The organism is Kordiimonas sp., assembly GCF_048264555.1.
Taxonomy (GTDB): Bacteria; Pseudomonadota; Alphaproteobacteria; order Sphingomonadales; family Kordiimonadaceae; genus Kordiimonas.
Map to the genome: position 1 here is coordinate 681025 of NZ_JBLXCX010000001.1, position 55691 is coordinate 736715.

Annotated in this window: 56 protein-coding genes and 2 tRNA genes (2 of these 58 only partly in view); 33 read left to right on the plus strand and 25 right to left on the minus strand. The window is 56.3% G+C overall.

Annotated features, from left to right (window positions below; all coding sequences use genetic code 11):
* Positions 1 to 103 carry the 5' portion of a complex I NDUFA9 subunit family protein gene (locus ACN0XZ_RS03245; protein WP_417456276.1) on the minus strand. The gene continues 839 nt to the left of window position 1, outside the view, so the window shows 103 of its 942 coding nt (coding positions 1-103); its start codon is at positions 101 to 103; the stop codon falls past the left edge of the window.
* 212 nt (positions 104 to 315) lie between these two features.
* Between ACN0XZ_RS03245 and ACN0XZ_RS03250 the strand changes: the two genes are divergently transcribed.
* Together ACN0XZ_RS03250 and ACN0XZ_RS03255 are read left to right on the plus strand one after the other, a co-directional pair.
* Positions 316 to 402: transfer RNA gene (locus ACN0XZ_RS03250), tRNA-Leu, on the plus strand.
* A gap of 232 nt (positions 403 to 634) precedes the next feature.
* On the plus strand, positions 635 to 1099 hold the full coding sequence (locus ACN0XZ_RS03255) for a nuclear transport factor 2 family protein (protein ID WP_417456277.1): 465 nt from the start codon (positions 635 to 637) through the stop codon (positions 1097 to 1099).
* 46 nt (positions 1100 to 1145) lie between these two features.
* On the opposite strand, the gene ACN0XZ_RS03260 is transcribed toward ACN0XZ_RS03255, so the two are convergent.
* Positions 1146 to 2168: an alpha/beta hydrolase gene (locus tag ACN0XZ_RS03260; RefSeq protein WP_417456278.1), complete on the minus strand. Its 1023-nt coding sequence runs from the start codon at positions 2166 to 2168 to the stop codon at positions 1146 to 1148.
* 152 nt (positions 2169 to 2320) lie between these two features.
* Here ACN0XZ_RS03260 and ACN0XZ_RS03265 point away from each other — a divergent pair, with 152 nt between their 5' ends.
* Positions 2321 to 3448: a THUMP domain-containing class I SAM-dependent RNA methyltransferase gene (locus ACN0XZ_RS03265; RefSeq protein ID WP_417456279.1), complete on the plus strand. Its 1128-nt coding sequence runs from the start codon at positions 2321 to 2323 to the stop codon at positions 3446 to 3448.
* A 10-nt stretch (positions 3449 to 3458) separates the two neighbouring features.
* Here ACN0XZ_RS03265 and ACN0XZ_RS03270 read toward each other — a convergent pair whose 3' ends face one another.
* Positions 3459 to 4250, minus strand: coding sequence for a thioesterase family protein (locus ACN0XZ_RS03270; RefSeq protein WP_417456280.1), 792 nt, complete (start codon positions 4248 to 4250; stop codon positions 3459 to 3461).
* A gap of 218 nt (positions 4251 to 4468) precedes the next feature.
* Here ACN0XZ_RS03270 and ACN0XZ_RS03275 point away from each other — a divergent pair, with 218 nt between their 5' ends.
* From ACN0XZ_RS03275 to ptsN, 7 genes are all read left to right on the plus strand, one after another.
* Entirely contained in the window at positions 4469 to 5080 is a 612-nt protein-coding gene (locus ACN0XZ_RS03275) for a ribonuclease D (RefSeq protein ID WP_417456281.1), read from the plus strand.
* Positions 5081 to 5093: 13 nt separating this feature from the next.
* The gene (locus ACN0XZ_RS03280) at positions 5094 to 5852 is read left to right on the plus strand and encodes a hypothetical protein (protein WP_417456282.1); all 759 of its coding nucleotides are present in this window, start codon (positions 5094 to 5096) and stop codon (positions 5850 to 5852) included.
* Between the two features lie 8 nt (positions 5853 to 5860).
* The gene (locus ACN0XZ_RS03285) at positions 5861 to 6394 is read left to right on the plus strand and encodes an LptA/OstA family protein (protein WP_417456283.1); all 534 of its coding nucleotides are present in this window, start codon (positions 5861 to 5863) and stop codon (positions 6392 to 6394) included.
* Between the two features lie 250 nt (positions 6395 to 6644).
* Positions 6645 to 7418, plus strand: a complete 774-nt coding sequence (gene lptB / locus ACN0XZ_RS03290) for an LPS export ABC transporter ATP-binding protein (protein ID WP_417456284.1) — start codon at positions 6645 to 6647, stop codon at positions 7416 to 7418.
* A 12-nt stretch (positions 7419 to 7430) separates the two neighbouring features.
* Positions 7431 to 9011, plus strand: coding sequence for an RNA polymerase factor sigma-54 (gene rpoN, locus ACN0XZ_RS03295; protein ID WP_417456285.1), 1581 nt, complete (start codon positions 7431 to 7433; stop codon positions 9009 to 9011).
* A gap of 267 nt (positions 9012 to 9278) precedes the next feature.
* Positions 9279 to 9860 carry a ribosome hibernation-promoting factor, HPF/YfiA family gene (gene hpf, locus ACN0XZ_RS03300; protein ID WP_417456286.1) on the plus strand — a complete coding sequence of 194 codons (582 nt, stop codon included), beginning with the start codon at positions 9279 to 9281 and terminating at the stop codon, positions 9858 to 9860.
* Positions 9861 to 9942: 82 nt separating this feature from the next.
* Positions 9943 to 10404, plus strand: a complete 462-nt coding sequence (ptsN, locus tag ACN0XZ_RS03305) for a PTS IIA-like nitrogen regulatory protein PtsN (RefSeq protein WP_417456287.1) — start codon at positions 9943 to 9945, stop codon at positions 10402 to 10404.
* Here ptsN and truA read toward each other — a convergent pair.
* The 5 genes from truA to ACN0XZ_RS03330 form a co-directional block, all read right to left on the minus strand.
* The gene (truA, locus tag ACN0XZ_RS03310; protein WP_417456288.1) at positions 10401 to 11147 is read right to left on the minus strand and encodes a tRNA pseudouridine(38-40) synthase TruA; all 747 of its coding nucleotides are present in this window, start codon (positions 11145 to 11147) and stop codon (positions 10401 to 10403) included. The genes ptsN and truA overlap by 4 nt on opposite strands.
* Position 11148: 1 nt before the next feature.
* A complete protein-coding gene (fmt, locus tag ACN0XZ_RS03315) occupies positions 11149 to 12075 on the minus strand; it encodes a methionyl-tRNA formyltransferase (RefSeq protein WP_417456289.1) in 927 nt (308 codons plus the stop codon).
* Positions 12076 to 12099: 24 nt separating this feature from the next.
* Positions 12100 to 12621 carry a peptide deformylase gene (def, locus tag ACN0XZ_RS03320; RefSeq protein ID WP_417456290.1) on the minus strand — a complete coding sequence of 174 codons (522 nt, stop codon included), beginning with the start codon at positions 12619 to 12621 and terminating at the stop codon, positions 12100 to 12102.
* A gap of 76 nt (positions 12622 to 12697) precedes the next feature.
* Positions 12698 to 13042, minus strand: coding sequence for a DUF1491 family protein (locus tag ACN0XZ_RS03325; RefSeq protein WP_417456291.1), 345 nt, complete (start codon positions 13040 to 13042; stop codon positions 12698 to 12700).
* 41 nt (positions 13043 to 13083) lie between these two features.
* On the minus strand, positions 13084 to 13425 hold the full coding sequence (locus tag ACN0XZ_RS03330) for a PilZ domain-containing protein (RefSeq protein WP_417456292.1): 342 nt from the start codon (positions 13423 to 13425) through the stop codon (positions 13084 to 13086).
* Positions 13426 to 13621: 196 nt separating this feature from the next.
* On the opposite strand from ACN0XZ_RS03330, the gene ACN0XZ_RS03335 reads away from it, so the two are divergent.
* Positions 13622 to 15016 carry a sigma-54-dependent transcriptional regulator gene (locus ACN0XZ_RS03335; protein WP_417456293.1) on the plus strand — a complete coding sequence of 465 codons (1395 nt, stop codon included), beginning with the start codon at positions 13622 to 13624 and terminating at the stop codon, positions 15014 to 15016.
* A gap of 18 nt (positions 15017 to 15034) precedes the next feature.
* Here the strand turns inward: ACN0XZ_RS03335 and ACN0XZ_RS03340 are convergent, their stop codons facing one another.
* On the minus strand, positions 15035 to 17332 hold the full coding sequence (locus ACN0XZ_RS03340) for an NADP-dependent malic enzyme (RefSeq protein ID WP_417456294.1): 2298 nt from the start codon (positions 17330 to 17332) through the stop codon (positions 15035 to 15037).
* Between the two features lie 261 nt (positions 17333 to 17593).
* Here ACN0XZ_RS03340 and mutS point away from each other — a divergent pair, with 261 nt between their 5' ends.
* The 5 genes from mutS to ACN0XZ_RS03365 all read left to right on the plus strand — a co-directional run bounded on the left by mutS (position 17594) and on the right by ACN0XZ_RS03365 (position 26466).
* Positions 17594 to 20227 (plus strand): DNA mismatch repair protein MutS, encoded by a 2634-nt coding sequence (gene mutS / locus ACN0XZ_RS03345; protein ID WP_417456645.1) that lies wholly within the window; start codon positions 17594 to 17596, stop codon positions 20225 to 20227.
* Between the two features lie 52 nt (positions 20228 to 20279).
* Entirely contained in the window at positions 20280 to 23042 is a 2763-nt protein-coding gene (locus tag ACN0XZ_RS03350) for a [protein-PII] uridylyltransferase (protein WP_417456295.1), read from the plus strand.
* Positions 23039 to 24601 (plus strand): murein biosynthesis integral membrane protein MurJ, encoded by a 1563-nt coding sequence (murJ, locus tag ACN0XZ_RS03355; protein WP_417456296.1) that lies wholly within the window; start codon positions 23039 to 23041, stop codon positions 24599 to 24601. Before ACN0XZ_RS03350 ends, murJ begins: the two co-directional genes overlap by 4 nt.
* A 94-nt stretch (positions 24602 to 24695) precedes the next feature.
* Entirely contained in the window at positions 24696 to 25694 is a 999-nt protein-coding gene (gene trpS / locus ACN0XZ_RS03360; protein ID WP_417456297.1) for a tryptophan--tRNA ligase, read from the plus strand.
* Positions 25695 to 25848: 154 nt separating this feature from the next.
* Positions 25849 to 26466, plus strand: a complete 618-nt coding sequence (locus tag ACN0XZ_RS03365) for a DUF4136 domain-containing protein (RefSeq protein ID WP_417456298.1) — start codon at positions 25849 to 25851, stop codon at positions 26464 to 26466.
* 49 nt (positions 26467 to 26515) lie between these two features.
* Here ACN0XZ_RS03365 and ACN0XZ_RS03370 read toward each other — a convergent pair whose 3' ends face one another.
* A complete protein-coding gene (locus ACN0XZ_RS03370) occupies positions 26516 to 27145 on the minus strand; it encodes a CGNR zinc finger domain-containing protein (RefSeq protein ID WP_417456299.1) in 630 nt (209 codons plus the stop codon).
* Positions 27146 to 27381: 236 nt separating this feature from the next.
* Between ACN0XZ_RS03370 and ACN0XZ_RS03375 the strand changes: the two genes are divergently transcribed.
* Genes ACN0XZ_RS03375 through ACN0XZ_RS03385 form a run of 3 tightly spaced genes read left to right on the plus strand, consistent with a single transcriptional unit; the run spans position 27382 to position 28782 of the window.
* Entirely contained in the window at positions 27382 to 27996 is a 615-nt protein-coding gene (locus ACN0XZ_RS03375; RefSeq protein WP_417456300.1) for a hypothetical protein, read from the plus strand.
* A 4-nt stretch (positions 27997 to 28000) separates the two neighbouring features.
* The gene (locus ACN0XZ_RS03380) at positions 28001 to 28297 is read left to right on the plus strand and encodes a winged helix-turn-helix domain-containing protein (RefSeq protein WP_417456301.1); all 297 of its coding nucleotides are present in this window, start codon (positions 28001 to 28003) and stop codon (positions 28295 to 28297) included.
* Positions 28298 to 28347: 50 nt separating this feature from the next.
* Positions 28348 to 28782: a DUF2141 domain-containing protein gene (locus tag ACN0XZ_RS03385; protein ID WP_417456302.1), complete on the plus strand. Its 435-nt coding sequence runs from the start codon at positions 28348 to 28350 to the stop codon at positions 28780 to 28782.
* A gap of 55 nt (positions 28783 to 28837) precedes the next feature.
* Here ACN0XZ_RS03385 and ACN0XZ_RS03390 read toward each other — a convergent pair whose 3' ends face one another.
* Positions 28838 to 29728, minus strand: coding sequence for an MBL fold metallo-hydrolase (locus ACN0XZ_RS03390; RefSeq protein ID WP_417456303.1), 891 nt, complete (start codon positions 29726 to 29728; stop codon positions 28838 to 28840).
* Between the two features lie 242 nt (positions 29729 to 29970).
* Between ACN0XZ_RS03390 and ACN0XZ_RS03395 the strand changes: the two genes are divergently transcribed.
* The 3 genes from ACN0XZ_RS03395 to ACN0XZ_RS03405 are packed head-to-tail and all read left to right on the plus strand — an operon-like array spanning position 29971 to position 33702.
* Positions 29971 to 31194: a D-alanine--D-alanine ligase gene (locus ACN0XZ_RS03395; protein ID WP_417456304.1), complete on the plus strand. Its 1224-nt coding sequence runs from the start codon at positions 29971 to 29973 to the stop codon at positions 31192 to 31194.
* Positions 31195 to 31196: 2 nt separating this feature from the next.
* Positions 31197 to 31979 (plus strand): alpha/beta fold hydrolase, encoded by a 783-nt coding sequence (locus tag ACN0XZ_RS03400; RefSeq protein WP_417456305.1) that lies wholly within the window; start codon positions 31197 to 31199, stop codon positions 31977 to 31979.
* Positions 31972 to 33702, plus strand: a complete 1731-nt coding sequence (locus tag ACN0XZ_RS03405) for a UDP-N-acetylmuramoyl-tripeptide--D-alanyl-D-alanine ligase (RefSeq protein WP_417456306.1) — start codon at positions 31972 to 31974, stop codon at positions 33700 to 33702. Before ACN0XZ_RS03400 ends, ACN0XZ_RS03405 begins: the two co-directional genes overlap by 8 nt.
* A 3-nt stretch (positions 33703 to 33705) precedes the next feature.
* Here ACN0XZ_RS03405 and ACN0XZ_RS03410 read toward each other — a convergent pair whose 3' ends face one another.
* Positions 33706 to 34596 carry a tetratricopeptide repeat protein gene (locus ACN0XZ_RS03410; protein WP_417456307.1) on the minus strand — a complete coding sequence of 297 codons (891 nt, stop codon included), beginning with the start codon at positions 34594 to 34596 and terminating at the stop codon, positions 33706 to 33708.
* On the opposite strand from ACN0XZ_RS03410, the gene ACN0XZ_RS03415 reads away from it, so the two are divergent.
* Entirely contained in the window at positions 34589 to 35470 is an 882-nt protein-coding gene (locus ACN0XZ_RS03415; RefSeq protein ID WP_417456308.1) for an SDR family oxidoreductase, read from the plus strand. The genes ACN0XZ_RS03410 and ACN0XZ_RS03415 overlap by 8 nt on opposite strands.
* Here ACN0XZ_RS03415 and ACN0XZ_RS03420 read toward each other — a convergent pair.
* The gene (locus tag ACN0XZ_RS03420) at positions 35467 to 35970 is read right to left on the minus strand and encodes a universal stress protein (RefSeq protein ID WP_417456309.1); all 504 of its coding nucleotides are present in this window, start codon (positions 35968 to 35970) and stop codon (positions 35467 to 35469) included. The genes ACN0XZ_RS03415 and ACN0XZ_RS03420 overlap by 4 nt on opposite strands.
* 57 nt (positions 35971 to 36027) lie before the next feature.
* Positions 36028 to 37050 carry a DUF2333 family protein gene (locus ACN0XZ_RS03425; protein ID WP_417456310.1) on the minus strand — a complete coding sequence of 341 codons (1023 nt, stop codon included), beginning with the start codon at positions 37048 to 37050 and terminating at the stop codon, positions 36028 to 36030.
* A gap of 152 nt (positions 37051 to 37202) precedes the next feature.
* On the opposite strand from ACN0XZ_RS03425, the gene ACN0XZ_RS03430 reads away from it, so the two are divergent.
* The 3 genes from ACN0XZ_RS03430 (at position 37203) to ACN0XZ_RS03440 (ending at position 39077) form a co-directional block, all read left to right on the plus strand.
* Positions 37203 to 37574 (plus strand): DUF6491 family protein, encoded by a 372-nt coding sequence (locus ACN0XZ_RS03430; protein ID WP_417456311.1) that lies wholly within the window; start codon positions 37203 to 37205, stop codon positions 37572 to 37574.
* 101 nt (positions 37575 to 37675) lie between these two features.
* Positions 37676 to 38008 (plus strand): DUF952 domain-containing protein, encoded by a 333-nt coding sequence (locus ACN0XZ_RS03435; RefSeq protein WP_417456646.1) that lies wholly within the window; start codon positions 37676 to 37678, stop codon positions 38006 to 38008.
* Position 38009: 1 nt separating this feature from the next.
* Positions 38010 to 39077, plus strand: coding sequence for a quinone-dependent dihydroorotate dehydrogenase (locus ACN0XZ_RS03440; protein WP_417456312.1), 1068 nt, complete (start codon positions 38010 to 38012; stop codon positions 39075 to 39077).
* On the opposite strand, the gene ACN0XZ_RS03445 is transcribed toward ACN0XZ_RS03440, so the two are convergent.
* The 4 genes from ACN0XZ_RS03445 to ACN0XZ_RS03460 all read right to left on the minus strand — a co-directional run bounded on the left by ACN0XZ_RS03445 (position 39074) and on the right by ACN0XZ_RS03460 (position 41658).
* Entirely contained in the window at positions 39074 to 39895 is an 822-nt protein-coding gene (locus ACN0XZ_RS03445; RefSeq protein WP_417456313.1) for a putative metalloprotease CJM1_0395 family protein, read from the minus strand. The two genes, ACN0XZ_RS03440 and ACN0XZ_RS03445, sit on opposite strands and share 4 nt — an antisense overlap.
* A 91-nt stretch (positions 39896 to 39986) precedes the next feature.
* The gene (locus ACN0XZ_RS03450; RefSeq protein ID WP_417456314.1) at positions 39987 to 40610 is read right to left on the minus strand and encodes a periplasmic heavy metal sensor; all 624 of its coding nucleotides are present in this window, start codon (positions 40608 to 40610) and stop codon (positions 39987 to 39989) included.
* Between the two features lie 3 nt (positions 40611 to 40613).
* Positions 40614 to 41072 (minus strand): hypothetical protein, encoded by a 459-nt coding sequence (locus ACN0XZ_RS03455; protein WP_417456315.1) that lies wholly within the window; start codon positions 41070 to 41072, stop codon positions 40614 to 40616.
* Between the two features lie 10 nt (positions 41073 to 41082).
* A complete protein-coding gene (locus ACN0XZ_RS03460; RefSeq protein ID WP_417456316.1) occupies positions 41083 to 41658 on the minus strand; it encodes a sigma-70 family RNA polymerase sigma factor in 576 nt (191 codons plus the stop codon).
* A gap of 242 nt (positions 41659 to 41900) precedes the next feature.
* Between ACN0XZ_RS03460 and ACN0XZ_RS03465 the strand changes: the two genes are divergently transcribed.
* Together ACN0XZ_RS03465 and ACN0XZ_RS03470 are read left to right on the plus strand one after the other, a co-directional pair.
* Positions 41901 to 43208 carry a UDP-glucose dehydrogenase family protein gene (locus tag ACN0XZ_RS03465; RefSeq protein ID WP_417456317.1) on the plus strand — a complete coding sequence of 436 codons (1308 nt, stop codon included), beginning with the start codon at positions 41901 to 41903 and terminating at the stop codon, positions 43206 to 43208.
* A complete protein-coding gene (locus ACN0XZ_RS03470; RefSeq protein ID WP_417456318.1) occupies positions 43205 to 44536 on the plus strand; it encodes an MATE family efflux transporter in 1332 nt (443 codons plus the stop codon). The genes ACN0XZ_RS03465 and ACN0XZ_RS03470 overlap by 4 nt, the downstream gene beginning before the upstream one ends.
* Here ACN0XZ_RS03470 and arsC read toward each other — a convergent pair.
* Together arsC and ACN0XZ_RS03480 are read right to left on the minus strand one after the other, a co-directional pair.
* Entirely contained in the window at positions 44533 to 44874 is a 342-nt protein-coding gene (arsC, locus tag ACN0XZ_RS03475) for an arsenate reductase (glutaredoxin) (RefSeq protein ID WP_417456319.1), read from the minus strand. The two genes, ACN0XZ_RS03470 and arsC, sit on opposite strands and share 4 nt — an antisense overlap.
* Before the next feature lie 104 nt (positions 44875 to 44978).
* Positions 44979 to 45052, minus strand: a tRNA-Gly gene (locus ACN0XZ_RS03480).
* A 162-nt stretch (positions 45053 to 45214) separates the two neighbouring features.
* On the opposite strand from ACN0XZ_RS03480, the gene metZ reads away from it, so the two are divergent.
* Genes metZ through ACN0XZ_RS03500 form a run of 4 tightly spaced genes read left to right on the plus strand, consistent with a single transcriptional unit; the run spans position 45215 to position 49186 of the window.
* Entirely contained in the window at positions 45215 to 46423 is a 1209-nt protein-coding gene (gene metZ, locus ACN0XZ_RS03485; protein ID WP_417456320.1) for an O-succinylhomoserine sulfhydrylase, read from the plus strand.
* 27 nt (positions 46424 to 46450) lie between these two features.
* Positions 46451 to 46876, plus strand: coding sequence for a Co2+/Mg2+ efflux protein ApaG (gene apaG / locus ACN0XZ_RS03490; protein WP_417456321.1), 426 nt, complete (start codon positions 46451 to 46453; stop codon positions 46874 to 46876).
* A 10-nt stretch (positions 46877 to 46886) separates the two neighbouring features.
* Entirely contained in the window at positions 46887 to 48335 is a 1449-nt protein-coding gene (locus ACN0XZ_RS03495) for a TrkH family potassium uptake protein (protein WP_417456322.1), read from the plus strand.
* Positions 48336 to 48385: 50 nt separating this feature from the next.
* Positions 48386 to 49186: a hypothetical protein gene (locus tag ACN0XZ_RS03500; RefSeq protein WP_417456323.1), complete on the plus strand. Its 801-nt coding sequence runs from the start codon at positions 48386 to 48388 to the stop codon at positions 49184 to 49186.
* Positions 49187 to 49238: 52 nt separating this feature from the next.
* Here the strand turns inward: ACN0XZ_RS03500 and ACN0XZ_RS03505 are convergent, their stop codons facing one another.
* Positions 49239 to 49652 carry a tellurite resistance TerB family protein gene (locus ACN0XZ_RS03505; protein WP_417456324.1) on the minus strand — a complete coding sequence of 138 codons (414 nt, stop codon included), beginning with the start codon at positions 49650 to 49652 and terminating at the stop codon, positions 49239 to 49241.
* Positions 49653 to 49704: 52 nt separating this feature from the next.
* Positions 49705 to 52467 carry an ATP-dependent DNA helicase gene (locus tag ACN0XZ_RS03510; protein ID WP_417456325.1) on the minus strand — a complete coding sequence of 921 codons (2763 nt, stop codon included), beginning with the start codon at positions 52465 to 52467 and terminating at the stop codon, positions 49705 to 49707.
* Between the two features lie 137 nt (positions 52468 to 52604).
* Here ACN0XZ_RS03510 and ACN0XZ_RS03515 point away from each other — a divergent pair, with 137 nt between their 5' ends.
* Entirely contained in the window at positions 52605 to 54188 is a 1584-nt protein-coding gene (locus tag ACN0XZ_RS03515; RefSeq protein WP_417456326.1) for a lysine--tRNA ligase, read from the plus strand.
* Positions 54189 to 54259: 71 nt separating this feature from the next.
* Here ACN0XZ_RS03515 and ACN0XZ_RS03520 read toward each other — a convergent pair whose 3' ends face one another.
* The 3 genes from ACN0XZ_RS03520 to ACN0XZ_RS03530 form a co-directional block, all read right to left on the minus strand.
* The gene (locus ACN0XZ_RS03520) at positions 54260 to 54454 is read right to left on the minus strand and encodes a helix-turn-helix transcriptional regulator (protein WP_417456327.1); all 195 of its coding nucleotides are present in this window, start codon (positions 54452 to 54454) and stop codon (positions 54260 to 54262) included.
* A complete protein-coding gene (locus tag ACN0XZ_RS03525; RefSeq protein ID WP_417456328.1) occupies positions 54451 to 54840 on the minus strand; it encodes a hypothetical protein in 390 nt (129 codons plus the stop codon). Before ACN0XZ_RS03525 ends, ACN0XZ_RS03520 begins: the two co-directional genes overlap by 4 nt.
* A 110-nt stretch (positions 54841 to 54950) precedes the next feature.
* Positions 54951 to 55691, minus strand: partial view of a hypothetical protein gene (locus ACN0XZ_RS03530; RefSeq protein ID WP_417456329.1) — the 3' portion only. 246 nt of this gene lie beyond the right edge of the window; the window shows 741 of its 987 coding nt (coding positions 247-987); its start codon lies off the right edge, out of view — the gene reads right to left on this strand; its stop codon occupies positions 54951 to 54953.

Sequence of the window (55691 nt, forward strand, 5' to 3'; positions counted from 1 at the left end):
GGACCGCGACCCGCAGCAGATCTCCCTGCGCCGCCAGCTTTTCCACCACGTATCGCCCGATAAAACCTGAGCCGCCAAAGACCGTAACAACACGTGCTTTCATGGTGTAACCTCCTGTGTGCAAAGAAACATTCAGCCAAAGCCGTAGTGTAAACCGGGGAGCGACCGACCGCAACGTCATCCGCCCGACCGGGTTTTTTACGAAGCCCATGCCGCGAGGGCGCTAAAATAAATGCAACCCCCAAGCTTTTTTTGATCGTGAGTGCTTGACAGGCGCCCCCGCCGCGCGGTAAATCCCGCCGACCAATCGAGCGTGCCCAGATGGCGGAATTGGTAGACGCGCTAGCTTCAGGTGCTAGTGTCCGTATGGACGTGGAGGTTCGAGTCCTCTTCTGGGCACCAATTAAACACCCGCCACATCTGGCGGGTTTTGTTTTTTCAGGCCCAGCACTATCACCAGACCTCCAGCACTTTTAGCGCATGAGATAAACTAAAGTTTTATTGCGCTCTCTACCGACAATATGCCTTTCTGCACGCACGGGGCGCGGCAAAAGCCGCATGAATACAGGGACAGGTGTTGTGGGAAGTCGGTTGAGGCTTCCTTGCCGTTTAACACACCGGAAGGCCTAACCCTATGAAGCCCTATCTCCTACCATTTGCAGCCATTATCGCAACCATGGCAACAGCTCTCCCTTGCTATGCCGACAGCGCTCAGGAAGCGCTTGAGCAAGCCAACCTCGAAAAAGCGGTTTACTGCATGGAAGTTTTGGAGGTTGAGTTCGACCTTGAAACCGCAGGGCAGGAGTGTTTTGGCGATACTTATATCCAGCACTCTCCCCATGTACCCGATGGCAAGGAAGGCGTTCTCGGCTATTTCGCCAAGCGCTTTGAGAAATTCCCCAACGCCAAGATGGAGATCAAACGCGCGTCTGCCGATGGTGACCTCGTGTGGATACACCTGCATTTCCAGCGTACGCCGGATGTGCGCGGCAATGCAGTTATCCATATCTTCAGGATGGAAGACGGGAAATTTGTCGAGCACTGGGGCGTAGGCCAACCGGTGCCGGAGACCTCCGTACACGGTAACTCGATCTTCTGACAGGAAGGGGCACGCTACCTCAGATAACCCGCGCCCCTTCCGGTCATCACTTCCCCAAAAGGAAGCGGATTGATGCCGCATAAAGCGCTTCCCGGCCACGCTCAAGGTGCATGAGATGGGTTGCCTTGGGAATTTTAACGTCTCTGACCTCAGGCGCGCTCTTTAGCGCGTTCTTGAGCCAAGCGACGTCATTGTCGTTGCTCGCACTGTCCCATTCACCGCGCACGATCAGCGTGGGCGCTGTTATACGGGCGGGATCAAACGGCAGGGTACCAGACCATGCACTCATCAGGTCTGCCACCGGGCCATTTGGTGTTTTGACTGATGCCGGGGTGCGGGACGCGCCTGTTTTATCAGCCTTCAGGTAGAGGTCCATCCACGCCGGGAAATCTTTCTCAATCAAGACCTGAAGTTCCCCTTCGGGCACATCCTCCAAGAAGCGCTTCTTCTGCTCCTCGGCGGTAATGAAGCGCCACGGCCCAAGGGGCGGCACGCCGGGCAAGGTCTCACGCCGCGCGATGGGCCCAAAAAGCACAAGACGGTCCACCAGTTCAGGATGATCGCCAGCAAACTTCCCTGCCGCTATTGTGCCCCAGGAATGCGCGATAATCGAAACCTTGGGGACGCCCGTCTCAGTCATGATGGTATGCACCGCACGTTCAATCTGGCGGGCAGCCTCTGTCGCGCGACCAAGTGGCGCGCCTTCAGGCGGGATATCAGATGCCATCTCAGCGTAGCGTTCCGACCGGCCATAGCCTGCAAAATCAAGCCCCCAGACTGAGAAACCCGCCGCGTTGAGCGCATCCGCCCACGACCGGCCACCAAACCGGAAAAAGATTGAGTTTTCTGCCGGGAAGGTGGCGCCATGGATATAGAGCACCGGTGTGTTGCGCTCTGCGCCGCGCGCCCTTTGCATCATAAGCGCGAGTGTTGGTTGCCTTGGGCTATGCTCTGTGGCGGGCGCACCCGGCAGGTTGAATGACTGGAGCGTGGTTTCTGCCACTGGGGCTGCCCCGCCCCAAAACACTGTGATGGCAGAAAATAATGCGGTGCTGATGCTCTTTAACATGTGGCCTCCGGTGTGTTGAGCGATGAAAAAAGGTTGATGGAGACACGCTTGTAGCACTGGCAACATACGTAATGGTTCGATGAAGAACGAAGTGTGACGGATCGTTTCATCAAACTATCGACGAAGCTGCGGAAAGCGAGTACCTATGCGCCATGACAACAGACACACCCACAATAAATGAGCCCCTTGAAATATTCCTCGCCACCGTGCCGGGGCTTGAGGCCGCGTTGCAGCGCGAAGCGCACGGCAAAGGCTTCAAAGGCGCCAAATCCACGCCGGGCGGTGTGACAGTCACCGGCGGGTGGCATGAGGTGTGGCGCGCGAACCTTGAACTGAGGGGCACCAGCAAGGTGCTGGTGCGGCTGGGCAGCTTTAAAGTTCAGCACCTTGCCAAGCTTGATAAGCGCGCGCGAGCCTTCCCGTGGGGTGAGACGCTACGCGGGGACGCGCCGGTGCGGGTGGATGTCACATGCAAAAAATCACGCATCTATCACGACAAGGCAGCGGCAGAGCGCATCGAGAAAGCGATCCGTGCCTCACTGGGGGTTGAGATATCGCCCGACGCTGCAGTGTGCATCAAGGCACGCATATTTGATGATATATGCACCATCAGCGTGGACACGTCCGGCGAGCTTTTGCACAAGCGCGGACACAAGGAAGCCGTGAACAAAGCACCGATGCGGGAAAACCTGGCGGCGCTTCTGCTGATGGAAAGTGGCTTCACGGGGGATGAGCCTGTGGTGGACCCCATGTGCGGCTCTGGCACCTTTGTGATCGAAGCGGCGGAGATAGCGCTTGGCCTCGCACCCGGCCGCAGCCGAAGTTTTGCGTTTGAGGAGCTTAAAACCTTTGATGCCGCTGCATGGCAAGCGATGAAAGCCAAGGCAAACAATACGGGCAGCGCGCCTCGCTTCCATGGTTTTGACCGGGACGCAGGCGCCATCAAGATGAGCACAGCTAACGCAGAGCGCGCAGGTGTCTCAAACCTCACGACCTTCTCCCGCCAGACCATCAGTGACCTCACGCGTCCCGAAGGTGAGGCCGGCCTCGTGATTATCAACCCACCTTATGGTGCCCGTATTGGTGACGTGAAGAAGCTCACATCGCTATATAGCGCCCTTGGGGCAACGCTTGCAGCGCGGTTTGGCGGGTGGCGCGTGGGGCTTGTGACCAACTCGCGGGAGCTTGCAAAAGCAACCGGCTTGCCGTTTAGCAGGAAAACCACCGCGTTTTCGCACGGTGGTATCCCTGTAAAACTATATAAAACCGGGCCGTTGTAAGCCTGAGGGGCTATTCGAAATAGACCATACACTGGCGGGAAAGCGCCACCAGGTCCCCGGCCTCGGTAAACAGCATGCCAGATTGCTGGCTATAGCCATCCTTCGCGGCTTCCAGTGTATAATCAAGGTAGAACCAGTCCGCCTTCACGTTCTCAGGCTCCATCAGAAACTCCAGCGACCAACTCAGCGAGCTGGCCATCACTGGCTTTTTATAGTGGGACATCATCACCGGCGGCGGGATATCGGCAAGGCCAACCAGCGCTTCGGCCTGATAGGAACGCATGTCGCTTTTGTGTTTCACCCACATGCCAAGGCGGCGATCTTCCGTGCCGGTCATCGGCACACCACCCCCGGTCCAGTGTCCGTCAAAATACTGAAGAAACGGCGGCAGCAGGCGCCCGGCACCCTCAAGCGGCGGTACGCTCTCGCGCGGCTCCGGCTTAAATTCAACGTTCGGAGCGGCAGCTTTGGTCTCCCGCGCATCGCCAAAAGAGGCCATGGCTTGCGCACACACAGCATCGCCCGCCCGCACTTGCGATGTGGCTTGCGTCACATTCCGCCCTTCCCGAAGCACGGATGAGACCACCTGCACGTCGCCCGCAGGCGCAGGGCCCACGAAGGAAACCATCAGCGAGCGAATGGGTTTTGGGGTCTTGAGCGCCTGCCGCATGCCAGCAACCAGAAGGCCACCCACAAGCCCGCCATATGCGGCGCGGCCCTGCATCCAGCCTGGTGTCAGCGTCGCGACCGCGTCTGCGCTGTCAACATCCGAGAGAATGTCCCAAAAAAGCCGTTCCTGCATGATCAAACCTTCCTGATAATCTGAACTTCATATGCGCCCTAGAGGTAGCGTATTCTCATACCATGGCAAGATTTCATTCCTGTATGCCCACCCTTACATGCGCAAATAAGTCACGGGTGCATATAGTCCTTTTTTCTGCCATAAGGGGCTCTATAATACCGGCCATGCCTGACGTTTCCTGTCAGGAGAACAGGCAGGCTTAAAGATTGGGAGACACCATGGCCATCCACTTTTATGAGGGCGACCTGCCGGACGGGCTTGATTTTGGCGCATCCGTCGCGATTGATAGCGAAACCATGGGCCTTTTGCCCCACCGGGACAGGCTCTGCGTGGTGCAGCTTTCAAGCGGTGACGGCAACGCCCATCTCGTGCGGTTTAAAAAGGGCCTTTATGATGCGCCAAACCTCAAAGCGCTTCTCACCAACCCGGATGTGCTGAAAATCTTCCATTTTGCGCGGTTTGACGTGGCGGTGATGAAAGCCTATCTGGGCGTAGACACGGCCCCCATCTATTGCACCAAAATCGCCAGCAAGCTTGTGCGCACCTATACGGATCGTCACGGCCTCAAGGACCTGTGCCGCGAGCTGGCCGGTGTTGAGCTTGATAAACAGCAGCAGTCAAGCGACTGGGGCGCTGACACCATCACCGACGCGCAGAAAGAATATGCAGCGTCTGACGTTCTTTACCTGCACGCCTGCAAGGAAAAGCTGGATATGATGCTGGCACGCGAAGGCCGCACAGCCATGGCTGAAGCCGCCTTTGCCTTCCTGCCGACCCGTGCCGCGCTTGACCTTGACGGGTTTGAGCCGATGGACATTTTCTCGCATTAAGGCCGCTTTACTGATGTCTGAAGTTTCACCACAGCATTTTAACAGCGCCGCCTCGGCAAAGGAGCGCGCCCGCGCCGCCCTCGGCCCGATGAAAATCGTGCCTGTCGGGCGGTACTGGGACCGCTTCATCATCGCCATGCGGCTGATTTTGCCCGTGTGTGCGCTGGTGCTGGGTGCCCTCACCGTGCTGTGGCCCTTCATCAATGAAACCGAAGTCAGCTTTACCCTGTCGCGCGAGGAAGTGGCCAAAACGTCAAGCGTCGTGCATATGACCAACCTCCGGTACGTGGGCACAGACGCAGGTAACCGCCTGTTCCGTGTTGAAGCAAGCGCCGGGCAACAGGAAGACGCAAACGCGCCTAAAATCCGGCTCAGCGACATCCGCGCGCAAATGGAACTGCAGCCCGACCTGCCCGCTTTTGTACATGCCCGCACCGGCATATACCGCATGAAAGAAAGCACGCTTGGGCTGATCGGGGGTGTTTCCGTGCGCTCTGCCTCCGGCTATGAACTGGAGATGGACGGTGCGGAGGTAGACCTGAAGGCCCACACCGCCAAAGGCACCGGCAAAATCAGGGGCGCGTCAGAACTGGGCCAGCTTGAAGCAGGCAGCATGGAAGTACTGATCGACACCCACGAAGGCGTGTTTGAGGATGGCGTCCGGCTCCATCTCGTGCCCCGCCGCCCGACACAGGATGGCCCCAAAGCACCACGCCTGACCAGCCAACCAACCAACATACCCAACAGCGAAACAGAATTCGCAGGCACATGAGACCCGATATGAAAAAGCTTTTCCACACCATCAGCCTGGCCACAGCCACCCTGTGCCTGATGTCGTCGCCCTTGCTGGCGCAATCGGTCCTCAAAAGCCATGACACTTATCAGGCGATCGATATTTCTGCCGAACGGCTTGAGATGAAACAAAAAGAGGGCCGCGCCATCTTCAAGGGCGCCGTAACGGTGAAACAGGGCAAAATGACCTTAAGCGCCGACACGCTGACCGTGTTTTATCAGGCCGAAAACGGGGTCGAAAACCCGTCCATCTCGCGGCTCGATGCAGAGGGGTCCGTCAAGCTCACCTCCGCCAGCGAAACGCTGAGCGGCGAATGGGGCGTGTATGACGTCGACCGGCGCCTGATCACGCTCGGTGGTGATGTTGTGTTTACCCAGGGCGACAGCACCCTCAAGGGCAACCGGCTTGAGTTTGATCTGGTTTCCGGCCTTGCAAAACTGGATGGTAACGCGAGCGAAGACGGCCGCGTGCGGGGCCAGTTTAGCGTGCCGTCAGCCAAAAAACCGGACAACAATCAATAAAATTTAGCCGGGCGCAGACAATCTGACCCGGGCGCTGAAGTGCAACCTCAGCGCGGCGATGCGCGCGATCGGCGCCACCGATGGGTTAGATAATACCAGCTGAAACCATTGCTTTTCACTGGCGTGCTGCCCATGTTCATGGTTTATTTAGAATGGTTCATGCATAAAATGAGCCAAACGGGAAAGCAGGTCCCCCGGCGCGTCTGGTCGCCGGATCGGGAAGGACCCGCAAAAGGGATGGTTAGCGAGTATGGATGGCAGCGAAAGCAGTCAACAGGCAAAAGATCCGGCCGCCAGCGCGGGCGAAGGCTTGCATGTGTGCGGTATCGGCAAGGCTTATAGCGGACGACCGGTTTTAAGGGATGTGTCCCTTACCGTGCATCGGGGCGAGGTTGTCGGCCTTCTGGGGCCAAACGGCGCCGGTAAAACCACATGTTTTTACTCTATCACCGGCCTGATCGCGCCCGACCGGGGCCGCGTTGAGCTGGACGGTATTGATGTAACCCACCTGCCGATGTATCGCCGCGCCCGGCTTGGCATCGGCTATCTGCCGCAGGAAACCTCAATCTTTCGTGGCATGACGGTGGAAGAAAACATCCGTGCCATCCTGGAGGTGGTGGAGAAAGACCGCGCCCTCAGGGACGCGATGCTCAATGAGCTTCTTGAAGAATTCTCAATCTCGCATCTGCGCAACACCCCGGCCCTCGCGCTTTCAGGCGGGGAGCGGCGGCGCTGCGAGATCGCACGCGCATTGGCGGCACGCCCGAGCTTTGTATTGCTTGATGAGCCTTTTGCGGGCATCGACCCCATCGCAATTGCAGACATTCGTGACCTCACGGCGCATCTGAAAGATCGCGGCATCGGGGTTTTGATCACAGACCACAACGTGCGTGAGACGCTCGATATCATTGACCGCGCTTATATTATTTACGACGGCCATGTGCTGTTTGAAGGCAACGCAGAGGCCGTGCTCAAGGACCCGGATGTTAGGCGGGTATACCTGGGCGAAAGCTTTAGCCTTTAAGGAGGACCAACGGTGGCCCTAACGCCGAGGCTTGATCTTAGACAGAGCCAACAGCTGGTGATGACACCCCAGCTGCAGCAGGCGATCAAGCTATTACAGCTCAGCAACCTGGAACTTGCCGACTATGTCGCGCAAGAGGTTGAGCGCAACCCGCTGCTTGAGGTGGGTGAACCCAGCGACGGCGGCGTCTCCGGCGATGATGGCGGTGAGCACGGCGGCACGGCAACTGACGAATATCTGCGCGAAGGCGGTGATGGTGGCGGCGATGGCTCCGACGGTATCGTGGCCGCCGACCGTGGCCTTGAAAGTGCGACCGACACGTCTTCAAGCGCCGATTCTGCCCTTGATGCAGACTATGAAACCAACATCTATAATAGTGACGCGGCGCCAGACCGTGTGAGCACCGAAGGCAGCTCAGGCAGCCTTTCCTATGACGGCAGCGGTGCGGTCAAGGGAAGCGGCGGCGGCTTTGATGACCGCGGGCTGGACCAGACCCTTGAAGGCGAAGAAAGCCTTCATGACTTCCTGTTGCGCCAAATGGCTGTTGCGGTCCAGAACCCGGCAGACCGCCTGATCGCCACCCATATGATCGACCTTGTTGACGAAGCGGGTTACCTGAACGCGGATGATCTGGGCGAAATTTCCGAACGCTTGGGCTGTGAAAGCGAAGATGTGGACCGGGTGCTTGACGTGATGCAAACGCTTGAACCCTCGGGCGTGTTTGCGCGCAGCCTCGGCGAATGTCTAGCCATTCAGCTGCGGGAGCTGGACCGTTTTGACCCCGCCATGGAAGCCCTGATTGATAATCTGGAGCTTCTGGCCAAACGCGACATGGTGGCGCTCAAACGCATCTGCGGGGTGGATCAGGATGATATCGCCGATATGGTGAAGGAAATCCGCGCACTGAACCCGAAGCCCGGCCTCGCCTATGGCGGCACCTCTGTGCAGCCCGTTGTGCCTGATATTTTTGTGCAGAAAAACCGCTCCGGCAGCTGGATTGTGGAACTGAATACCGACACGTTGCCCAAAGTGCTCGTCAACCAGCAGTATCTGGCAGAACTTTCGGAGGTTGGGGGCAGCAAGGAAGCCAAAACCTTCGTATCCGACTGTGTGTCTTCCGCCAACTGGCTTGTGAAGGCGCTGGACCAACGCGCGCGCACGATCCTCAAGGTTTCAACCGCGCTCGTGAAAACCCAGAGCCATTTTTTCGAGCATGGCGTGCGGTTTCTAAAACCGCTCACGCTCAAAGACATCGCGGATGAGATCAATATGCATGAAAGCACCGTCTCCCGCGTGACCAACAACAAGTTCATGTCCTGCCCGCGCGGCATGTTTGAGCTGAAGTATTTTTTCACCTCGTCCATCTCATCGGGCGATGGAGGGGACGCGCATTCGTCCGAGTCGGTCAAATTCCGGCTTAAAGAGCTTATCGACGCGGAAAGCCCGAAAAAAATCCTCTCTGACGATAAACTCGTTGCCATGATGCAGGCCGAGGGCATCGACATTGCGCGGCGCACCGTTGCCAAGTACCGCGAGGCTTTGCGCATCCCGTCATCGGTGCAACGCAGGCGTCTCAAGAACATGGGTTCGTGAGTCGCTCAAGGCTTTCGGAAATTCGGCTCTAAATACGCCGAGCAAATACCGTTTAGTTTCAAAAATTTGACATAAATCATTTCCCATTAACCACACTTAAACCATCTTTTGTGGTAGGCTGATTTTATCGGCCGCAATGGTCGTCAGCGACCCCGGTGTCAAACGGGGACAGACACCGGAACACCGTGTCGCAAAGCGGGCTACCGCAAGCCCGTATTGTCAATAAAGCTGCCTCCCCGGCAGCTGTAGAAAGGATGATTGGCACCTATGGATATCAATGTTACCGGACGGAAAATGAATGTAGGCGCAGCACTCACCAGCCATGTTGAAGAACGCCTCGAAGCAGTCGCAGAAAAATATTTCAGCCGCACCATTGATGCATCAACCACTTTCGTGAAAGAAGGGCACATCTACCGAGTAGACATATCGCTTCACGCCAATCAAGGGATCAGTCTTCAGGCCAGAGGAGAGGCCGATGATCCGTATGTCGCATTTGAGACCGCGACAGAGAAAGTAGAAAAACAGTTGCGTCGATACAAACGACGCCTTAAGAACCACCACCACGCTCCGCAGCGCGACGTGGCCCTTGAGTTGGCCCGCGATACAGTTATCGCGCCGGAACCGGAAGAAGACAACGAAGCCCTGAATGGGGCAGATGATCAGCCGATCATCATTGCAGAGAGCAAAAAGGAAATTCCGCTCGTATCTGTAGGTGATGCCGTAATGCTGATGGATCTGGCGGATGCTAACGCCTTTGTCTTCCGTAACCGGAAAAGTGAGACGCTGGAGGTGGTTTACCGCCGCCAGGACGGCAATATCGGGTGGATAAGCCCGGGTGCGGCCGCCTGAGAAGCCCGCGGTAGTTATGTGTAAATAAGCCAGAGAGGTCCACCGGACCCAACCATGGTTGGGTCCGGACGAAAGAGAGATCATGGAGATCGAAGATTTGTTGTCGGCTGAGCATGTGCTCGCCGATTTTAGAGCATCGAGTAAAAAACAGACTATTCAGGCCCTGTCCCGCAAGCTGGCGGACACGCTGAGCCTTGATAGCCGGATGGTATTCGATAAGCTCCTGGAACGTGAACGCCTTGGCAGCACCGGTGTTGGCAAGGGTGTTGCTATTCCCCACGCACGCATTGATGGCCTTGAGCGCATTACAGGGCTCTTTGCCCGGCTCGCCAGCCCTATCGATTTTGACAGCGTGGATGATGTGCCCGTGGATATCGTGTTCATGCTGCTTGCCCCAACGGATGCGGGCGCTGACCACCTGAAGGCACTGGCGCGTATCTCACGCCTCCTTAGGGACGAAAAGACGCTCGCAAAACTGCGGGTAACCTCGGATGCCAGTGCGCTGTACGCTATGCTCGCGCAGCCCACATCAAACGCAGCTTAATCCGGAAACTCGACCCGCACAAAATATAGCCCGTCAGGCGGAGCGTTAAGCCCAAGCGCCTGGCGGTCGCGTGCCTCAAGGGCTGCCTTGACGTCAGCTTTGGTCCATTTGCCCTCACCCACCAGCTTGAGCGTGCCCATGATGGACCTGATCTGGTGATGCAGGAATGACCGTGCACCCGCGTGCAGGCGCACTTCATCGCCGTCCCGTTCCACGTTGAGATATTCCATCGTTTTGATCGGGCTTTTCGCCTGACACTGAACATGGCGGAAAGTCGTGAAGTCGTGCTGACCAACTAAAACCTGTGCAGCCTCATGCATCGCGTCTGCATCAAGCGGGGTTTTCACATGCCACCTGAGGCCACGATCAAACGTGAGCGGCGCGCGGCGGTTGGCAATGCGGTAGGTATAGTGGCGCTTTATAGCATCAAACCGGGCATTGAAGTCAGGATGCGCCGCCTCTACTTTCAGAACTGATACCGAGTTGGGCTTGAGGTGGAAGTTCAGCGCCCCCTGAAGCTCGTCCGTGCTCATTACCCGCTCAAGGTCCACGTGCGCCACCTGGCCGAGCGCATGCACGCCCGCATCCGTGCGGCCGGAGCCGGTCACCCGGATCGCCTCGTCAGGTGCGAAGGTTTTAAACGCATCTTCAAGCGACGCCTGAACCGATGGGCCGGTTTTCTGGCGCTGCCACCCCACAAACGGCCTGCCGTCATATTCAATGGTTAGTTTGAAGCGCTGCATCTTAGTCGTCTTGGCCAACTTTAGTGCCCGCAGGCAAGCTGAAACCGCGCAGAATATCTTCTCGCGCCATCGGGCCTTTGCCCGCCCGCTGCGCCCGGTCGATCCGGTAAGCCCCCTCACCACAGGCAATCAGCATGGCGTCATCAAGACAGACACCGGGCTCACCCGACCTGCCTTCAACCACGGTACCCGAGAGGATTTTAAAGCGCTCGCCGCCCATCTCCGTCCAGGCACCAGGGAAGGGGCACAGCCCGCGCACATGGCGGTCAATCTCCGCCGCACTTTTATGCCACACGATCCGGGCCTCTGATTTCTCGATTTTATGAGCATATGTAACGCCTTCGGCCGCTTGAGGCTGCGCCACAACTGTGCCCCGCTTTAGCCCCATAACCGCCTCACCTATGAGGCTTGCGCCCATCGCTGCCAGCCTGTCGTGAAGGTCCAGCGTCGTGTCATGCGGGCCGATGTCTGTCTCCGCAGACACAAGCACAGGGCCGGTATCAAGCCCAGCTTCCATCTGCATGATACACACACCAGTCTTCTCATCACCCGCCATAATCGCGCGGTGAATAGGCGCCGCCCCCCGCCACCGCGGCAGCAAACTAGCGTGTACATTCACACAGCCAAATTTTGGTGTATCCAGAACCACTTGCGGCAAAATCTGGCCAAATGCCACAACCACCGCCACATCTGCGTCCAGTGTGGCGAATTCAGCCTGAGCGGCTGCATCGCGCATGGATTTTGGTGTGAAAACCCTCAAACCTTCAGCTTCCGCATAGGCATGCACAGGCGAGGGTTTGAGTTTTTTGCCACGGCCCGCAGGCGCTGGCGGCTGGCTATAAACCCCAACAATCTCATGCCCTTCGGCGATCAGCGCCTTCAGGGTAGGAAGGGCAAAGTCTGGTGTGCCCATAAAAGCAACGCGCATCATGCCCTCCGAAACGCTACGGGTTTAAAGAATAGCGGTGTCTTTGGTCGCTTTACGGACCTTCTTGATGATCATATTGCGTTTCAGCTTGGAGAGATAATCAATAAAAACCACGCCGTTCAGGTGGTCAATCTCATGCTGCACACACGTGGCCTTCAGGCCTTCCATCAATTCTTCCTGCTCTTTGCCGTGATAGTCGAAGTACCGAACCTTCACGCTGGCAGGACGTTCAACCTCGGCATAATGCTCCGGCACCGACAGGCAGCCCTCGTTATAAACACTAAATTCCTCGGATTCCCAAGTGACCTCTGGGTTCACAAGGAACAGTGGCTTGCGGCCTTCTTCTTCGTCACCCTCTGTATCCAGCACGATCACCCGCTTTGGCACAGCCACCTGAATGGCAGCCAGGCCAATGCCGGGTGCGGCATACATGGTCTCAAGCATATTATCCATCAACCGGCGCAGATCATCATCAACCTGCCCGACAGGGTCGGACACGGTTTTGAGAAGCGGGTCAGGTACATTGATAATATCAAGCTTGGTCATTCTTGGTTCCAAATCGTCGGCATCTGTCCCGCATTACCTATGGTTGGCGCCCGCGTCCGTCAAGCTGAAAGCGGCATCAGAAGTCTGAAATCGGCGCATCTGGCGCATATGCGGCGGCCATATCTTCGATCTCAACAACCCAGAGGTCGCTATCAAACGCCCTCTTCTTCGCGATCCGGGCATCGGCTTCTGCCTCCGCTTCACCACTTTCCGGGCCCAGGCGTCGCCAGATCTTTTCACCGTCGAAGTTGAGGGACTGCTCAAACGTGAGCACACCAGCGCCAAAACGGTTAACTTTAAGGAGGATGCCGCCGCGCGCTTCGTCCCCCTTTGCCACCACAAAGGCGGGCATATGGTTAAGGTGGCAGGTACGCACATGTGCATCCACCCACAGGCGGGCATTTAATCGGGTATCGGTCATAAAGGGATATGGCGTGCGGAGGCGAAACTGGTCAAGCCGTATTATACCTCAGGCTCGTCATCCAGCCCCAGAATATGCAGCCGGTCCCGAAACATGGTGCGGATATGATCTTCGCTCACCTCGAAGGTGACGCCGAGCGACTCGCCCTTGGTCCAGGCCACACACGCGGGGATATCGCCCCGCTCTGCCACCGCGAGGGTAATTTTTGTGCCTTCCTTGAGCGGGAGGTCAACACGCACCCGTGCACCACCAAGCGACAGGTTCCATATCTGGCACGCGACCCGGTGTTTGCCCACAACAAGCTTTGCAGGCCACAAGACAGACCGCCGCCGATGCGTGCGGTTGTCACGACCCTGCCCTGGTTCTGATTTTTCCTGCGCCATAGCTTGCGCCCTTTTCAGCGTTGAAAAGGCATTTTTGCCTGAGACTTTGAGAAAGTCTAGCGCAGTTCGGTAAACCAAACGTCACCAACAAGTTAGAATTTTCATCAAACCTCACCTAACCGGCCCACACCGCCGCTTGTACGCGAGCGTAACTTTCGCTACCAAAGATAAAGGGATTTTTTGAGGGAAACACCGCGTGGCAGAAGAAGCCAGTATTCTTATCGTTGAGGACAGCCCGACGCTCGCGCTCACATACCGTGAATATTTGCGCTCCCTTGGGCTGCCGATGGAGATCGCGGAAACGGGCAGCGACGCGCTCGCGCATATTGAAGCAGCGAAACCAACGGTTATCCTCCTTGACCTGATGCTGCCGGATATGGACGGCCTTGATATCCTCAAACGTGTTAAAGCCGAGAAAAACGATGCCCGCGTGATCGTCATCACCGCACATGGTTCCGTGAAAGTGGCGGTTGAAGCCATGCGGGAGGGGGCAACAGACTTTCTCCTCAAGCCTTTTGCTGCCGAACGGCTGGTCACAACGGTTAAAAACGCGCTTGAAATTCACCGCCTTGCGGGCCTTGTGGAACAGTTTGCGGGCGGGCGCGCCAAAAAGTTTGACCGTTTCATTGGCAACAGCGCGCCTATGCTGGCTGTTTACCGCATGATTGAAGACTGCGCGGCCTCAAAAGCATCCGTTTTCATTATGGGTCCATCAGGCACGGGTAAAGAGCTGTGCGCAGAATCGGTCCACAACCAAAGCCCGCGCAAGGACAAACGTTTTGTCGCCCTCAACTGTGCCGCTATCCCCGCAAACCTGATCGAAAGCGAGATTTTCGGCCACAAAAAGGGCGCCTTCACCGGCGCAACGACCGACAGGGACGGCGCCGCCGTAACCGCAGACGGCGGCACGCTGTTCCTTGACGAGATTTGTGAAATGCCGCTCGATCTGCAGGCGAAACTTCTCAGGTTTATCCAGACCGGCCAGGTGGTACCCGTTGGCAGCAACACCCCGCGCGATGTGAATGTGCGCTTTGTATGCGCCACCAACCGCACACCGTGGGAAGAGGTTGAAGCTGGTCGGTTCAGGGAAGATCTTTATTACCGGCTTCATGTGGTGCCTATCCATCTGCCACCTCTGGCTGAGCGCGGCGATGACGTGCTGCTGATCGCCCGGCACCTGCTCGCGCAATATGCGGAAGAAGAAGACAAGGCCTTTGACCGTATTGAACCAGACGCAGAGGCGCGCCTCAAAGCTCACAGCTGGCCCGGCAACGTGCGTGAGCTTGGCAATGTGATCCATAGCGCTGTGGTTTTGAACGAAGGCCCTGCGCTCACGGGGCCTATGCTTGAGCGCCTGATGGGGCCGTCGCGGCGGAAGTCTCCCGCGACAACACACGCCACACTTCCGATGGAGACAGCGGCGCCCTCACCGCTACCGATGGCTGACGAGATCGAGCCGCTTGCGATCAGCGAACGCCGATTGATTGAACGCGCGATTGAGCTTTCCGGCGGCAGGGTTCGAGCCGCCGCCAAAAAACTGGAGGTGAACCCCTCCACGCTTTACCGCAAGATTAAGGAGTGGGAGGCCTGAACCTCCCGGCCTGGCGACCTATTCCGCGTCCAGTTCCTTGCGGGCCTGTGCGAGCGCATGCGCAGCACTTGCCGCCAGTCCCGCCATATTCACAAGGTCAGACGCCGTTGCCGTCATGCGGGAGATCTGGATCGAGTGGCTCATACCCAGAAGCATGGGGCCAACCACACGGCCACCACCAAGCTCAGCCAGCAGCTTGTATCCGATGTTGGCGCTGTGAAGGGCTGGCATCACCAGCACGTTGGCGGGGCCTGACAGGTTCATGAACGGATACTGTTCCATCAATGTGCGGTTAAGCGCCACGTCGGCCTGCATTTCGCCGTCAAACTCAAAGTCCACATTGCGGCTGTTGAGGATCGAAACCGCTTCCTGAATGTGTTTGGTTTTATCCGATGGCGGGTTGCCGAAGTTTGAGAAGGATAGGAACGCAATACGCGGATCGTGCCCAAGCCGCTTCACAAAATAGGCCGCATTTTGCGCAATATCCGCCAGGTCTTCTGCGCCTGGGCGCTCGTTCACCGTGGTGTCGGCAATAAACACCGTGCGCTGCTTGGTCACCACGATCGACATACCAAAAGGCCGCATGCCGGGCAGCGGGTCAATCACCCGGCGCACGTTTTTAAGCGCCCGCCAATAATGCCGGGTCACACCCGTGACCATGGCATCGGCATCGCCGGTTGCGATCATACAGGCGGAGAAAACGTTCCGGTCGCGTTTCACGAGCCGCTGAACGTCCCGCAGCAGGAAACCGCGGCGGTTCAGGCGCTCGTAGATATAGTCAACATAATCGGTGGTGCGTTTGGTGTTCGCGGCGTTCCATATCTCAAAGGCCGTGTCATCCACACCCATTTCGCGCAGTTTCTCGCGGATCGGCGCTTCATAGCCCACAAGGATCGGGATACCGTAGCCTGCGTTTTTGAAGCCAATGGCGGCGCGCAGAACCTTTTCTTCCTCTGCTTCCGCAAACACCACTCGCTGCGGTGTGCGGCGCTTGAGGTCTTCAAACATGGTTGAAAGCGTGTCCGCTGTTGGGTCAAGCCGGGCGGAAAGCTCTTGCTCGTATGCTTCCATGTCCTCAATCGGTTTGCGGGCAACACCGCTATCCATCGCGGCCTGTGCCACCTTCACCGGGATACGGCGAATAAGACGCGGGTCAAATGGTGCCGGGATAATATACTCAGGCCCATAATGCGGCTGTTGGCCACCATAGGCTGCCGCCACTTCATCAGGCACGTCTTCCCGGGCCAGCTCCGCAATCGCTTGAGCGGCTGCGATTTTCATTTCTTCATTGATAGTACGGGCGCGGACGTCTAACGCCCCCCGGAAGATGTAAGGGAAGCCAAGCACGTTATTGACCTGGTTCGGATAATCTGACCGGCCGGTCGCCACAATCGCATCCGGACGGGCTTCCTTGGCATCCTCAGGCGTGATCTCAGGGTCCGGGTTAGCCATGGCGAAAATGATCGGCTTTTCGCCCATGGACTTGACCATCTCTTTTGTGATGGCGCCCGCTGCCGCAAGGCCGATCACCACATCGGCGCCCACCATGGCTTCTTCAAGCGTGCGGGCGTCCGTTTTGATCGCGTGGGCTGACTTCCACTGGTTCATGCCTTCCGTGCGACCCGCGTAAATCACGCCCGAGCGGTCCACCATGGTCACATTCTCATGGGGCAGGCCCATGGCCTTGATCAGCTCAATACAGGCGATGCACGCAGCCCCCGCGCCAATGGCGACAACCTTGGTATCCTTCAGTTCACGCCCGGTAAGATCAAGCGCGTTGATAAAACCCGCAGCGGTGATGATGGCGGTGCCGTGCTGGTCATCATGAAACACCGGGATATCCATCAACTCGCGAAGGCGCTGTTCGATAATGAAACACTCAGGCGCCGCGATATCCTCAAGGTTGATGCCGCCAAAAGATGGGCCGAGAAGTTTCACGCAGTTTACAAACTCGTCGATGTCTTCGCTATCGACCTCAAGGTCGATGGAATCAACATCCGCAAAGCGTTTGAACAGAACCGCCTTGCCTTCCATCACAGGCTTTGATGCAGCGGCCCCCAAATTCCCAAGGCCAAGGATCGCTGTCCCGTTCGAGATAACCGCTACAAGGTTGCCCTTGGTGGTATAGTCGTAGGCTGTATCGGGGTCTTTCGCGATTTCCTTAACCGGCACGGCCACACCGGGGCTGTAGGCCAGCGAGAGGTCGCGCTGGGTCGCCATCGGTTTTGTCGCGGTAATTTCGATTTTTCCGGGGCGTCCAGTGGCGTGAAACCGGAGAGCTTCCGCATCCGTAAATTTGGAAGATTTGCTGGCCATGGGGATTCCTCTGTTCTTTGGTGTTCTTTGGGTGGCGATAGCCAAAAGAATGCTCTAAAAGCGGGATATGTATGCGGCATACTATGGCACAAAGCGGCTGACAATTGAAATCGGGTAGTAAACCGGGGGTAAGTTAAAAAAATGGAAGGTAGCGCGCAGTTGGGGCAAAACGCGGATAATGACACGCGGGGGCAGGAAAACGCCTCAAAAACGCCCGAAAACAAATGGTCTCGCGCCGCTTCCGCACCCGGCGTAACGCCGATGATGGCCCAGTTTCTGGAAATCAAGGCAAACTACCCTGATTGCATGCTCTTTTACCGCATGGGCGATTTTTATGAGCTGTTTTTTGAAGATGCCGAGCAGGCATCCGCAGCCCTTGACATCACCCTGACCAAGCGCGGCAAACATGACGGTGAAGACATCCCCATGGCCGGTGTGCCTGTGCACGCAAGCGAGATGTATCTCTCCCGCCTTATTCGCAAGGGTTTCAAGGTCGCCGTTTGTGAGCAGACAGAAGACCCGGCAGAAGCAAAAAAACGCGGCTCCAAATCGGTTGTGCGGCGCGAGGTTATCCGTCTTGTCACCCCCGGCACCATTACGGAAGAAAACCTGCTGGATGCCAGGTCAGCAAACTATCTGGTGGCGCTTGGGCGTGCGCAAAACGACTTTTCCCTCGCGGTTGTTGAGATATCAACGGGCGAGTTTTTCATCCTGCCCACCAAGGTTGGCCGTCTGGACGCAGACCTCGCACGCCTTAACCCCGGTGAGTTGATCACGCCCGCAGACACAAGTGATGATGATAAGCTGGCGGCTGCCCTGTTTGACTGGCGGTCTATCATCAGCCCCGTTGAGGCGCACCGTTTTGACAGCAATTTTGGTGCCCGCCGCCTGAAGGAACTCTTTGATGTGGCGACGCTGGACGGTTTCGCGAGCCTGAGCCGCGCTGATCTCGCTGCCGCTGGCGCACTTGTGGACTATCTTGAGGACACCCAGAAAGGCAAGATGCCGCGCCTTTACCCGCCGCGCCGCTTGTCTGCTGATGGCACCATGATGATCGACGCCGCCACACGGCGCAGCCTTGAGCTTACCCGCACGCAAACCGGCGAAACGTCCGGCAGCCTTCTCTCGGTGATTGATTGCACGGTAACCGGCGCAGGCGCACGCCTTCTCGCGAAACGGCTTTCCGCCCCGCTCACCGACCCGGTGCGGGTGAACGAACGGCTTGACGGGGTGCAATATATGATCGAGCGCCCGCATCTACGCTCTGACATTCGCGCGGCCCTCAAATCAGCCCCGGATATGGAACGTGCGCTGGCCCGGCTCTCGCTCGGGCGTGGCGGTCCACGAGACCTCGCTTCCCTGCGTATCGGGCTTGAGGCCGCAAAGGCAGTGCAAACATATCTGCTCGCGCCCAAGGATGCGCTTGAAGACATGGCGGACCTGATCGCGGACGCCGCCAGTGACCTTGGTGAACATGGCGAGCTTGTGGCTGAGCTGACACGGGCACTTGTTGAGGAACCCCCGCTTTTGACCCGCGACGGTGGCTTTATCGCCAAGGGCTATCATGAGGCGCTCGATGAATTTCGTATGTTGCGGGACGAAAGTCGGCGGCTGATCGCGGGCTTAGAGGGGGATTATCAGCGCCTGACCGGCATTGGCTCCCTCAAGGTCAAACATAATAACGTCATCGGCTATCACGTGGATGTCACCGCAAAACACGCGGAGAAGCTGATGTCTGCCCCAATGAATGAAACCTTCATTCACCGGCAGACCCTCGCAAACTCTATACGCTTTTCAACGAGCGAGCTTTCAAAGCTTGCCGGTAAAATTTCAGAAGCGGGTGACCGTTCCCTCGCGCTTGAGCAGGAATTGTTTGCGGGCCTTGTAGCGCAAGCGCTCGATCATGCGGAAGCGATCTCAACCGCCGCAGAAGCGCTTGCAAGCCTTGATGTGGCCTCTGCGCTTGCCACTCTGGCCGAGAATGAGCGCTATACCCGGCCAGAGGTGGACGATAGCCTCGCGTTCGATATCAAAGGCGGGCGCCACCCGGTGGTGGAAAAAGCGCTCAAGGCCATGAGCGACAAGTCTTTTGTGGCCAATGATTGTGACCTCGGGCCTGACGACCGGCTGTGGCTCATCACCGGCCCCAACATGGCCGGTAAAAGTACCTTCTTAAGACAAAATGCGCTCATCGCCGTGCTCGCACAGATCGGCAGTTATGTGCCCGCGGACAGCGCCCAGATCGGTGTGGTTGACCGGCTGTTCAGCCGTGTTGGCGCCTCAGACGACCTGGCGCACGGACGGTCCACCTTCATGGTGGAAATGGTGGAAACGGCGGCCATCCTCAACCAGGCTGGGCCAAAGTCCCTCGTGATCCTTGATGAAATTGGCCGAGGCACCGCGACCTATGACGGGCTTTCCATCGCATGGGCAGCGGTTGAGAACCTGCACAACATCAACCAGTCACGCGCGCTTTTCGCCACCCACTATCATGAGCTAACTGCGCTCAAGGAAACGCTGGACGCTGTGAGCCTGCGCTCCATGAAGGTCAGGGAGTGGAAGGGTGACGTTGTGTTCCTGCATGAGGTCGCACAGGGCGCGGCAGACCGGTCATATGGTATACAGGTCGCAAAACTGGCGGGGCTTCCTCCTCGCGTGGTCAACCGGGCGCGGCAGGTACTGGACCATCTTGAAAACAGCGACAAGGGCGACAAGGTGACCGGCCTTATTCATGACTTGCCGCTTTTCCAAAATACGCCAGTATCACCCATGCATAACGAGCCAAAGGCAAGTGCGGTTGAAGAGAAACTAGCCGAGATTAACCCGGACCAGTTGACGCCGCGCGAAGCCCTTGAGATCCTCTATGCCTTGAAAGACGAACTTGATCATCACTGATCAGCATCAACTGCCCCAGAAGGGCATATGCTGCGCACCTGGATAGAAATTCATGAGCAAAATCCGTAACCGCCGCGCAATTATCAACCGCAAAGAGCTTGTCATTGCGCTTGATGGCATGGTTGCGGAGAAAAACCAGAGCGACTGGCAGGCAGGCCTTACCGTTATCCTCAAAGACGCGCATCAGCGCGGCTGGAACGAGGTAAAACGCCGCTTCTATGACGAAGCTGAAAACGGCCGCACAGCCGCAGAATCGCTTTCTTTCCTGATGGATCAGCTCCTGCGCACGCTCTATGATTTTGTCACCACCCATGTGTATCCGCTTTCAAACCCAACTGCGTCCGAGCAGCTCTGCCTCGTGGCAACCGGCGGATATGGACGTGGTGAGCTGGCACCGTTCTCAGACATCGACCTCCTGTTTCTTATCCCTTACAAATCCACCCCATGGGCAGAAAATGTTGTGGAATACATGCTCTACACCCTTTGGGATTTGGGCCTGAAGGTTGGGCATGCCACCCGCACGCCTGAAGAATGTACCCGGCTCGCGAAAGAAGACCTGACGATCCGCACCGCGCTTCTCGAGGCGCGCTATCTGTGGGGCGAAGAGAAGCTGTTCCTGGCTGCGGCGAAACGCTTTGTGCGGCGCGTGGTGGCCACAAGTGGACCAGAGTTTGTTGAGCTGAAACTTGCTGAGCGCGACAACCGCCACAAGAAGATGGGCGACAGCCGCTATGTGGTTGAACCCAATATCAAGGACGGCAAGGGTGGCCTCAGGGACCTGCAAACCATGTGGTGGATTGCGCTCTATCTCTACGGCGGGCTGTCGCGTGAGAAGATGCAGGCCGAGGATATGCTCACTGCAACCGAAAACCGCCAGTTCAGGAAAGCCAACTCTTTCCTCTGGACTGTGCGTGTTGCCCTGCACTTTCTGGCCGGGCGGGCAGAAGAACGCCTGACGTTCGACACCCAGCGCATGCTGGCCGAACAGTTGAAATACAAGGACCATCCGGGCGCAAGCGGTGTTGAGCGCTTCATGAAACACTATTTCCTGGTGGCAAAACAGGTGGGGGACCTGACCCGTATATTCTGCGCGGTGCTTGAAGCCCGGCAGCAGAAATCCACCTTCCTCGCGCGCTTTCGCCGCACCAAAAAACTACAGGAATTTGCGGTTGAAGCCGGACGGCTTACATTTGTTACGCCAGACGACTTGAAGAATGACCCAACGCTGATCATCCGCATCTTTGCCGTTGCCGACGACAAGGGTTTTGACATTCACCCGGATGCGCTCAGGCTGATCAAGCTGAACCTGCACCGCATCACCGACAAGATCCGCCACAACGAGCAGGCCAACGCAGACTTCCTCTCCGTGCTCACAAGCCAGAAAGAGGGGGAGATTAACCTGCGCCGCATGAATGAGGCCGGCGTTTTTGGCCGATTTGTGCCCGACTTTGGCCGGGTGGTGGCACAGATGCAATATGACATGTATCACCACTACACGGTGGATGAGCATACCATTCGGGCCATTGGGCTTGTGGCCCGCATTGAGGCGGGAGAACTGGCGGACGAACACCCGCTCTCAACCGACGTGATCCAGAAAGTAATTTCACGCCGTGTACTTTATGTGGCGGTGCTGCTGCATGATATCGCCAAAGGACGCGGCGGTGACCATTCGGTCATTGGTGCGGAGGTTTCGGAATACCTCTGCCCTCGTTTTGGGCTCAAACCGGCAGAAACTGAGACTGTGGCATGGCTAGTGCGCTGGCACCTTTTGATGAGCAACACAGCCTTCAAGCGCGACCTTTCAGACCATAAAACCATTCAGGACTTCTGCGAACTGGTGAAAAGCCCTGAGCGTCTTCGCCTGCTGCTGGTGCTGACGGTGGTTGATATCCGTGCTGTCGGCCCCGGTGTTTGGAACGGCTGGAAAGGCCAGCTCTTGCGTGAGCTTTATTATGCGGCGGAAGAGGTGTTGGTGGCCGGGCATGTGAACGTGGGCCGTGGTGAACGGGTGAAAGCCAAACAAGCAGAGCTTCGTGAAACGCTAAAAGACTGGTCTGACAAGGACTTCGACGCCCATACCGACAAGATGCCCGATGCCTACTGGATCGCAGAAGGACCGAACACACTTGAGCAGAACGCACAGCTTATTAAGGAAACGGATGATCGCGGTGGGGCATTTGGCGTAACCGCGCGGGTTGAACCTTTTCAGGACATGACCAAAGTGTCGGTCTACACCGCTGACCACCCCGGCCTTTTCGCCCGTATCGTTGGCGCGCTGGGTGTAGCGGGCGCTACCATCATGGGGGCGAAAATCCACACCTCCAAAGACGGCATGGCGATGGACAACTTCGCGGTACAGGACATGGAAGGCCACGCTTTCGATAGCCGTCGCCAGCTGGATAAGCTTGAGGATACCATCCTTGAAACCCTGCGCGGCAATGTACGCCCGAAAGAACAGCTGAAAGAACGCCGCATCTTCGGCAAGAAAGACGCGGCCTTTGAGGTCGAGCCCGTGGTACTGATCGACAACCGAGCCTCAAACTGGTCCACCGTGATTGAAGTGAACGCAAAAGACCGACCCGGCCTGCTTTATGATCTGGCCTATGCGCTCTACCGGCTGAAACTCTCCCTCTATTCCGCGCATGTAGCGACATATGGCGAGCGCGCGATCGACGTTTTTTATGTGCGCGACCTTGTGGGGCAAAAGATCAGCAATAAAATCCGGCTCCGCAACATTGAGGAGAAGCTTCTCAAAGCCGCCAAGGGTGAGCCAATCTTCACGCAGAAAAATAAACACACGGAGACGGTGATTTGAGCCTTGGGAAGCGGATTTCCACCGTCGGCGGCTTTACGCTCCTCAGCCGGGTGTTTGGCTTCATTCGCGACACGCTGATGGCGCGCTATTTAGGCGCGGGCATGGCATCTGATGCCTTTTTCATCGCCTTCAAGTTGCCCAACTTTTTCAGGCGACTTTTTGCAGAAGGCGCTTTCTCCGTCGGGTTTGTGCCGCTCTACTCCAGACTTCTCGGGAAAGAGCTGACACCGGAGAGCAAAGCCGCCGCAGATGCTTTTGCCGGGCAGGTGCTTTCGTGGCTGCTGCCAATCCTCCTTATCTTTCTGGCCATTATGGAAGCCGCTATGGTGCCCGTGATGCTCGGGCTTTCCGGCGGATTTGAGGGCGACGCGGAAAAACTCAACCTCACCGTTGAGCTTGGCCGCTACACCTTCCCTTATCTAGTGCTCATTTCGCTGATGACGTTTTTCACCGGCATGCTGAACGCTGTGGACCGGTTTTCGGCCGCAGCGTTTGCCCCGGTGATCCTCAACCTCTGTATGATCACGGCCCTGGTCGGATTTGGTGAAACGGAAGTTGAAAAAGCGCGCTATCTCGCGGGCGCCGTGTCCCTGTCCGGCCTCGCACAGCTTATGTGGGTGTTTGTGGCGGCCCGCCGTGCGGGGCTGAACGTATCACTCCCGCGTCCCAAATTAAGCCCTGAGGTACGGGAACTATTTCGGGTCATTGGCCCTGCGGCCTTAGGGGCTGGGATCGTGCAGATCAACCTGCTCATAGACGTGCTTCTGGCGGCGCGCTTCCTGCCTGAAGGCTCCGTATCCTGGCTTTTCTACGCTGACCGGCTCAACCAGCTTCCGCTTGGGGTGATTGGTGTGGCTGTGGGTACCGTTTTGCTGCCAGGTATCTCGCGCCTCCTTGCAGGCGGGGATGAAAGCGGCGCTACACGCCAACAAAACCGGGCGATTGAGATTTCGCTTTTTCTCACGCTGCCGTCTGCGGTCGCGCTCGCCCTTATCGCGTCGCCCATTATCGCAACGCTTTTTGAGCGCAATGCTTTCACCGAAACCGATACCGCAGCAACGGCAGCCGCACTTGTGGTTTATGCGCTGGGCTTGCCCGCCTATGTTATCGCAAAAGCGCTGACTCCAGGGTATTTCGCGCGGAAAGACACCAAAACACCGGTACGTTTTGCCACCATATCGCTTGTGATCAACACCGGACTTAACCTTGTGCTGATATGGGATTTTGCCCATGTGGGCCTTGCGCTCGCGACCGCCATTGCCGCCTGGGTCAATGTCATCATGCTCTATGTTGGCCTGAGGGGACGGTATGGGTTCACTCTCGCACGTCGCACGTGGGTAAGTGCCCTTAAATGCCTTCTGGCATGCGGCGTAATGGCAGCCACCCTCCTCGCTTACACCCACTTTTATGGTGTGAAGTTCGACGCTGATGGTAGCGCCCGTATCCTTCACCTTGTGCTGATGATCGCGGCGGGGGGCATTAGCTACCTCATCGTCGCTGTGCTGACCCGCGCCATTGATACGGACGAGATTGGCACAATTCTGCGCGGCAAGCGCTGATCCCTGCTTGACCGACCCCTTGGCGCTTGCCATAACGCTGCACACATAGGCGGCCCGGTCCAAAGGTGCCGTCCCTTTATGATGGAGACTTTTGGTGAGCAATCGTGTTTTTTCCGGCGCCCAACCGAGCGGCAACATGCATCTTGGCAACTATCTTGGCGCTTTCCGCAACTGGGTAAAACTGCAGGACGATTTTGAGTGTATTTACTGCGTGGTGGACATGCACGCCATCACCGTCTGGCAAGACCCTGCGGATTTGAAAGCACAGGTGCGTGAAGCAGCAGCCGCATATATCGCGGCAGGCGTGGACCCTTCAAAGTCGATCCTTTTCAATCAGTCCCGCGTCTCAGGCCACGCCGAGCTTGCGTGGATATTCAACTGTGTAGCGCGCATCGGCTGGCTAAACCGCATGACCCAGTTCAAGGACAAGGCTGGCAAGAACCGTGAAAAAGCATCAGCGGGGCTTTATGTTTACCCAAACCTGATGGCAGCTGACATCCTGCTCTATAAAGCAACCCACGTGCCGGTGGGTGAAGACCAGAAACAGCATCTTGAGCTGACGCGTGATATCGCGCAGAAGTTCAATAACGACTATGGTCTTGAGCTTTTCCCGCTTGTGGAACCTATCATTCAGGGTGAAGGCACCCGTGTGATGAGCCTGCGGGACGGCACAAAAAAGATGTCAAAGTCTGATCCGTCTGAATATAGCCGCATCAACTTGAACGACGACGCTGATACAATCGCCCAGAAGATTCGCAAGGCCAAAACCGATGCGGAGCTTTTGCCGGTAAAAGCCGACCTTCTTGAAGGCCGGGCGGAAGCGCAAAACCTTGTGGGTATTTATGCCGCCCTGACCGACATGACACGCGACGAGGTGTGCGCAGCCTATGAAGGCAAGGGTTTTGGGGACTTCAAGAAAGCGCTGACAGATGTTGCTGTTGCCAAGCTTTCCCCCATCACCGAGGAAATGGCGCGGCTGCAGAAAGACCCGGCTTATATTGATAGCGTGTTGGCTGAAGGCGGTGAACGCGCTGCGGCCATCGCGAACCCTATCCTTGACGAAGTGAAACGCGCGGTTGGGTTCCTCTTCTAAGCAAAGCGCAACACATAAACGTGAGTCCGCTTTTGTTCAGTCTGCGTTCAGGCGGGGCGTATTATGGTTTGTCTTATAAAGAGACAGCATCTTACACCTTGCCGCGCACGCAAGGCTTGTTAGACTGCTGCTAACGAAAGCAAGAGACACGCAGATGGCCAAGAATAGTTTAAAACAGATTATGCTTGCGGCGGTGCTGGTAACGCTCAGCGCCTGCGCCAGCACATTCCGAAGCGATGTGGCAACATTCCACACATTGCCGGTGCCCCAGGGTGAACGGCTGATGATTGTGCCGATGGATACGTCAAAAAAAGACAGCATCGAGTTCAAGCAATATGCTGCCGTGCTGGCGAACCATCTGCGCAACGAAGGCTACCAGGCGACCGGGGAGAAAGACCCTGAGCTGATCGTAGGCTTTGATGTAACCGTTAATGATGGACGCGAGAAAGTGCGCGCGGTACCAGGGTATAGCCGCCCCTATTACTGGCGCAGCTATTGGTATTGGGGTCGTTATTGGGGCCCGATTACCCCGTTCGACAGCCCCTATCATGATGAGCTGATTACACGCACCGTATATACGGCCACGCTGATCATGGAAGTGCGCACGCCAGAGGGCGAGCTGTTATTTGAAGGCCGCGCGGAAACCGAAACCCGCACCAAAGCGGTGCCGGAGGTTGTGCCTCTCCTCGCGGAAGCGCTGTTTGAAGACTTCCCTGGCGAAAGCGGTGTAACCCGGCATGTTCGCATAGACCTCGAGAACAGCGGCCGCTAGGCGGTAGTAAAATCAGATTAGACCCCCCCGCCTCCTTCGGCGGGGGTTTTTATTTAGCCCGCTCCCTGTTCAAACATTTGCGGCCACCACAATACCGCCCCTTGGTTCGCACGTTATGTACCAGATATAACCAGCCGCACTTTTCATGAGAGCAAAGCCGCAGCCGGCTATCGGGCAGGTCTTTCCTCAGGAGGACAGCATCGCGGGCAAGTAAATCAACGACAATGGTGAGGTGGGTAAAGGCTGCTGGTCTTATCTCTATATGGTCATCCACAAAGGCCAGACGATGCGACGCCAACGATTGCTGCCAAAAGGCCTCAAACGTTTCCATATCCTCAACTGCGGGCTCCTCCCCCTGAGCATAGGCCGAGAATATCTGATGCAATGCGGCCCTTAGCGCACGGGCATTTTCCAGGGCCGCCAAAGCTTCCTTGGGCTCAAGGCTCCCTTTCATGGCGATGATATCGGCAAGCTCCGGCTCCATCACCCCGGCCTCAACAGACCAACTCGCGAGTGCGAGATAGCTATCAAGAAGGTCTGTCGGATTTACGCACCCCCATCCCGTCAGAGTATTGGTGAAATCAAGCACCGGATGACCGCCGATCAGGTCATCACGCTCAAGGGTATTTGTTTGGGTACGGCGTAACGGTTTTTGCACAGACAGCCCTTCGTTTGCCATGGAGCAACTCAACTCGGATAAACCCTATGTGGGTATCTTATCATGAGCATTAAACCATAAAGTAGCGAGCGATGAGATCCTGCGGCATCCGCCCCAGCATGAGAACGCCTACGAGCCTGGCCCAAGCGCATAAACCATCAACATCGAAATTATTCACCAACTCCCCTTGACTCTTTGCTCAAAATATATACTTTGAAATACAAAGTACTTTGCATGAAGCAAATAGGACATGAATGATGACAGACAACCTCAATGATACCGACACCAGAAATCCGGTGGAAGACCTCGCCCTCATTCGGCAGATGATGGAAGCAGGGCGCGATAAGGTCGCCGTGAGCGGTATTCACTTTATCTTGTGGGGCTTCCTGCTTACGGTCGCCTTCTTTCTGCAATATCTCAGCGTGCACAACTATATTCCTCAGATGATGGTGGGCATCTGGACACCTATATTTATTATTGGCTGGGGGATTGAATTCTGGATCGCCCGCCGCTGCCCGCCGGTTACCCGCACAAGCAACCCAGCCGTGGTTGCCCACTCCTCAAGCTGGACCGTGGTAGGCCTCACCACACTCATTTATTTTGGCCTCTCTGTGGCAACAGATACTTTTGACCCCAAGACCATTACCGTATTGTCCGCTGGCCTGATGGGCGGGGCTTACTGGGTCACCTCTGCGGTGACCGGTGTTCGGTGGCTGAAGTACACAGCTCTCGGCTGGTGGGCGGTTCTCGCATATGCGACAACCCTGAAGGTCTATGACGGTGAGATGTTGTTGGTAATGGCAGCATCAAGCGCGCTTCTTCTCACCCTACCCGGCATTGTTATGCGGCGCCTTTATAACACCGAGGAGTAGGCTTATGTCGGACTTCGACTATAGAGCGATAGACGATGTGATCCACTCAAGGGTAAGGCTCGCGATTATGTCCTATCTCGCATCTGCCCGCTCATCAGAGTTTACGGCGCTTAAGAAGGTGCTTCAGGTTTCAGACGGCAACCTCAGCACCCACCTGAAAAAACTTGAAGACCACAAATACATCAAGGTCGAGAAAGACTTCGTGGGCAAAAAACCACAAACAACAATTGAAATAACACCAACAGGCGACGCTGCCTTCAAGGCCTATGTTGAAGGTATCGCTGCCATGCTGGGCACATAAAAACGACAGCTTTAACCCGGCCCAATGTGGTCACTACAGACGAGGATAAAATGAACAAAAGACTTGTAAGGGCGCTGTGTATCAGTGCTGCAACCTGCCTGGGTGGAAGCCTGACGGCTTCTGCCGCGGACCTGACCGTGCATATTGCCAATATAGAACAGTCGACAGGGTCAATCCTTATCGGCCTCTATGATAGCGCGGAAACCTTCCTGAACCCCAAAGGCATGCGAGACAGCATGAAGCTCGATGCCCATAAGGACGGTGTGAGCTACACGTTTCACGACCTGCCGGAGGGGGACTATGCAATTTCCGTTTTTCATGACCAAGATGGGGATGGCAAACTGAAGAAAAACTTCATGGGAATCCCGCGTGAACCGATTGGCATGTCTCGCGACGCAAAAGGCAGCTATGGCCCGCCGCAGTATAGCGACGCCGTGTTTACACTGCCCAAAACAGGCACAGACCTTACGATTACATTATACTGAGATACTGAGCGATGATAACGCCCGGTGAAGGCCGGGCGTTATATCCTCTATGAGCTCAGAGGCTCTCAAAAATGGTTGAGACAAACAGGTCAACCCCCGCCGGGTTGGCTTCCTGCCATTCAGGGTGCACGTCAGCAAGCGGCTTTGCCGCCACCACATCTTCAAGCGAATGGCCTTCATCCTTGAGCGCCGCCACCACATCTTTCGCTGCAACAAGCATATCATGATAGGCCTGTAAGCCTGCCTGGTCCGTCACCTGCCCGTGCCCGGGAATAACAATAGTATTCTCATCCGCCGCACCCAGCGCCATCTCAGCCATGCGGATCACACCGCCGATGCTGCCGCCATTGGGCACATCAATAAACGGGAAACGTCCGTTAAAGAATGTATCGCCCATATGGATAACATTCGACCAACGGAAATGGATGATGCTGTCGCTATTGGTGTGCGCGTTGGGCACATGAATGATGCGAGCATCTTCACCGTTCAGGTGCAACGACATCTGATCATTGAATGTGACCACAGGCAAAGCTGCCACAGGCTGTGGTTCAGTCGTGACATTGAACGCCTTGATAAAACTCCCCGCCGACAGGCGCTGCCGTACATTATCGTGCGCCACGATCACAGCACCCGATGACCCCAGGTTTTCATTGCCGCCCGTGTGGTCAAAATGAAAATGGGTGTTGATCACAAACCGGATCGGTTTATCAGAAATGCCTGCGATTGTAGCTTTGAGGCGCTCCGTCAGTGGCGCAAACTGGTCATCAATGATGAAAACACCGTCATCGCCTGCTGAAACCCCAATGTTGCCGCCTGCACCGTAAATCACATGCACATTGCCTCTCAGCGCGACAGGCTTGATCTCAACCTCGTCCCAGCTGTTCTGGGCGGAAACCGCCGATGAACCTGCTAAACAAAGCCCCACAAGAATATGCCTGAGTTTCATTATACTGGCTCCGATGATTTGTGTTTGCGTCTCAGCTCACTCTAACCCGCGCGGGAGGGCCGTCAACTCAGAAACCGAGCATGTGTGTTGAGCTAACCCCCCAGAAAAAGCATCGCTTGCCCCTAAACCGCCACGCTTAGCGCATTTAGTGTGGGATAAGGCGTATTTGCCTTTGCCGTCAGCGCCTGAATTGGCTACATGAAATATTACACACCGTTGCAACAAGGTTTAGGGGAATGCCCGTGGCCCAAAAGAAGGTCATTGCAGTCATTTTTGGAGGAAGAAGTGTTGAACACGATGTGAGTGTTCTGTCTGGCCTCCAGTTCCTTGAAGCGCTTGACCCCGGCAAATATGAGGGTCTTCCTATCTATGTTGACCCATTGGGCCAGTGGTGGACCGGGCAAGCCCTGACGAAACGCAGTAATTACCCCATCGCAGACGAGCCAAAAGGCCTCACCCAGGTGATGCTTGATCTGGCGACACCCGCAACCGGCAGGCCGCAACTGATCGCATTTTCAAAAGGGCTGATGGGCGAGAAGCGCACCACCATCCCCTTCGATCTTATTGTTCCAGCCATTCATGGTTCAAACGGGGAAGACGGCACCCTTCAGGGCTTGCTGGAGTTCGCAGATATCCCTTACGCGGGCTGCCGCACCCTCGGCGCTGCGGGCACCATGAACAAGGTGTTTGCGAAACGCATTGCAGCATCGGGTGGCATCAAGGTTCTGCCCGAGCTTTCGCTCACGCGCCCCAAGAAAGGCACCTTCCTTGATCCTGCGGTTCTTGAAACGCAGCTCAAAGACACCTTTGGTGACGTTACCTATCCCTTTATCGTTAAACCCTGCAATCTGGGGTCAAGCGTCGGGGTGGGGAAGGCCAATGATATGGACGGCCTGATTGCCGCACTGATGACCGCCTTCCGTATGGACGCGGAGGTGATCGTTGAGCCATTTGTCGCAAATCTTGTGGAATATAATATCGCTGTGCGGCGCAGCGCAGACGGAAAAACCCTCACTTCTGCCATTGAGCGCCCGCTCAGGGACGCAGAGCTGCTCGACTTTAAAAACAAATATCTGGCGGGCGGCACACCGGGCGGGCCAAAACTGGATACAGGGCCCAGCGAGGGCATGGCTTCCCTGAACAGAGTCCTCAACCCGGAAGAACTAACACCCGCCCAGAATGAGTTTATCCACGGCAGTGCTGCCGCTATTTTTGACCTGCTGCAGCTGGCGGGCAGCGTGAGAGTGGATTTCCTCTGCAACGAGAAAACAGGTGAGCTTTGGCTCAATGAAGTGAATACCATCCCCGGTTCTTTCGCTTATTTCTTATGGGAAGCTGCCGCAGAGCCGCTTAGTTTCCTCAAACTTTCAAGTGAAATGATCGAGGAAGGTTTCCGCCTCTCAAGCGCGCGCCTTGGCGACACCAATACGGCGACCGGCGGCGCGACCATTTTCACCCGGAGTTAAATGTGCCGGAAGGACAAGCTGTTATGGGCGTGAGCCCCTGGTATAGTGTGAAAGACGGCACCAACGGTGGTTCCCTGATTTGGCTCCATGGTTGGGGTATGGAACACTCGTCCCTGTCCCGCCTTGCGTCACTTTTCAAGGCCAGCCACAGCAACACACTCTATGATCAGCCAGGGTTTGGCAAAACACCACGCCTTGAAGATGGCGCTGGCACGGAACAATATGCCGATGTTCTCGCCGCCCAGCTGGAGGCAATGCCTGGCAGTCCTCATATTATTATCGGCCACAGCTTTGGCGGTCGTGTTGCCGTGCAAATGGCGGCGCGCCACCCTGGTCTCGTGAAGGCGATCGTCTTGATTGGTGGTGCAGGGCTCAGGCGTCGGCGCTCACTCGCGTTCAAAATAAAAGCTTTCTGCCTCAAGCTTATTGGTCGTGCCGCACAACTTTTAGATAAGGTGCTCGGCACATCGTTTCGCGCCGCATATGTTGAGCGTTTCGGCAGCGCCGACTATAAAAACGCTGGAGCGCTCAGGCCAACCTTCGTGCGGGTGGTTAACGAAGACCTGACCTTACCAGCCAAAGCATCACGCTGCCCGGCCCTCCTGATATATGGGTCTGATGATACCGAAGCGCCGCCCGAGATCGGCAGACGCTTTGAAAACCTGATGCCTATCGCTCGTTTTGTGGAAGTGCAGGGTTTTGACCACTGGGATATCCTGAGCCGCGGCGCCTATCAATGTGAGGCCCTGATCCGCACCTTCTTTGAGGATCTCAAGGATGAGTGAGCTAGTGTACGCTTTCATGCCTGTGATTATTTTTGCACCACTCGCCCTGTGGTTCGCGCTGGAGCGCGGAAAAACACTGATGATGATCTTCCAACAGGAAGAATATGACGACGTGCGTTTCATCAACTGGTTCAAGGACAACAAGGCGTATGACCGCCGCGCTAGCCTTTGGCTTATATCGGCCATTCTGGTAGGCGCCATTTCCCATACCTCGCTGACAGGTGAGGTGGGCTCAGCACTCACCTATGCCGCTTTCCTGGTTTGGCCTTTGATCGCGCTCGCTTTCGTTCATGGTGCCTTGCTGTCGCGCATCGCGCGCAAATCGTCCAAAAAGCCACTGGTGATGACGGCGCGGGTCAAACGCATCAATCTGGTTTATCTGGCGCTTACTGCTGGTGTGCTGGCTCTTATTACCCTTGCCTCATATCTGGCGCCCAAGGGGGCACATTATGCTGTTCAGATCGATATGGACGGTATTGGTTTTGTCAGCCTTCACTATAATTGGCAGCTTATCTTCGCGGCCGTCATGCTGCTTGTTTTTGTACAGCTCGCCCCTGTCCTCATGGTTGTTGCAAACAAGCTTCTTGAACCGGCGGAAGAGCGCGTGAAAGCGGGTTTCCGCGCGGAAGCCATTGAGAAATTCGCGAAGCTGCAACCCAAGGTGATTGCAATCACCGGCTCGTTTGGCAAAACCTCAACCAAACATATCCTCAATCATATCCTTGAAGCCGCCGCCCCCACACTCGCCACCCCAGGCAGCGTGAATACGGATATGGGTATCACCCGCGTGATCCGTGAGCAGCTGGACGAAAAACACCAGTTCTTCATCGTGGAGATGGGGGCCTATGGCCCGGGCTCAATCGCGCGGCTATGCAGGCTTACGCCGCCGGATGTCGGTTTGATCACGGCCGTCGGCGCCGCACACTATGAGCGCTTCAAAACGCTGGAGACCGTGGCCCGGGCAAAATTTGAGCTCGCAGAAGCCGTTTTTGAAAAGCAGGGTGAAGTGGTCGTCAACAAGGATGGCATCGCTCCTGAGCTGTTAACCGAACGAATGACTGCGGTGCCCGGCACCTACCGTGTTGTGGGGACAGAGGCCGAGGTTGCCATCTCAGACTACCGCCTGACAGCAGACGGTATTGAAGTAACCGTTCAGGATGCTGGCGAGAAACACACTCTCAAGGCCCCTCTTTTTGGGCGGCACCAAGCTGGAAACATCGCCCTCGCAGCCGTAAGCGCCCACGCGCTTGGCCTCCCGTGGGCTGCGATCAAAGGGGCGCTTGCGTCCATGCCGCAAATTCGCCACCGGCTTGAGGTCGCCAAAACCCCGGGCGGCGCAACCATTGTGAACGACGCCTATAACTCCAACCCCGTGGGATTTGAGGCCGCCCTTGAATGTCTGGACGTTCTGAAAGGTGAAAAAGGGCGCCGCATCCTCGTGACACCGGGCATGGTTGAGCTTGGGGACAAACACGATGAAGAGCATGCATCGCTTGGCCGACTGGCCGCTCAGCACTGCGATATCATTCTCGTGGTCACGCCAGAGCGTATCCCAACCTTCCTAGAGGGTATATCAGCGGGCAACAATGGCAACACCACGGTGATGACCTTCAGCAAACAAGCCGATGCTGAGGCATGGGTAAACAGCCACTGGCAAGCAGGTGATGTCATCCTGTTTGAAAACAACCTGCCAGATCTTTATGAAGCGGTTATCCGCTTCTAGCCTTTAGTTGTTTTTGGCCGGGCCGTCTTCGACCTGAAGGTCGAGCTTCTCAAGGTTGGCGCGCGCCGCCTCTGCCTCGGGCCCGCCCTGATACGCCAGAAGAAGCTTCAACCACGCCGCACGTGCCTCGTCCGGTTTGCCTTCTGCATGGCGCAAATTGCCAAGCTCAAGAAGGCCTGCTGCGCTATCAGGGTAGCTCTTGAAATAGGCGGTCAGCGCCTCATCGGCCCGCTCATATTTCCCAACGCCCCGGGCCGCAGATGCAATTAAAACCAGGATGTCCGTACGGTTACTATCGAGCTGCAACACAGTTTCCAGATCCTGAAGCGCAAGCTCATAGTCTTGGTCCGCGGCAGCAATGCGCGCGCGGTCCACCATCAATTCACGCCCCTGCGGGCTATCATGCGGAATAAGCGCGAGCGCAACCTCTACCGCATCTTCCGCACGCACGATCTCGTCTGCCAAAAGCCAAGCGTTTGCTGCCTGCCCGTACATATCCGCAAGTAGTCCTGCGTTAGCAACAAGCCGCCTGCCGCCACGCACCGGCATTTCCCGGCCAACACGCATATCATCCGCCAACTTCATCATGCGGGCAGCGGCCTCTGCATACTCCTTGAGATGAAAGAGCGCGAGCGCCTCACAGTGGCGGGCGGGCACACCGCCCTCTTCCGCCTGCCAGGCAAGTGCTATGTTGATGGCCTTGTCCGGCACACGTTCCGCCAGTGTTACACATGCACCGTACCGCTCCTCATCACCCGTTTGCGCGGATGAGGGGGCGTTCGTGAACACAGCGCTAGAAAGCGCGGCCAAAATCAGTATGGTGTTGCTTTGTTTCATGCGCGCAAAGTGCGCAAAAGCCGTGGCAATTTCAAGGCAGTTTCCAGCGATGACCATACCCAAACCGCATCTTTTTGTTTTTGGCCCCGGTTATAGCGCGTCGCCCGTCATGGCACGTGCCCTTGAGAATGGCTGGAACGTGAGCGCCAGCTACCGGGATGATGCCAAAGCCAATGCCCTGAACGCCAAAGGCATCACCGCCGTTCCCCTTGATAAAGCGGCACTTCAGGGAGCTCTTGCGACCTGCACGCACATGCTCACAAGTGTTGCGCCGGGCCCGGATGGTGACCCTGTGCTGCCGATTATCGCTCAACAAGCTGAGCGCCTGCATGCGCTGCGCTGGGTCGGGTATCTTTCGTCCACCAATGTTTATGGCAATCATGACGGTGGCTGGGTTGATGAAAAAACACCCGCGACACCGAGCCTTGAGAGAGGAAAACGCCGTATTGAAGCAGAGTTGTCCTGGCACGACTTTTGTGGAGAATCAGACAGTACCCTTCATATCTTTCGCCTTGCCGGCATATATGGCCCGGGGCGCAACGCAGTGAGGACCGTTCTGGACGGCCGGGCAAAAAGGATATTCAAGGAAGGCCAGCTCTTCAGCCGAATTCATGTGTCAGACATTGAGGAATGTGTTTGGCAGGCGATGAACTCGGGCCTCACAAGCCGCATTTTCAACCTCGCGGATGACGCGCCCGCTCCGCCGCAGGATATCATTGAAAAAGCGGCGCTTGCACTCGGGAAACCCGTACCGGCGCTTATTCCGCTTGATGAAGCCAACTTGAGCCCGATGGCGCGCAGTTTTTATGAGGAAAGCAAACGCGTGAAAAATGACCGGGTCAAGAAAGACCTGTCTCTATCGCTGAAGTATCCGAGCTTTGATAGTGCGCTCAACGACCTGATAGCCCATGAAACGAGCGCGCAGCCCTAGGCCATCGCGTCAATCTGTTCATAGGTCATATTGCCGGGAATAAGGAATAGCGGGCACGGCAGGTTTGTTGCCAGATCATGCGTGAAATAGTCGATCAACGGCCCCGGCCCCCCTTCAGAGCCAACACCAAGCACCAATCCAAATACATCTTTTTTCTCTTCGATGTATTTGCGAATTTCCTCTTTGGGTTCTCCTTCGAGGATCACTGTCTCTGGTGTCACACCGCAGTAGGCATGCAGCCGCTCAGCCATATCACGCAGTAGTTCTGTCGCTTCCTCATGCGCTTCTTCGCGCATGCGGTCGGCCACGGCCATCCAATGCTGGAATTCACCCGGACGAATGCAGTGGAAAAGAATAAGGCCGCCGCCCGTTATGTGCGCGGCGCGCGCGGCGGCAAACCGGATCGCCACCGTGGATTCCGGCGACCCATCAACAACAACAAGAAGCTTGCGCCAACGTTTGGCGACGGGCCGTATCGGCCCATGGATCTCTTCAGCCACTGTAATTGTGTCTCCCATCATGCCCCTAGAGTGACAGTAGTGCCCGTCGCTGACAAGTTATTTGAGCAGGATATTACTAACCTCGCGAAGCTGGGTCCGCGCCCTCAGCAGATAAAACCCTTGCATGGATAAATGGTTGGCAATCACACCGTCCCGCGCCCCATTGCTGACCACAAGAGGGTCAAGCGTGGCCGCGGCCCGAAGTGATTTCAGAAGCTCTCCATAAAGCGAAGATAGCTCCCGGTCCTCGATCACCTTGGCAAAATCTACCCGAAGCGCCTGTAAGATCACCGTATAGGCATATACTTGGCCCTTAACCTGGTAAAACAGGTCATCCGCGCCAAAATCAGGGATAATACCGCCGGATTGTTCACCGATATAAGTCTCAAGCGCCGCGGATGAAGCACCAAGGTCAAGCGCGATACGATCAAGCGTCGCCTGAAGGTTGTCAGAGCGGCGCTCATACACAGCGGTGCCAGCGGCCAAGCGCGCGTTATAGCTTTCGAGCTGCTTTATCGCTTGCCTGTAGTAAGCGTCAGACGGTGTTGTCGGCAGGATAGAGGTACCAAAATCTATCACCCAGCGGTCTGGCTCTTTCGAAAGGTTGCCCGCAGCTTGCTCAAGGTCCGGGTCCACCGCGCTTGAGCCACGCGTACGGCCTATCTGGTCTCTAAGCTCAAAAGTGAACCGGGAGAGGGCGGCGACAATGCCCTTCTGGAAGTTCGGTGTGTTATCGAGCCACCACCCGGGCTGCACAGCCGGGTCGTTTGGTGTCCAGCCGTGGTCAACAGTTTCCCGCTTCACCAGAAAGGCGATATCCGCCACAACTTCAGATGCGCCAGCCGGTGCGGTTGTCGGGAAATCGAGATTATCATCCACCCGGTGCACAATAGGCATGCCGATAAGGATATAGAGGAAAAACGCGACGGGAAACGCTACTGCAACCTTGCGCCAGGTGCTACCGGATACGGTCACCACCCAACCAGTGAACAGCCGCCAAAGCCTTGTCAGGCCACGACCTATCATGGCAAAGAAAGCCGCAACTTTTTCTTTGATCCATAACCATAGTTCGCCCGCCATAACCTGCTCCCATCCTCAACCGGATTCTTTTATCACCACTAATGTCGTGATTATTTGCACGCAAAACAAGAGCGTTGATATATTCATTCATGAACCATTAATGCAAAACCCGTCACCTTCTGGCAGGGCTACAGGGCAAAACTGGCAGGCATATGCTGATACAAAAACATCTCATCATTGGAAGTGCCCTTCTCGGCAGCTCCATCAGCGCAGCCGCTCAGGACGCAGAGACGGAAGAGCGCACTGAGGCGGCAAAGGAAGATATGCGCTGCATCAGCACCCGCAATATTCAGTCATATGAAGTGCAGTCTGACGAAGTGGTGCGCTTTAAAATGCAGGGTACCGACGATATTCTCGTGCGGCTCAAGCGCAGCTGCCCGCAACTGCATTATCACGGGTATATCTCGTACCAGCCCGTGAACGGCCAACTGTGTGCACGAATTGATGATCTTGTCAGCCGGGCTGGCACGCCGTGCCGTATCGACAGTTTCAGCAAAATACCACACGGCAGCGCCCGCCCTTAGGAAACCGTTATAATCTCAAATTTTGCCGCCACTCCGCGCTTGCGTGCAGATGCAATCGCGCTTATTCAATCCGCATGGCAGAGAGAATAATTTTTAAATTGATGCGCCCTGAAGAGTGGCAACAAACGGCAGGAGAGGCCCACTTCAAAGGTTCCGCTGATGATCTGCGTGACGGCTTTATTCATTTCTCCGCCGGGCATCAGGTGATCGCGACCGCAGAGAAATATTTCCAAGACAGCGAGACGCTTCACGTACTGGCGATCGATACGGCAAAACTTCCTGAGGGTCGCCTTAAGTGGGAAACTTCCAGGGACAACGCGCTTTTCCCGCACCTTTATGCTCCGATGCCGCTTGATGCTATTGCCCGCCACGAGGTTGTCACACACGACAATGGCTGTTGGCGCCACCTCAGCAATATAGAGGGAATTGTGTAACATGGATTTTTTCCCGCTTGTCAGGCCATTTGTGCATGCCCTTGACCCGGAGCGAGCGCATAATCTCACCATCCGCGCCCTGCGCATGGGGCTAAGCACTCAAATTGGTGCACCCAAAGATGACCCTGTGCTGGCGACATCCTTGTTTGGCCTGTCGTTTCCAAACCCCATCGGCATCGCGGCAGGGTTCGATAAAAACGCTGAAGCCATCACCGGCGCTCACAAGATGGGTTTTGGTTTTGCAGAAGCGGGCACCGTTACCCCCAAACCTCAAGCGGGCAACGATAAACCCCGGCTGTTTCGCCTGAGCGAAGACAAGGCCGTGATCAACCGCTTCGGTTTTAACAATAAGGGCCTTGAATATTTTGCATCGCAACTGAACGCCCTGCCAAAGGCCCGTGGCGTCTTCGGTGCCAACGTTGGTGCGAACAAGGATAGTGACGACCGCACAGCCGATTATGTTACAGGCATAGAGCGCCTGTACGGCTTGAGCGATTATTTCACGGTGAATATTTCGAGCCCGAACACGCCAGGCCTCAGGGCACTGCAGTCAAAAGACGCCTTGATGGAGCTGATCACCAAAGTGCTTGAAGCGCGCGCAGCGAAAATTGCTGAAGGGCACGCTTATGTGCCCATATTGGTCAAGATCGCACCCGACCTGCAGAACGCCGACGTCCGCGACATAGCCGACATTGCGCTCACGAGCCAAATAGACGGCCTGATTGTCAGCAATACGACCATTGCACGGCCAGAGACACTGAGGAACAAACACCGCCATGAGGCAGGTGGCCTTTCGGGCGCGCCGCTTATGGGGCCGTCCACCGATGTGCTTCGGGCCATATACCAAGCGACCGAAGGCAAGGTTCCGCTTGTTGGTGTTGGAGGTGTAACGTCCGGCGCTGATGCTTTCACAAAAATCAAAGCCGGTGCATCGCTGGTGCAGCTATATAGCGCCCTTGTATATGGTGGGCCCGCCCTTGTGACCCAGATCAAAACCGAGCTGGCATCGCTATTGAAGGCTGATGGTTATGCGTCCGTTGCGGACGCTGTGGGCGCGGACCACCGCTAGGCGATCAAATCAATCCGCACCGGCTGCACGGGGCTTGCGCTGCCCGATGCCCCGATTAAGGACACTGGCTGTGATGACGGTGAATTCACAGGCGCGCTTGCCACACCAGCCGGCTGGCTCCGGTTGGGTGCGGCATCCTCATCAGTTTCGCCAGACTGTGTAGTCTCAGCACGGCGTTGTTCCTGAAGCTGCGCTTCGGCTTCCCTGATCGCGGCTTCAGCCGCTGAGGCAACAGACCTGTCCTGACCCGAAGGCCGCGCGGGCGCGAGGGCAGCGCGGCGCACCACCTCCATCTTTGTGATCGTGGCTTCGGGGTTATCCGGCACGGCGCGGGTGTCGATTGAGACATGCCCCCCAACGGCGTATTGAATGCCGTCCGGGCCTGTCACATATTCAAAGCTTGGTGATCCGGTATAGCCTTGCCCCGCAGCGGTATGAGCGGTCTCATGGGCCCGCACCTCGCGGTCTCGCGCTTTTAACTGACTGATACGCGCCAAGTCTTCGTCAGAATATTGTGTGGATAACTCAGGTGTCTCTTCAAGCTGAACGGGCTCGCCCCTCGAGGGAATGCGACCCTCGTTTACCTGAATTGCCACCGCTGACGTACCACCGAGGTTTTGGCTGTTACCGCCCCGCGATGTTTCCGCCCGGCCTTCCCCAGGCGGTGTGTCGCCTTTAGCGGAAGCACGCCTTCTCGGCCCTGACACCAACTCTTCTTTGAGGTCAGGCAGCTTGGGTTTTAAATTTTCCGGCACATCAGGGCGCTTGATCTCAGGGGGGGGCGGCCCGATGGACGGCAAAATCGCTGTGCTGGTCATGCGTGTATTTTAGCACGAAGCCCATGTTTTTGCCTACTGGAGAAAACAAGCAGCCAAGGCGCCCTGTTTTGCCCCCTATCGCACCCGTGATCTATTGAGGTTTCTGGTCGTCAGCGCCCGCAGGCTGTTCGTCATCTTCCACCCAGTCTTCCGGTGGCGGAGGTGGCATATCGGGCCCGCCGGGGCCGCCCTCAAACCCTTCGCCACGTGGTTCACCAGGCGGCGGATCCATCCTGTCATCACCTCGGCGCTTCATACGCCACGCTTTCCGTCTCTGGTATATGTCACGACCAAGCTTCTGGCGGGTTTCATAGTCAAGGTCCGCAACGATATCGAGCAGGATACCGCGTATGGGGCCATGCAGAGAGCGGGTTTTTGTCTCCAGCTCATCAAGAGCATTCGATAGTGCTGTTTTATCGACAGTTTCAGCCATCAGGATGAAACGCACGCGCTCTTCAAGGCGCCTCACCTCCCGAAAGTTGTCGCGCAAATCCTTGCGGTGATCTGATATCAACGCCCGCAGTTCTTCGCGCTGCTCGTCAGGCAAATAGCCCGCCAGTTTGCGCATGCTGAAGATATCTTTGCTGTAGGGAGGTTTACCCTTGTGATGCCGCTCAGGCGCAAGTTCCTTGCCAAGAAGATAGCCGCCCACAAAGAGGTTTGCCGCCACTGAGACCGCTAGCGCACCGTGTATCCATTTCACTTTAAAGGCCATGGTCTATTCTTCCTCCAGAAACAGCTGCGCATTGCTCGCAAAAAGCCCGTCGCTCAGATCCACGCTTTCGGTGTCCACCGTTGCGGATTGCAAGCCGATCATCAGCCCAACCCCAAGCACTGCCAGATACACCGCCGCCTGAGATGCCACCGCCACCGGCGAGAACCGTTTGCCGTCGCCAAAGAAAACGCGCGAGACAGCGTCAAACCAGCCAGTTTTCACACTATACTCAGCTGGGATATCCTTAAGGGAAGCCAGAAAGTCGCTAGACGCACTCGGCACAGACGGCGTTTGTGCCAAAATAGCGTCAAGCGCCGCTTCAGCCCCTTCAAACGCCTGTCCGTCTGCTGATAGCAGGAACGCCTCAGCCGCCAGCCTCTCAGCGTCTGGCCAGTTGGACAAATCCCTGCCAAACCTTAAACGGCACAGTTCATAGTCTTCTATCGTCATGGGCTTTTTCATCTTTGCCCTCCTATCCCAAAGCTTCAAACAGTTGCTGTTTTTCAGCGATCAGTATTTCCCTGAGCTTGCCACGTGCCCGCACCAGCAGCGATTCATAAGCCTTCAGGTTCAATTTCATAACATCCGCGGCTTCCGCATTCGAAAGCCCATCAAAATAACTCAGCGTTATCGCCATTCTTTGCCTGCCGGACAATGTCTCAAGCGCCCGCGCGACGCTTGCGTTCCCGTCCGCCTGGATCATGTCATGCTCAACCGAAGGGCTATCGTCCGGCTGGTCATACTCTTCGGGCAGCGCTTCCGGTTTTTTACGCCGCTTTTCATCAAGGCAGCGGTTAACCACAACCCGGTGGAACCATGTGGTGAAACGCGCTTTATCGGCGTCAAACTTGCGCGCATGGGTCCAAAGTTTCACAAAGGCTTCCTGCACAAGGTCTTCCGCGAGCGCAATATCCCCGAGATACCGAAACGCGAGGGCGCGGTACCGCAGAGCATGCCGGTCCACCAACATGCCAAACGCCGTTCGGTCTGCGTTCGCTACCCTTAAGACAAGGGTCTCGTCCGATATTGCATCGCTATCAGAGCCCAATTTAGAGCCTTTTTTGTCATGTCTCGTTCAACAACCTGACGATGATACGGCACCAGCCCTGCCTACCCTTCGCGGCATTTGCCCAAATTTATACACCACCAGGGGTGGAAGATCATCAAACCGCAATAATTTGCGCCTATGCGCCTTTAACTGCATACAGTATGACAAATTATTTGTCGCATGTGGCAAAGTTTTGATGCCATAAGAGCGCATATGGTGCTGGTTATATCAGGGGTTGGGTGATGAAAATTGCGGTGATCGGTACAGGATACGTCGGCCTGGTTTCTGGAACATGTTTTTCAGAGTTTGGTCATGAGGTGACTTGTGTCGACAAGGATGCAAAGAAGATCGACGCGCTTGAGCGCGGCATTATGCCGATCTATGAGCCCGGCCTTGATAGCATGGTGGCCAGAAACGTGGACGCTGGCCGGCTAAAGTTCACCACCAGCCTTCAGGAAGCCATGGAAGGCGCTCGCGCTGTGTTCATTGCCGTTGGTACGCCAAGCAGACGCGGCGACGGCCACGCAGACCTCCAGTATGTTTTTGCAGCCGTTGAGGAAGCCGCCGCCTATATCAACGACTATACGGTTGTTATCACCAAATCGACCGTACCAGTTGGTACAGGGGCCGAGATAAAGGCTCGCCTCTCAGCCCTTTTGTCACCCGACCTCTTCGATGTAGCCTCAAACCCCGAGTTTTTGCGGGAAGGCGCGGCTATTGAGGATTTCATGCGTCCCGACCGCGTTGTGGTAGGTGTTGACAGCGATAAAGCACAAGTGCTGCTACGTGAACTTTACCGCCCACTGTTCCTCAATGAAACGCCCGTGGTGTTTACCAACCGCGAAACGGCGGAAGTGATCAAATATGCCGCCAACGCGTTCCTCGCGACCAAGATCAGTTTCATCAATGAAATGGCTGACCTGTGTGAGTTGGTGGGTGCCGATGTGCAACAAGTGGCACGTGGTATCGGGCTTGATAACCGGATCGGATCGAAGTTTCTGCATGCGGGGCCCGGCTTTGGGGGCAGCTGTTTCCCGAAAGATACCCGCGCACTTGTCTCCACCGCAGACCAACACGGCCTTCCGCTGCGCATCGTCCGCTCGGTTGTTGAAGTGAATGAAGAACGCAAGCGCGCCATGGCTGATAAAATCATCAAGGCCTGTGGCGGTTCGGTTCAGGGCAAAAAACTCGCCCTTCTTGGCCTGACCTTCAAACCAAACACCGATGATATGCGCGAAAGCCCGTCCCTTGACATCATTCCCGCACTTCAGAAAGCAGGCGCCCTCATTCACGCCCATGACCCCAAGGGCATGGAAGAGGCGGAGAAGCTGCTATCAAACGTCACATTTCATGATGACCCATATGGCACCATGAAGGACGCGGATGCGCTTGTTATCGTGACCGAATGGAACCAGTTCCGGGCGCTTGACCTCGACCGCGCGAAGAGCTTGATGAAAGAAGCTATCCTTGTTGATCTCAGGAACATCTACGCGAAAGCGGCACCGGAAGACCACGGCTTCCGTTACACCGGCATTGGGCGGGGCGAGTGATACCAAAGACCGGCTCAGATAACCCACACAAAAAAGTGTGGGCCATCGCTGGGCCCGCTATTCTCGCCAACAGCGCGGCACCCCTTGTGGGGCTTGTCGATACCTGGGTAATCGGGCACCTGCCAAACGCCGTTCACCTCGCTGCCGTAAGCGTCGGCGCCATGGTTTTCACCTATATCTTCTGGGCGTTTGGGTTTTTGCGCATGAGCACTACGGGGCTTGCCGCACAAGCGCATGGTCAGGAAGATGACGACCAGTTGAGACGGGTGATCATCCGCTCCCTTTCTATTGGCCTCATGATCGCGCTCTTTCTGGTTTGCCTGCAACGGCCGATATTTGATATCGCCATCATTACCCTCACCCCGCCCGAGGCAACCAAAGCGCATTTCGCCGCTTATTTTGATATCCGCATCTGGGCCGCGCCCGCGAGCCTTTTTATATACGGCATCAATGGTTATCTGATTGGCACCGCGCGGGCAAAAGCGGCGCTTGTGCTGCAGCTTGTGCTGAATATCTGCAACGGCCTTCTGAACCTCCTGTTCGTATTGGGGCTTGATATGGGCGTGGCGGGCATTGCGCTTGGCTCGCTGATAGCGGAATGGCTGGCTGCTCTGCTCGGTCTCATCATGCTCAGCCGTCATATGGGGCTGAAGGCTCTTCTTATCACCGCACGGCAAAGCCAGACCTGGGCCGCAGACAAGATAAAACGGCTTATCAATACCAATGGCTATATCTTTGTTCGTACCCTGATGTTGATGACCGCCCTTGGCATGGTAACCCGCAAGGCAGGTGACCTCGGCGCAGAAAATCTTGCTGCCAGCCATGTGCTTTCAACCTTTCTGTTGCTGATAAGCCTTGGGCTGGATGGTTTTGCCTATGCTGCAGAAGCGCTGGCCGGTGCGGCATACGGAAAAGGTGTGCGGCACGACTTTAGGCGCTGGGTGCGAATAAGCTTCTTCTGGGTCGGGCTTGCCGCAGTGATTTACACTTTAGGCTTCGGCCTCTTGGGTCAGCCCCTCATTTACATGCTCACGGATATTGAAGGGGTGCGCACCGCCGCCACCGGCGCGCTTCATGTGCTTATATGGCTGCCGATAATCGCCTTTGCCTGTTATCAGTATGACGGCATCTATATCGGCGCAACGGCCGGGGGCGCCATGATGGTCACCATGGCGATAGCTTTTGCAGCCTTCATGCTCACAGTTGGGCCCTTCACTGCCGCATGGGGCCTTGAAGGGCTGTGGTGGTCAGTCGCTGTCTTTATGGGTACGCGGGGGCTCACCCAAGCCATCTATTACCCGCGTATTGAGCGCCAGCTAACGGCCTAGAGTATTTCAAGCACGCTTTCAGGCGGGCGACCAACCCGTGCTTTGCCCTGCGCAAAAACAATTGGGCGTTCGATCAGCTTTGGGGTTGCGGCCATGGCTTCAACCAGCGCATCACCCTCCGCGTTCGCGAGGCCCTGTTCCTTATATTCGGCTTCACCGGTGCGCATCAGCTCCCGCGGTGCACGGCCAAGAAGGGAAAGTGTATCTTTAATTTCCTGCACGCTTGGCGCGTCCTCAAGGTAAAGGCGAACCGTTGGTTCAATGCCTTTTTCTTCCAGAACTGCGAGTGTTTGCCTGGATTTGCTGCACCGCGGATTATGCCAGATTGTCACGCTCATTATAGGCTCCCTCATTCATGTCATAGGAGGGGTTTAACGGCGCAAAGCCTTTAGGGCAAGCCTATGCACCAACGCGTGTGTCAAATTTTATCAGGAGCGAGATATGGAGCGGGTGAAGGGAATCGAACCCTCGTCTTAAGCTTGGGAAGCTTCTGCTCTACCATTGAGCTACACCCGCACGCGTGTGCGTCGGCCCAAGCATTTACCAGAGCTTTTTAAAAAAGCAAGAAATGATCATGCATCACCACGCCGAAAGGCTTGACCTAAAGGGCACTTGGCCGCAACGTGGCGCCGCTGTATGAAGGATACAGCCTTATAAGACGTTTTCAGGAGAACCGACATGAAACTGCGCACAGGCCTCGATAAAAGCCTTACTTCCACTTGGGCACGCCAAACCCAAATGGTACGCGCTGGTTCAATGCGGTCCGATTTTGGTGAAATGTCCGAAGCCCTGTTCCTGACCTCAGCCTTTTCTTATGAAAATGCGGAAGAAGCGGAGGCGCGCTTTGACGGTCGCGCGGAAGGCTTCACCTACTCCCGCCAAACCAACCCGACTGTGGCGATGTTTGAGCACCGCATGGCTGCAATTGAAGGCGCAGACGTTGGCCGGGCCACCGGCACCGGCATGGCAGCAATGACCGCAGCCCTGCTCGCAAGCCTGCGCGCGGGCGATCATGTTGTGGGTGCACGGGCGCTTTTTGGCTCCTGCCGCTGGTTGATGGACGAGCAGCTGCCCCGCTTTGGTATCGAGACCACCGTGGTTGACGGCACAGACCTGAACGCCTGGAAAGCTGCCATCAAGCCAAACACCAAGCTTTTCTTCACAGAAACACCAGCAAACCCAACGCTTGAGATTGTCGACCTCAAGGCTTTGGCTGATCTCGCGCATAATGCGGGGGCGCTTCTGGTGGTTGATAACGTGTTTGCAACGCCTGTGCTCCAGCGCCCCATGGAGCTTGGCGCGGACATCGTCGCCTACTCCACCACCAAACATATCGACGGCCAGGGCCGCTGTTTGGGCGGCGTGGTATTATGCTCAAAAGAGTTTGACGAACAGCACCTCTACCCCTTTTACCGGCACACTGGCTGCGCCATGTCACCCTTCAACGCATGGGTGATGCTTAAAGGGCTTGAAACCCTGAGCCTGCGTGTGCACGCCATGTGTGATAATGCTGAGAAGGTTGCAGCTTCCATTGCCAAGCGCGTAACAGACACACGCCATCCCAACCTCGCATCATTTGAGCAGCAGAACCTTGCGCTCAGCCAGATGGAGCGTGGTGGCACCATGGTGGTGTTTGAGCTGCCTGGCGGTCGTGAGCAGGCCTTTGCTTTCATGAATGCACTCAAGATTGTGGATATTTCCAACAACCTTGGTGACAGCCGATCAATTGCCACACACCCCTGGAGCACCACGCACAAGGCACTATCTGAAGAGTCTCGCCTTGAGCTTGGTATCACGCCGGGCCTTATTCGTTTCTCGGTAGGGCTTGAGGATGCGAACGATCTCGTTCAGGATGTAAATCAGGCGCTTGACGCGGCTGGTGTATAAAAGCGCTGAAGAAAGTACGGGAGCAATATGGTTGACGACGACCTCATCGACGGTGTTTTGACGTTTGAAGAAACGACCGAAGGCATCCATATTGCTGTGCAAAGCTATTTTCTGAACGAGCAATCGAAACCTGAGGCCCAGCAGTACGTCTGGGCCTACAGGATAAAAATCACCAACACCTCCAATAAGCCCGTTCAGCTTTTGAACCGGCACTGGATCATCACCGACAGCACGGGCGGCATTCAGGAAGTTAAAGGTGTTGGTGTGATTGGCGAACAGCCCGTTATCAGGCCAAATGAAACCTTCATCTACACAAGTGGCACACCGCTTGGCACGCCGTCCGGCTTTATGCGGGGGAGCTATGAGATGCAGCGCGAGGACGGCATGATGTTCTCGGCCACCATCCCGGCTTTCTCGCTTGATAGCCCACACGTACCCTTGCATATCAACTAAGGGGCACGCGTTGGTAGACCTCAGGCCGGTTCTCTACACACTGGGTTCACTGATCGCTCTTCTCGCGGTAGGCATGAGCTTGCCCACCCTCGCCGATTTTGTTGTTGATAACCCCGACTGGCAGACATTCGCTATTGCCCTATGCCTTACAGCGATGATCGGCGGTATGTTGATGCTCTCAACTCGCGGCAGCGGTGAAAACCTGAACCTCAAACAAGCCTTTTTGCTCACCACATCGGCCTGGGCGGTACTGCCGGCTTTTGCCGCCCTTCCGCTCGCCTTCTCTGAACTCGACCTGAGTTACACAGATGCTTATTTCGAAGCCATGAGCGGGTTAACCACCACAGGCTCCACCGTTATCACCGGGCTTGATACCGCACCACCCGGCATTCTTCTGTGGCGGGGGCTGTTGCAGTGGTTTGGCGGCATCGGGATTGTGGTGATGGCGGTTGCGGTGCTGCCCATGCTGCAAGTTGGCGGCATGCAGGTTTTCCGCGTTGAAAGCTTTGAAACGGCGGAGAAGATCCTGCCACGCGCCGCCCAGATTTCCGGTCTTATCTCCGGTGCCTATGTGGCCTTCACATCACTGTGCATGATCGCCTATATGCTCTCGGGCATGAGCGCTTTTGATGCGCTCGTGCATGCCATGACCACTATCTCAACGGGCGGATTCTCAAACTCCGACAGCAGTTTCGGCAAGTTCGATAGCTTAAGCACAGACACCATTTGTCTCATCTTCATGATCCTTGGCTCCATGCCGTTCATCCTGTTCCTGCAGGTCATCAGGGGACGGCCTCTTGCCTTGTGGCGGGATGAACAGACACGGGGCTTCCTGCTGTTGGTGGCTTTTCTCTGTGTTGGTGTCACCATCTGGTTGATGGTATTCAAGAATTTCACCCTTGAGGAAGCCTTCCGTTACGGCAGTTTCAATATCATCTCTGTGCTGACCGGCACCGGTTTTGCCTCAGCAGACTACAGCCAATGGGGTGCTTTTTCCGCGTCGCTCTTTTTTGTGGTGATGTTTATTGGCGGCTGCGCCGGGTCAACCAGTTGCGGCATGAAAATCTTCCGCTTTCAGGTACTTCTTAAATCCATGCGCAGCTGGATCGAACACACTTTGCAGCCAAACGGTGTGTTTATCGCGCGCTATAATGGCCGCCCGATCCCGGACGATGTGCGCGCCTCTGTCATGAGCTTCATGACCCTGTTTCTTGGTATCTTTCTCATCCTTTCTTTTGGTATCGCCGCCACCGGCGAGGACTGGATCACCTCCCTTTCAAGCGCCGGTACCGCCATCGCAAACGTTGGCCCCGGCCTTGGTGACAAGGTCGGCCCCGCAGGCAATTTCAGCGGCCTTACAGATGCCGCAAAATGGATGTTATCCTTTGGCATGCTGATCGGCAGGCTGGAGCTTTTCTCCGTTCTCGTGCTTTTTTCACCCTCCTTCTGGCGTGTATAAAAAAATCACGTTAGGCTGCCGTTCACTTTAACCCTGTTATAGTGAGGCCTATGAAAACACTTCTTGTGCTGACCATGCTAGCAGGCTGGCAACCCCTTGATACCCCGGGGTGGCTGGATTTTGTTGAAGGCTCGTTTAATGAGGCCCGCGAACGTGCGGCTGCCAGCAATACGGCCGATGGCCTGGCGCTGGCGTGCAGAAGCGGGCTCGTGATTGGCGGGTTCAAAGAGCATGGCTCAAAATCGGTTACATCCCTTCACCGCGCGCTGGACGACTGTGAAAAAGCGTTAGCGCTCGACCCCAACAATGTTGTGGCTGGGGTGAGCTATGCCATCGGCATCGGATATGAAGCCAAACGCATACGCAAAGCCTCTTATGTGAAAGCATCAAAAGAACGGCTGGAAGCCTTGGTCGCGCGCCTGCCTGATGACCCATTGGCGGTTGCCGCAATGGGTGGGTGGCATTCCGCCGTTAGCAATGCGGGTTTCCTCGCGCGCCTCGCATTGGGTGCGAGCCGGAAAGAAGCCCAGAAGTATTTTGAGCGTGCCATCGCCCTTGATGACCAATCTGTCGGAACCCGGTTTGAATATGTGCGTTTTTTAGCCCGCGGCGACAAGGAAGAGCGTGCCCTTGCCCGAAAGGAGCTGTCTGTTGCGCTCACAATCCGCCCCAAGGATGCCGCAGAGGAGATCATGCTCAAGCGTCTTGCTGCCCTGATGGAACCGCTTGAAAGCGATGACAAAAAGGCCGCTAAAAACACGGTGATCGAAACCTCCGCTTTTGATGATATCGCCGAGTGGGACGAGATAGAGCCCTATCCGCTCAAGCCCCTTAAAAACCATTCATCCTGAACAAAAAAGGGCGCCATAAGCGCCCTAAATTCTTGCTTTCAAGATGTAGAGATCAGTTGAATGTTTTCTGCCGCGCCGCCGCGCCCCGCTCGATCGCCGCAGCGGTCAGTCGGTCGATATCCAGCACATGACGGATCATCTCGAGAAGGCGCAACTCTTCCTGCGTCAGGTTGCCGTCTGATGCCGCAACTTCACACGCAAGCGCATAAACAAGGTCGCTGTGGCTCTCGGGAATTGCTTCTTCCACGAGCCCCATCACGGCATCCAGCCCTTCTTCACTTTGCAAAAGTTCGATACAGCTGTTGGTGTCCGAGCGCAGCTTTTCCACATTATAATTGCGGAACGCAGGCAGGTATCCAACGATCCCGGTCATGCGGTTCAACTCCGTATCCGTCATCTCCTCATCGGAGGCGGAAACGGTCACAAGCGTGTAAATAAGCGCGGTTTCTGGGCTGATGGTCGACATGGTTTTTCCTCTCGTAACTCTGGCCATACATTAGGGCTAACGCGCTGCGCCCTCAAGCGTTTTGCGGAAAAAACTCGCACACGGTTTGCACGGCTTCGGCAAGCCCAACCCGCGCCACTTCAACGCCCGCAGGCAAGGCATCCAGAAGCCGGGTTGGCGTCTGCCCATCCAGCATGATGAAAAGGCCCTTGTCATCCGCCCGGCGCACAAGGCGGCCATAAGCTTGCGCGAGCTTGAGCCGGGTGAGCATCTCATCATAGTGCCTGCCGCCAAAGGCTGCGCGCCGCGCCCGGTGGAGAAGTGTGGGCCGGGGCCACGGCACACGGTCAAAAACAATGAGCCGCAGGCTTTCGCCCGGTACATCAACCCCGTCCCTCACGGCGTCCGTGCCAAGGAGGCAGGCATGGGCTTCATCACGGAATATGTCCACAAGCGTTGCGGTATCCACCGGGTCCACATGCTGGGCATAAAGCGGGATATCCATATCCTCAAGCGGCCCGACAATATGTTCATACGTCACCCTTAAGCGGCTGATGGCGGTGAAAAGCCCAAGGGCACCGCCACCTGAGGCCAGAAAAAGCGAGCGGTAGGCCGCCGCCACCTGGCCGGGGTCATGTTTGTTCACATCCCCCACAATCAGCACCTTGGTTTTGGTGGCATAATCAAAGGGCGAGGGCACGGAAAGGCGCTTTGGCGGAATGGGCAAATGCTGGGCGCCCGTGCGCATATCCGCAGAGGTCCAGTCATTTTCCTCCGCCGCCTTGTCCCTGAGCGTCGCGGAGGTGATCACCACACCATGCGCCTGATCAAGCACAACATCTGCAAAGGGTTTGGTTGGGTCAATGAAATGGCGGCACAGCGCCATGTCCCGGTCGCGGCCATCAAAGCGGTCAACCTCAAGCCATTCAACAAATTCTTCCGGCAGGGGGCCACCAAACCCATCCGCCATCGCGGCCCATGTGGTGACCATATCCGCCCGCTGTTTCACGGACCTTGCGCTGGTTTCAAGCCTGCCGCGCGCGCTACTATCAAGCACGTCCGCGTCTTCGTCCAGCCGCCTGAGAAGCGCGTTCGCGAGCGCCTGCATCGGGTGCGCCAGATTCTTGAGCGCTTCCGCAAGCGCATGAGCCGCGTCCGTCAGCCCTTCAATCGGGTCATTGGTTGTGGCCTCAAGGGAATGGGGCCCGCGCGCGTCAGACCGCGCCATCACCTGCGCCCGCACAAGCATCAGGAAGTTTTCAAACCGGGTCATGGCCGCAGCGCCGGTTACCCGCCCGAGCCAGTTGTCTGAGGGCAGAATAGTTGCAGCCTCCAGCACCTCTTCAAGCAGGCGCTTGGCGTCCATGTCATCCGCCACCAACTCATCCACGCGAGACTTGAGGCCACGAGCGCGCGTGCTGCCGCCCTGCTCCTTGCCCCTGAGCCAACGCCTGAGCTCCGCCCCCTCAAGGCCGGAGAGCCGCACAGAAAAAGCGCTGTCTGCGGCTTCAAAAACATGGTGTCCCTCATCAAACACCAAGCGTTTCGGCAGCTCAGGGTCACCAAAGCGGGTGGCGGCTTGTGCCACCACAAGCGCATGGTTCGCCACCACAAGGTCCGCGTGTTTGGCCTTGCGCGCGGTTTTCTCGACAAAACATTTGCGGAAGTGCGCGCAGGCGGAATAGAGGCATTCACCGCGCCGGTCCGTGAGCCCCGCAATGCGCCCCACGCCAAAATGACCGCCAAGCCAGCTTGGGAAATCGCCGCCGATCATATCACCGTCACGGGTGAAACGGGCCCAGCGCAGCACAAGGCCGATCAAAAGCCGGTCGCGCTCACCGCCCGGCCCGGCTTGCGCACGCATCATCACCGCCCGCAATGTTTCCTCAATATTGAGAAGGCAGGCATAGTTTTCACGGCCCTTGCGGATCACCGCCCGCTTCGCCTTGATGCGCGGGTCCGGGTATAATTTGGAAAGTTCCTGATCAAGCTGACGTTGCAGGTTTTTGGTATAGGTGGAAAGCCACACGGCACCGTCGTTTTTTTCGGCCCACCGGCTCGCGGGCGCTATGTATCCCAGCGTTTTGCCTGTGCCCGTACCCGCCTCAAGGAGCTGGAGGTTAGGCCCCTCCTCAAACTCGCGGGGCTTGAAGGCATGCACGGCGGCGGCGGAATATCTGACCTGCCCTTCCCGGCTTTCCGACCCCTGGCCTAAAAGTTCGGCCAAACGACTTTTAGCCTCGTCCGCATCCACGCCCTCATCGCCGGGTTTGGGGGGCGGGCCGCCATCTTCCCACTCTGAAAGCGCGGACCAAACGGCCAAACCATCCTCACGGCTATGGTCAGCATAGGTTTCGATCGCGCGCAATACATGCGGACCCCACGGCCATGCTGCCCGCGCCATCATCATCGCCACCTTGGCGCCGCCCGCGCGGTAGCGGTAGGTTTGCGCCTCCATGTCCGCAATCAGCCGAAGCACGATTTCGCGGATACAAAGGCAGCGGTCCTCATCTGAGTCGAGCGCCATATCAAGCTGAAGGGCATCCCGAAGCCCCTGAACCGTGGGCAAACAGTAGCGTGCGGGCCTGACAAATGCGTATAGCTCCAATGCGTCAAACGCGCGGATGGAGCCAAGCCGTAGCCTGCGGGCGGCAATAACACGGTTGACGAGGATATGCGGCGCGCGGCTGATCCGCTCCGCCGCTTCATCAAGCCCGGTGACCTCAAAAGCCCCGTCTTCCGTCAAAAATTGCGCATGCCTGACCCCAACCACCGCCACCGGCAATTGGTCCAGAATGATGCTTTCCGCTTCCGCACTAACAACAAGGTCTTCCATGGGCGGGAGCATATCGCCACAGTTCGCAGAAAAACAGGTGAATATGTTGCCTGAAATGAAAAGCAGTATATCTTGACGGAACTGCGCGCAGACCCTAGCTTCCGCGCGTTTAAAACCCCAAATGAAGGTAACCGATTATGACCGGTAATATTGATCTCGCCCTCTCCAGCAAAGCTTGGCCATTCCAGGAAGCAGAGAAGCTGGTCAAACGGTATAAATCGGGCGCGCCTGAAAAGGGGTATGTGCTGTTTGAAACCGGCTATGGGCCATCTGGCCTGCCACACATTGGCACCTTTGGTGAGGTTTCCCGCACCACCATGGTGATGCGCGCCTTCCGTGAAATCTCTGACATTCCGACCAAGCTCATCTGTTTCTCCGATGATATGGACGGCTTGAGGAAAGTGCCCTCAAACGTGCCAAACCAGGAGCTGCTGGCCGCAGCCATCGGTAAACCACTGACCGTGGTGCCGGACCCCTTTGGCACGCACGCCAGCTTTGGCGCACACAATAACGCCCGCCTGCAGGCTTTCCTTGACCAGTTTGGCTTCACCTATGAATTTTATTCAGCGACAGACTGTTACAAGTCTGGCCGGTTTGATGAAACGCTGGTGAAAATCTGCCAGCGCTACGACAAGATCATCAATGTAATCCTGCCAACGCTTGGTGAAGAGCGCCGCCAGACCTATTCGCCCTTCCTGCCAATCAGCCCGGAAACGGGCGAAGTGCTGCAGGTGCCTGTGCGCATTGAAGACCCTGAGACGGGCCTGATCTCGTTTGAGGATGTCTCCGGCAAGCGCACAGAAACACTGGTGACCGGCGGCCGGGTGAAATGCCAATGGAAGGTTGACTGGGCCATGCGCTGGGACGCGCTGGACGTTGACTATGAAATGGCGGGCTCTGACCTTATTGAAAGCGTGAAGCTCTCTTCCATCATCCGCCGCATACTGGGTGGTCAGCCGCCTGAAGGCTTCAACTATGAGCTTTTCCTTGACCAGAACGGCCAGAAAATCTCGAAATCCAAAGGCAATGGCCTGACGATTGAAGAATGGTTGGCTTACGCAAGCCCTGAGAGCCTGTCGCTTTACATGTTCCAGAGCCCGAAAAAAGCCAAGCGGCTGTATTTTGATGTCATCCCCAAGGCGGTTGATGAATATTACACCTTTGTTGGCAAATATCAGGAACAGGAAGCGCTGGACCGTTATAAAAACCCGGCATGGCACATCCATGGCGGCGAAGTGCCGGATGCCAAGCTGCCGGTGAGCTTCGCGCTTCTGCTCAACCTCGTTTCCGCCGCCAATGCGGAAGACCGTGAAACCTTGTGGGGGTTTGTGGGTCGTTATGCCGAAGGTGCAACAGCAGAAACCTTCCCTGAGCTCGACAGGCTGATGGGCTATGCGATCCGCTATTATGAGGATTTTGTAAAACCGAACAAATCCTACCGCCTGGCCGAGCCACAAGAGCGCGCGGCGTTTGAAAGCCTGAAGCGCCGCCTTGAGGACCTGGATGCGAACGAGACCGACGCCGAGGTGATCATGACCGAGGTATATTCCGCCGGCAAAGACGCGCAGTTTGATAACCTGCGCGACTGGTTTGGCGCCTGTTATGAAGTGCTGCTGGGCCAAAGCCAGGGCCCGCGCATGGGTGGTTTCATCGCCCTATACGGCATCAAGGAAACGCTTGAGCTGGTGGAAAAAGCCATCAACGGCAAAGCCGTCGCTTAAGCGAAACCAGCCCCAGACACAAAAGGCCGCCAGTTTTAGCGGCCTTTCTTTTTGCTTATGCCCTAGGCCGCTTACGGCTCTGGTTCAAAAATCTCTTCAATCGTTAAGCCAAAAAGAGCGGCAAACTTGAAGGCCAGCGGCAAGCTTGGGTCATATTTCCCGGTTTCAATCGCGTTGATGGTTTGGCGGGAGACATCCAGTTTCTCTGCCAGCACCGCCTGGCTCCAGTCCCGCTCCGCCCGCAGTACCTTCAGGCGATTTTTCATTTGAATTTCCTCCAGGTATAGGCTTGGGCAATACCTTGCACACCAATCAGCATCGGGAGTATCCACGAGGTGCCAAGCGGCGGGAAGCCAACCCCTTCCAGAAAGCCATAGGAGAAGGTGCCCATGCCAACAAGCACGAAGGAAATGATGGTGGCCTCCATATACATACGCTGCTGCATCTCATCCCAGCTGCGTACAAAACTGACCACAGCCCAAAGCAGGAAAAAAACCGGGATCATGGGCAACAGCGCGAGCGCCACCAGTTGCCATTTTGCGAAAGTGTCCACCTTGTCAGCCAGATAGGTATTTACCGCGAGCAAAGTAACAACATAACCCAGCATCGAGGTCGAGAAACGAACGGTATATTGTTTTGCGTTTTTTTTCATAGTGGTCTCCCTGTCATGTGACCGTGACATTATGTCAATGACACTTTACATAAGAGCGCAAAATCGCGTTGTCAAGCATCCTTGACAAAATTATCCGCTAGTTGCCGGAACTACTCGCCTTTCAGCGGGCAGGTTTTCTTGAAGCTGTCACCCTTGCCGAGATGATGGAAACGAAAAGCGCCTGCTTGGGCCGCAAAACGCACCTCTGTCATGCCGGGGTGATAATCGCCTGATGCATTGAGGCGGATTAAATTCTGAGCCCCCAGATACCCCTCCTGAACACAATAAGGGTTGGTATCGCCGTGCACCAGAAGCACGGGCTTGCCGTAGTTTTGGGTATGGCCCTCAAGTGCGGCCAGAAAATCCCGGTAAGGATGGCAATTTTGCCTGATATCCGCGCTGCAACTTGGCAAGCCGTCATCGGTTTTGGTTGGGTCTGTGTGAATGGCGAGCACAAGGGCCTTACTGTCTGCCGCCGCCATAAAGATATCCGCGAGCCACTCAAGGTTTGCGGCATCACGGGCGTCCACCCGGTCTAGCTTCTCGGCCACGTCACCGACGGTGATTTCCTCCCGCCCATTGCCGGTGGCCAGAATATGCAGCGCCCCAAACTGGATATCGCCGTACCGCCAGCGCACATTTTCAGGGAAGCGCGGCTGGCGGGCAACCTGCCAGTTGGCCGCTTCCTCAAACCGGTTTTCAGGCAGCATATCAGCGCTGAAATAAAGCGGGCGCAAGACTGTATCAAGGATATGGAGCTCGTCATCGCCGCCCCGGTCGCAATCTGTCCAGTCGTTATCACCGGGGGTGAAAAACACCGGCGCGTCAATCATGCCAAGGATAAGGTCACG

Coding starts and splice junctions, on each gene's coding strand:
- ACN0XZ_RS03505 (WP_417456324.1), bottom strand. CDS start 49,652: ATGTCGACCATCAGCCCAGAAACCGCGCTTATTTACACGCTTGTGACC.
- ACN0XZ_RS03440 (WP_417456312.1), top strand. CDS start 38,010: ATGGATTTTTTCCCGCTTGTCAGGCCATTTGTGCATGCCCTTGACCCG.
- ACN0XZ_RS03285 (WP_417456283.1), top strand. CDS start 5,861: ATGAAAAAGCTTTTCCACACCATCAGCCTGGCCACAGCCACCCTGTGC.
- hpf (WP_417456286.1), top strand. CDS start 9,279: ATGGATATCAATGTTACCGGACGGAAAATGAATGTAGGCGCAGCACTC.
- def (WP_417456290.1), bottom strand. CDS start 12,621: ATGACCAAGCTTGATATTATCAATGTACCTGACCCGCTTCTCAAAACC.
- ACN0XZ_RS03435 (WP_417456646.1), top strand. CDS start 37,676: ATGCGCCCTGAAGAGTGGCAACAAACGGCAGGAGAGGCCCACTTCAAA.
- ACN0XZ_RS03410 (WP_417456307.1), bottom strand. CDS start 34,596: ATGGTCATCGCTGGAAACTGCCTTGAAATTGCCACGGCTTTTGCGCAC.
- ACN0XZ_RS03465 (WP_417456317.1), top strand. CDS start 41,901: ATGAAAATTGCGGTGATCGGTACAGGATACGTCGGCCTGGTTTCTGGA.
- ACN0XZ_RS03510 (WP_417456325.1), bottom strand. CDS start 52,467: ATGGAAGACCTTGTTGTTAGTGCGGAAGCGGAAAGCATCATTCTGGAC.
- ACN0XZ_RS03415 (WP_417456308.1), top strand. CDS start 34,589: ATGACCATACCCAAACCGCATCTTTTTGTTTTTGGCCCCGGTTATAGC.
- ACN0XZ_RS03265 (WP_417456279.1), top strand. CDS start 2,321: ATGACAACAGACACACCCACAATAAATGAGCCCCTTGAAATATTCCTC.
- ACN0XZ_RS03275 (WP_417456281.1), top strand. CDS start 4,469: ATGGCCATCCACTTTTATGAGGGCGACCTGCCGGACGGGCTTGATTTT.
- ACN0XZ_RS03370 (WP_417456299.1), bottom strand. CDS start 27,145: ATGGCAAACGAAGGGCTGTCTGTGCAAAAACCGTTACGCCGTACCCAA.
- ACN0XZ_RS03430 (WP_417456311.1), top strand. CDS start 37,203: ATGCTGATACAAAAACATCTCATCATTGGAAGTGCCCTTCTCGGCAGC.
- fmt (WP_417456289.1), bottom strand. CDS start 12,075: ATGCGCGTTGCTTTTATGGGCACACCAGACTTTGCCCTTCCTACCCTG.
- ACN0XZ_RS03425 (WP_417456310.1), bottom strand. CDS start 37,050: ATGGCGGGCGAACTATGGTTATGGATCAAAGAAAAAGTTGCGGCTTTC.
- ACN0XZ_RS03445 (WP_417456313.1), bottom strand. CDS start 39,895: ATGACCAGCACAGCGATTTTGCCGTCCATCGGGCCGCCCCCCCCTGAG.
- metZ (WP_417456320.1), top strand. CDS start 45,215: ATGAAACTGCGCACAGGCCTCGATAAAAGCCTTACTTCCACTTGGGCA.
- ACN0XZ_RS03325 (WP_417456291.1), bottom strand. CDS start 13,042: ATGACCGATACCCGATTAAATGCCCGCCTGTGGGTGGATGCACATGTG.
- ACN0XZ_RS03450 (WP_417456314.1), bottom strand. CDS start 40,610: ATGGCCTTTAAAGTGAAATGGATACACGGTGCGCTAGCGGTCTCAGTG.
- ACN0XZ_RS03515 (WP_417456326.1), top strand. CDS start 52,605: ATGACCGGTAATATTGATCTCGCCCTCTCCAGCAAAGCTTGGCCATTC.
- ptsN (WP_417456287.1), top strand. CDS start 9,943: ATGGAGATCGAAGATTTGTTGTCGGCTGAGCATGTGCTCGCCGATTTT.
- ACN0XZ_RS03330 (WP_417456292.1), bottom strand. CDS start 13,425: ATGGCGCAGGAAAAATCAGAACCAGGGCAGGGTCGTGACAACCGCACG.
- ACN0XZ_RS03385 (WP_417456302.1), top strand. CDS start 28,348: ATGAACAAAAGACTTGTAAGGGCGCTGTGTATCAGTGCTGCAACCTGC.
- mutS (WP_417456645.1), top strand. CDS start 17,594: ATGATGGCCCAGTTTCTGGAAATCAAGGCAAACTACCCTGATTGCATG.
- ACN0XZ_RS03340 (WP_417456294.1), bottom strand. CDS start 17,332: ATGGCCAGCAAATCTTCCAAATTTACGGATGCGGAAGCTCTCCGGTTT.
- ACN0XZ_RS03455 (WP_417456315.1), bottom strand. CDS start 41,072: ATGAAAAAGCCCATGACGATAGAAGACTATGAACTGTGCCGTTTAAGG.
- ACN0XZ_RS03375 (WP_417456300.1), top strand. CDS start 27,382: ATGACAGACAACCTCAATGATACCGACACCAGAAATCCGGTGGAAGAC.
- ACN0XZ_RS03390 (WP_417456303.1), bottom strand. CDS start 29,728: ATGAAACTCAGGCATATTCTTGTGGGGCTTTGTTTAGCAGGTTCATCG.
- ACN0XZ_RS03255 (WP_417456277.1), top strand. CDS start 635: ATGAAGCCCTATCTCCTACCATTTGCAGCCATTATCGCAACCATGGCA.
- ACN0XZ_RS03500 (WP_417456323.1), top strand. CDS start 48,386: ATGAAAACACTTCTTGTGCTGACCATGCTAGCAGGCTGGCAACCCCTT.
- ACN0XZ_RS03270 (WP_417456280.1), bottom strand. CDS start 4,250: ATGCAGGAACGGCTTTTTTGGGACATTCTCTCGGATGTTGACAGCGCA.
- ACN0XZ_RS03350 (WP_417456295.1), top strand. CDS start 20,280: ATGAGCAAAATCCGTAACCGCCGCGCAATTATCAACCGCAAAGAGCTT.
- ACN0XZ_RS03365 (WP_417456298.1), top strand. CDS start 25,849: ATGGCCAAGAATAGTTTAAAACAGATTATGCTTGCGGCGGTGCTGGTA.
- ACN0XZ_RS03405 (WP_417456306.1), top strand. CDS start 31,972: ATGAGTGAGCTAGTGTACGCTTTCATGCCTGTGATTATTTTTGCACCA.
- lptB (WP_417456284.1), top strand. CDS start 6,645: ATGGATGGCAGCGAAAGCAGTCAACAGGCAAAAGATCCGGCCGCCAGC.
- truA (WP_417456288.1), bottom strand. CDS start 11,147: ATGCAGCGCTTCAAACTAACCATTGAATATGACGGCAGGCCGTTTGTG.
- arsC (WP_417456319.1), bottom strand. CDS start 44,874: ATGAGCGTGACAATCTGGCATAATCCGCGGTGCAGCAAATCCAGGCAA.
- ACN0XZ_RS03280 (WP_417456282.1), top strand. CDS start 5,094: ATGTCTGAAGTTTCACCACAGCATTTTAACAGCGCCGCCTCGGCAAAG.
- ACN0XZ_RS03525 (WP_417456328.1), bottom strand. CDS start 54,840: ATGAAAAAAAACGCAAAACAATATACCGTTCGTTTCTCGACCTCGATG.
- ACN0XZ_RS03260 (WP_417456278.1), bottom strand. CDS start 2,168: ATGTTAAAGAGCATCAGCACCGCATTATTTTCTGCCATCACAGTGTTT.
- ACN0XZ_RS03520 (WP_417456327.1), bottom strand. CDS start 54,454: ATGAAAAATCGCCTGAAGGTACTGCGGGCGGAGCGGGACTGGAGCCAG.
- ACN0XZ_RS03380 (WP_417456301.1), top strand. CDS start 28,001: ATGTCGGACTTCGACTATAGAGCGATAGACGATGTGATCCACTCAAGG.
- apaG (WP_417456321.1), top strand. CDS start 46,451: ATGGTTGACGACGACCTCATCGACGGTGTTTTGACGTTTGAAGAAACG.